Annotated in this window: 51 protein-coding genes and 1 pseudogene (1 of these 52 running past the window's edge); 42 read left to right on the top strand and 10 right to left on the bottom strand. The window is 66.7% G+C overall.

The annotated features are described in order from the left end of the window. The first annotated feature begins 114 nt into the window (after positions 1-114). From smc to ACK4S9_RS02200, 6 genes are read left to right on the top strand one after another with little or no spacing between them, the layout of a single operon-like run. Positions 115-3,639 carry a chromosome segregation protein SMC gene (gene smc / locus ACK4S9_RS02225; RefSeq protein WP_409720861.1) on the top strand — a complete coding sequence of 1,175 codons (3,525 nt, stop codon included), beginning with the start codon at positions 115-117 and terminating at the stop codon, positions 3,637-3,639. Next, complete coding sequence (locus ACK4S9_RS02220; protein ID WP_409720859.1) at positions 3,636-4,823, top strand: cell division protein ZipA C-terminal FtsZ-binding domain-containing protein; 1,188 nt, start codon at positions 3,636-3,638, stop codon at positions 4,821-4,823. The genes smc and ACK4S9_RS02220 overlap by 4 nt, the downstream gene beginning before the upstream one ends. Before the next feature lie 7 nt (positions 4,824-4,830). Continuing rightward, positions 4,831-7,167, top strand: a complete 2,337-nt coding sequence (gene ligA, locus ACK4S9_RS02215) for an NAD-dependent DNA ligase LigA (RefSeq protein WP_409720857.1) — start codon at positions 4,831-4,833, stop codon at positions 7,165-7,167. A 12-nt stretch (positions 7,168-7,179) separates the two neighbouring features. Continuing rightward, positions 7,180-8,073, top strand: a complete 894-nt coding sequence (gene galU, locus ACK4S9_RS02210) for a UTP--glucose-1-phosphate uridylyltransferase GalU (protein WP_409720855.1) — start codon at positions 7,180-7,182, stop codon at positions 8,071-8,073. Then, entirely contained in the window at positions 8,070-8,606 is a 537-nt protein-coding gene (gene def, locus ACK4S9_RS02205; protein ID WP_409720852.1) for a peptide deformylase, read from the top strand. The genes galU and def overlap by 4 nt, the downstream gene beginning before the upstream one ends. Continuing rightward, positions 8,606-9,088 carry a hypothetical protein gene (locus ACK4S9_RS02200; protein ID WP_409720850.1) on the top strand — a complete coding sequence of 161 codons (483 nt, stop codon included), beginning with the start codon at positions 8,606-8,608 and terminating at the stop codon, positions 9,086-9,088. The genes def and ACK4S9_RS02200 overlap by 1 nt, the downstream gene beginning before the upstream one ends. 129 nt (positions 9,089-9,217) lie before the next feature. Here ACK4S9_RS02200 and ACK4S9_RS02195 read toward each other — a convergent pair whose 3' ends face one another. Then, on the bottom strand, positions 9,218-10,975 hold the full coding sequence (locus ACK4S9_RS02195; protein ID WP_409720848.1) for a DUF885 domain-containing protein: 1,758 nt from the start codon (positions 10,973-10,975) through the stop codon (positions 9,218-9,220). Positions 10,976-11,199: 224 nt separating this feature from the next. On the opposite strand from ACK4S9_RS02195, the gene ACK4S9_RS02190 reads away from it, so the two are divergent. The 3 genes from ACK4S9_RS02190 to ACK4S9_RS02180 are packed head-to-tail and all read left to right on the top strand — an operon-like array spanning position 11,200 to position 14,476. Further along, entirely contained in the window at positions 11,200-11,613 is a 414-nt protein-coding gene (locus tag ACK4S9_RS02190) for a hypothetical protein (protein ID WP_409720846.1), read from the top strand. After that, a complete protein-coding gene (locus tag ACK4S9_RS02185) occupies positions 11,614-13,083 on the top strand; it encodes an RAD55 family ATPase (RefSeq protein WP_409720844.1) in 1,470 nt (489 codons plus the stop codon). Positions 13,084-13,093: 10 nt separating this feature from the next. After that, positions 13,094-14,476: an ATP-binding protein gene (locus ACK4S9_RS02180; protein ID WP_409720842.1), complete on the top strand. Its 1,383-nt coding sequence runs from the start codon at positions 13,094-13,096 to the stop codon at positions 14,474-14,476. A gap of 22 nt (positions 14,477-14,498) precedes the next feature. Here ACK4S9_RS02180 and ACK4S9_RS02175 read toward each other — a convergent pair whose 3' ends face one another. Then, positions 14,499-15,710 (bottom strand): pyridoxal phosphate-dependent aminotransferase, encoded by a 1,212-nt coding sequence (locus tag ACK4S9_RS02175; RefSeq protein WP_409720840.1) that lies wholly within the window; start codon positions 15,708-15,710, stop codon positions 14,499-14,501. A 154-nt stretch (positions 15,711-15,864) separates the two neighbouring features. Beyond that, a complete protein-coding gene (locus ACK4S9_RS02170) occupies positions 15,865-17,379 on the bottom strand; it encodes a peptide MFS transporter (RefSeq protein ID WP_409720838.1) in 1,515 nt (504 codons plus the stop codon). Between the two features lie 163 nt (positions 17,380-17,542). Here ACK4S9_RS02170 and ACK4S9_RS02165 point away from each other — a divergent pair, with 163 nt between their 5' ends. From ACK4S9_RS02165 to ACK4S9_RS02150, 4 genes are all read left to right on the top strand, one after another. Beyond that, positions 17,543-18,520 (top strand): amidohydrolase family protein, encoded by a 978-nt coding sequence (locus ACK4S9_RS02165; RefSeq protein ID WP_409720836.1) that lies wholly within the window; start codon positions 17,543-17,545, stop codon positions 18,518-18,520. A 76-nt stretch (positions 18,521-18,596) separates the two neighbouring features. Then, positions 18,597-20,048, top strand: coding sequence for an FAD-dependent oxidoreductase (locus ACK4S9_RS02160; RefSeq protein WP_409720834.1), 1,452 nt, complete (start codon positions 18,597-18,599; stop codon positions 20,046-20,048). A 100-nt stretch (positions 20,049-20,148) separates the two neighbouring features. Then, positions 20,149-22,536: a TIM-barrel domain-containing protein gene (locus tag ACK4S9_RS02155; protein WP_409720832.1), complete on the top strand. Its 2,388-nt coding sequence runs from the start codon at positions 20,149-20,151 to the stop codon at positions 22,534-22,536. 66 nt (positions 22,537-22,602) lie between these two features. Then, on the top strand, positions 22,603-23,679 hold the full coding sequence (locus tag ACK4S9_RS02150) for a catalase family protein (protein WP_409720830.1): 1,077 nt from the start codon (positions 22,603-22,605) through the stop codon (positions 23,677-23,679). Here ACK4S9_RS02150 and ACK4S9_RS02145 read toward each other — a convergent pair. Together ACK4S9_RS02145 and xth are read right to left on the bottom strand one after the other, a co-directional pair. Further along, positions 23,676-24,299 (bottom strand): LysE family translocator, encoded by a 624-nt coding sequence (locus ACK4S9_RS02145; protein WP_409720828.1) that lies wholly within the window; start codon positions 24,297-24,299, stop codon positions 23,676-23,678. The genes ACK4S9_RS02150 and ACK4S9_RS02145 overlap by 4 nt on opposite strands. A 61-nt stretch (positions 24,300-24,360) precedes the next feature. Beyond that, on the bottom strand, positions 24,361-25,158 hold the full coding sequence (gene xth / locus ACK4S9_RS02140) for an exodeoxyribonuclease III (protein ID WP_409720825.1): 798 nt from the start codon (positions 25,156-25,158) through the stop codon (positions 24,361-24,363). Between the two features lie 106 nt (positions 25,159-25,264). Between xth and ACK4S9_RS02135 the strand changes: the two are divergent. From ACK4S9_RS02135 to ACK4S9_RS02115, 5 genes and pseudogenes are all read left to right on the top strand, one after another. Continuing rightward, positions 25,265-25,411, top strand: a pseudogene (locus ACK4S9_RS02135) (IS1595 family transposase); the annotation flags it as partial. A gap of 131 nt (positions 25,412-25,542) precedes the next feature. Further along, positions 25,543-26,373, top strand: a complete 831-nt coding sequence (locus ACK4S9_RS02130) for an ABC transporter substrate-binding protein (protein WP_409720823.1) — start codon at positions 25,543-25,545, stop codon at positions 26,371-26,373. Positions 26,374-26,391: 18 nt separating this feature from the next. Continuing rightward, positions 26,392-27,087, top strand: a complete 696-nt coding sequence (locus ACK4S9_RS02125; RefSeq protein ID WP_409720821.1) for an amino acid ABC transporter permease — start codon at positions 26,392-26,394, stop codon at positions 27,085-27,087. A gap of 7 nt (positions 27,088-27,094) precedes the next feature. Next, positions 27,095-27,802, top strand: coding sequence for an amino acid ABC transporter permease (locus ACK4S9_RS02120; protein ID WP_409720819.1), 708 nt, complete (start codon positions 27,095-27,097; stop codon positions 27,800-27,802). 14 nt (positions 27,803-27,816) lie between these two features. After that, positions 27,817-28,557 carry an amino acid ABC transporter ATP-binding protein gene (locus ACK4S9_RS02115; RefSeq protein WP_409720817.1) on the top strand — a complete coding sequence of 247 codons (741 nt, stop codon included), beginning with the start codon at positions 27,817-27,819 and terminating at the stop codon, positions 28,555-28,557. 7 nt (positions 28,558-28,564) lie between these two features. On the opposite strand, the gene ACK4S9_RS02110 is transcribed toward ACK4S9_RS02115, so the two are convergent. Further along, a complete protein-coding gene (locus ACK4S9_RS02110; RefSeq protein ID WP_409720815.1) occupies positions 28,565-29,098 on the bottom strand; it encodes a DUF488 family protein in 534 nt (177 codons plus the stop codon). Positions 29,099-29,334: 236 nt separating this feature from the next. On the opposite strand from ACK4S9_RS02110, the gene ACK4S9_RS02105 reads away from it, so the two are divergent. The 5 genes from ACK4S9_RS02105 (at position 29,335) to ACK4S9_RS02085 (ending at position 32,973) form a co-directional block, all read left to right on the top strand. Beyond that, on the top strand, positions 29,335-29,724 hold the full coding sequence (locus ACK4S9_RS02105) for a hypothetical protein (RefSeq protein ID WP_409720813.1): 390 nt from the start codon (positions 29,335-29,337) through the stop codon (positions 29,722-29,724). 45 nt (positions 29,725-29,769) lie between these two features. Beyond that, positions 29,770-29,940, top strand: a complete 171-nt coding sequence (locus tag ACK4S9_RS02100; RefSeq protein WP_409720811.1) for a hypothetical protein — start codon at positions 29,770-29,772, stop codon at positions 29,938-29,940. A 115-nt stretch (positions 29,941-30,055) separates the two neighbouring features. Continuing rightward, a complete protein-coding gene (locus ACK4S9_RS02095; protein WP_409720809.1) occupies positions 30,056-31,462 on the top strand; it encodes an amidohydrolase in 1,407 nt (468 codons plus the stop codon). A 12-nt stretch (positions 31,463-31,474) separates the two neighbouring features. Further along, a complete protein-coding gene (locus tag ACK4S9_RS02090; protein ID WP_409720807.1) occupies positions 31,475-32,560 on the top strand; it encodes an AI-2E family transporter in 1,086 nt (361 codons plus the stop codon). A 65-nt stretch (positions 32,561-32,625) separates the two neighbouring features. Further along, entirely contained in the window at positions 32,626-32,973 is a 348-nt protein-coding gene (locus ACK4S9_RS02085) for a GFA family protein (RefSeq protein ID WP_409720805.1), read from the top strand. 7 nt (positions 32,974-32,980) lie between these two features. On the opposite strand, the gene ACK4S9_RS02080 is transcribed toward ACK4S9_RS02085, so the two are convergent. From ACK4S9_RS02080 to map, 3 genes are read right to left on the bottom strand one after another with little or no spacing between them, the layout of a single operon-like run. Then, complete coding sequence (locus ACK4S9_RS02080) at positions 32,981-33,727, bottom strand: pseudouridine synthase (RefSeq protein WP_409720803.1); 747 nt, start codon at positions 33,725-33,727, stop codon at positions 32,981-32,983. A gap of 43 nt (positions 33,728-33,770) precedes the next feature. Next, complete coding sequence (locus tag ACK4S9_RS02075; RefSeq protein WP_409720801.1) at positions 33,771-36,374, bottom strand: [protein-PII] uridylyltransferase; 2,604 nt, start codon at positions 36,372-36,374, stop codon at positions 33,771-33,773. A 14-nt stretch (positions 36,375-36,388) separates the two neighbouring features. Then, the gene (map, locus tag ACK4S9_RS02070) at positions 36,389-37,225 is read right to left on the bottom strand and encodes a type I methionyl aminopeptidase (protein WP_409720799.1); all 837 of its coding nucleotides are present in this window, start codon (positions 37,223-37,225) and stop codon (positions 36,389-36,391) included. Between the two features lie 341 nt (positions 37,226-37,566). Here map and rpsB point away from each other — a divergent pair, with 341 nt between their 5' ends. The 18 genes from rpsB to ACK4S9_RS01980 all read left to right on the top strand — a co-directional run bounded on the left by rpsB (position 37,567) and on the right by ACK4S9_RS01980 (position 54,804). Beyond that, complete coding sequence (gene rpsB, locus ACK4S9_RS02065) at positions 37,567-38,316, top strand: 30S ribosomal protein S2 (RefSeq protein WP_409720797.1); 750 nt, start codon at positions 37,567-37,569, stop codon at positions 38,314-38,316. A gap of 153 nt (positions 38,317-38,469) precedes the next feature. Then, positions 38,470-39,375: a translation elongation factor Ts gene (tsf, locus tag ACK4S9_RS02060; protein WP_409720795.1), complete on the top strand. Its 906-nt coding sequence runs from the start codon at positions 38,470-38,472 to the stop codon at positions 39,373-39,375. A 165-nt stretch (positions 39,376-39,540) separates the two neighbouring features. Next, positions 39,541-40,257: a UMP kinase gene (gene pyrH / locus ACK4S9_RS02055; protein WP_027865306.1), complete on the top strand. Its 717-nt coding sequence runs from the start codon at positions 39,541-39,543 to the stop codon at positions 40,255-40,257. Between the two features lie 70 nt (positions 40,258-40,327). Further along, positions 40,328-40,888: a ribosome recycling factor gene (gene frr / locus ACK4S9_RS02050; RefSeq protein WP_281908407.1), complete on the top strand. Its 561-nt coding sequence runs from the start codon at positions 40,328-40,330 to the stop codon at positions 40,886-40,888. Positions 40,889-40,990: 102 nt separating this feature from the next. After that, entirely contained in the window at positions 40,991-41,743 is a 753-nt protein-coding gene (uppS, locus tag ACK4S9_RS02045) for a polyprenyl diphosphate synthase (protein ID WP_409720792.1), read from the top strand. A gap of 21 nt (positions 41,744-41,764) precedes the next feature. After that, entirely contained in the window at positions 41,765-42,595 is an 831-nt protein-coding gene (locus tag ACK4S9_RS02040) for a phosphatidate cytidylyltransferase (RefSeq protein ID WP_409720790.1), read from the top strand. 31 nt (positions 42,596-42,626) lie between these two features. Further along, complete coding sequence (gene ispC / locus ACK4S9_RS02035) at positions 42,627-43,802, top strand: 1-deoxy-D-xylulose-5-phosphate reductoisomerase (protein ID WP_409720788.1); 1,176 nt, start codon at positions 42,627-42,629, stop codon at positions 43,800-43,802. Between the two features lie 4 nt (positions 43,803-43,806). Next, on the top strand, positions 43,807-45,147 hold the full coding sequence (rseP, locus tag ACK4S9_RS02030) for an RIP metalloprotease RseP (RefSeq protein ID WP_409720786.1): 1,341 nt from the start codon (positions 43,807-43,809) through the stop codon (positions 45,145-45,147). A gap of 76 nt (positions 45,148-45,223) precedes the next feature. After that, complete coding sequence (gene bamA / locus ACK4S9_RS02025; protein WP_409720784.1) at positions 45,224-47,560, top strand: outer membrane protein assembly factor BamA; 2,337 nt, start codon at positions 45,224-45,226, stop codon at positions 47,558-47,560. A gap of 64 nt (positions 47,561-47,624) precedes the next feature. Beyond that, entirely contained in the window at positions 47,625-48,149 is a 525-nt protein-coding gene (locus ACK4S9_RS02020) for an OmpH family outer membrane protein (protein WP_409720782.1), read from the top strand. A gap of 69 nt (positions 48,150-48,218) precedes the next feature. After that, positions 48,219-49,268 (top strand): UDP-3-O-(3-hydroxymyristoyl)glucosamine N-acyltransferase, encoded by a 1,050-nt coding sequence (gene lpxD / locus ACK4S9_RS02015; RefSeq protein WP_409720780.1) that lies wholly within the window; start codon positions 48,219-48,221, stop codon positions 49,266-49,268. Beyond that, positions 49,265-49,753 (top strand): 3-hydroxyacyl-ACP dehydratase FabZ, encoded by a 489-nt coding sequence (fabZ, locus tag ACK4S9_RS02010; RefSeq protein ID WP_409720778.1) that lies wholly within the window; start codon positions 49,265-49,267, stop codon positions 49,751-49,753. The genes lpxD and fabZ overlap by 4 nt, the downstream gene beginning before the upstream one ends. Position 49,754: 1 nt before the next feature. After that, positions 49,755-50,543 carry an acyl-ACP--UDP-N-acetylglucosamine O-acyltransferase gene (gene lpxA / locus ACK4S9_RS02005; RefSeq protein ID WP_409720776.1) on the top strand — a complete coding sequence of 263 codons (789 nt, stop codon included), beginning with the start codon at positions 49,755-49,757 and terminating at the stop codon, positions 50,541-50,543. Next, positions 50,527-51,687, top strand: coding sequence for a lipid-A-disaccharide synthase (lpxB, locus tag ACK4S9_RS02000; protein WP_409720774.1), 1,161 nt, complete (start codon positions 50,527-50,529; stop codon positions 51,685-51,687). The genes lpxA and lpxB overlap by 17 nt, the downstream gene beginning before the upstream one ends. Continuing rightward, positions 51,684-52,331, top strand: a complete 648-nt coding sequence (rnhB, locus tag ACK4S9_RS01995) for a ribonuclease HII (protein ID WP_409720772.1) — start codon at positions 51,684-51,686, stop codon at positions 52,329-52,331. Before lpxB ends, rnhB begins: the two co-directional genes overlap by 4 nt. Before the next feature lie 10 nt (positions 52,332-52,341). Then, positions 52,342-53,127, top strand: coding sequence for a TrmH family RNA methyltransferase (locus tag ACK4S9_RS01990; protein ID WP_409720770.1), 786 nt, complete (start codon positions 52,342-52,344; stop codon positions 53,125-53,127). A 51-nt stretch (positions 53,128-53,178) separates the two neighbouring features. Next, positions 53,179-54,396 (top strand): EAL domain-containing protein, encoded by a 1,218-nt coding sequence (locus ACK4S9_RS01985; RefSeq protein ID WP_409720768.1) that lies wholly within the window; start codon positions 53,179-53,181, stop codon positions 54,394-54,396. Between the two features lie 120 nt (positions 54,397-54,516). Further along, positions 54,517-54,804, top strand: coding sequence for a hypothetical protein (locus ACK4S9_RS01980; protein WP_409720766.1), 288 nt, complete (start codon positions 54,517-54,519; stop codon positions 54,802-54,804). Between the two features lie 159 nt (positions 54,805-54,963). On the opposite strand, the gene ACK4S9_RS01975 is transcribed toward ACK4S9_RS01980, so the two are convergent. After that, positions 54,964-55,824: a pyruvate, water dikinase regulatory protein gene (locus ACK4S9_RS01975; RefSeq protein WP_409720764.1), complete on the bottom strand. Its 861-nt coding sequence runs from the start codon at positions 55,822-55,824 to the stop codon at positions 54,964-54,966. Positions 55,825-55,993: 169 nt separating this feature from the next. On the opposite strand from ACK4S9_RS01975, the gene ppsA reads away from it, so the two are divergent. Then, positions 55,994-56,561, top strand: partial view of a phosphoenolpyruvate synthase gene (ppsA, locus tag ACK4S9_RS01970; RefSeq protein ID WP_409720762.1) — the beginning only. Its footprint extends 1,865 nt past the window's final position; 568 of the gene's 2,433 nt are visible here — the first part of the coding sequence; its start codon is at positions 55,994-55,996; its stop codon lies beyond the right edge, outside the window.

Raw genomic sequence — 56,561 nt, 5'->3', positions numbered from 1 at the left:
GCTCCGGCACCCGCTACGGAATTGCCGGGTTCGCAAGACTTCTTCTTGGCCGAAAAGCAATCAACAGATGGTATGATTGGGTCTTCGACGACTCTCCAACCCAGCCGAAGCAACGTGCGCCTTTCATCCATCAAATTGTCGGGATTCAAGTCTTTCGTCGATCCCACCAATTTCCAGGTGCCCGGCCAGCTCGTCGGCGTGGTCGGCCCGAACGGCTGCGGCAAGTCGAACATCATCGATGCCGTGCGCTGGGTGCTGGGCGAATCCAAGGCCTCCGAGCTGCGCGGCGAGTCGATGCAGGACGTGATCTTCAACGGTTCCACCCACCGCAAGCCGTCGGGGCGCGCCTCGGTCGAGCTGGTGTTCGACAACAGCATGGGCAAGGCGGCGGGGCAGTGGGGCCAGTACGCCGAAATCGCGGTCAAGCGCACCCTCACGCGCGACGGCACCTCCACCTATTACATCAACGGCCAGCCGGTGCGCCGGCGCGACATCCAGGACATCTTCCTCGGCACCGGCCTGGGGCCGCGCGCCTACGCCATCATCGGCCAGGGCATGATTTCGCGCATCATCGAGTCGCGCCCGGAAGAGCTGCGGGTCTTCCTCGAAGAGGCGGCCGGGGTGTCGAAATACAAGGAGCGCCGGCGCGAGACCGAGAACCGGCTGTCGGACACGCGCGAGAACCTGCTGCGGGTCGAGGACATCCTGCGCGAACTGAACGCCAACCTGGAAAAGCTCGAAGCCCAGGCGGCGGTGGCCAACCGCTTCCACCAGCTCCAGAGCGACCAGGAAGAAAAGCAGAAGCTGCTCTGGCTGCTGCGCAAGAACGAGGCCAAGGCCGAGCAGGCGCGCTACTTCCGCGAGGTGGAAGAGGCGCAGACCGCCCTCGAAGCCCAGACCGCCAAGCTGCGCAACGTCGAACTCGAGCTGGAAAACATGCGCCAGGCGCATTTTTCGATCGGCGACGGCCTGCACACGGCGCAGGGCGCCCTGTACCAGACCAATTCCCAGATCGGCAGCCTGGAAGCGCAGATCAAGTTCGTGGTCGAGTCGCGCACCCGCCTGCAGAACCAGCTCGGCACCCTCGCCGCCCAGCGCGATGGCTGGCTGGCCCAGCGCCAGGAATACGAGGAACAGTTGGTCGAGGCCGAGATCACGCTGGAGGAACTGGGCGCGCGCGCCGAAGGCGCCCAGATCGCGCTCGAAGCGCATGGCGAACGGGTGCCGGAACTGGAAGCGGCCTGGCGCCAGGCGCAGGAGCGCTCGAACGAATCGCGCGCGCGCATCATGCAGGTACAGCAGCGCATCGAGCTGGCCAGCGCCCACCAGCGCAATGCCGCCAGCATCCTCTCCAGCCTGGCCGCCCGGCGCGAACGCCTGCAGCAGGAGCGCAACGGCCTGAACCTGCCGGACAGCGCCACCCTCGACAACCTGCGCCTGCAACTGGAAGAACGGCAGCTGGCGCTGGAAGAGCAGACCATGCTGCTGGACGAAGCCAGCGCGCGCCAGGAAGCGGTGGAGCAGGAACGCAAGGATGCCCATGCGCAGGTCACGCAGGAGTCCGCCGCCAGCGCCCAGCTGGAAGCGCGCCTCGCCGCGCTGCGCCAGCTGCAGGATCGGGTCCAGACCCAGGGCAAGGTCCAGCCCTGGCTGGAAAAGCACGAACTCGCCAAGCTGCCGCGCCTGTGGCAAAAGCTCGATATCGAGGAAGGCTGGGAGACCGCGCTGGAAGCCGTGCTGCGCGAGCGTTCCGGCGCGCTGGAGGTGTCGAACCTGGACTGGGCCAAGGCCTTCTTCGGCGACGCGCCGCCGGCCCGCCTGGCCCTGTATTCGTTGGCGCCGGGCGCGCCGCTGCCTGCAGTCGCGCCCGGGCTGAAACCCCTGGCAAGCCTGCTGCGCCTGAACGACCCGGGCCTGCGCGGCGTGCTGAACGACTGGCTGCACGGGGTCTACGTGGCCCAGGACGCCGCCGAGGCCTTTGCCCAGCGCGCGAGCCTGCCGCCGGGCGGCTGTTTCGCGACGCCCCAGGGCCACCTGGTCACCGTATCCTCGGTGCGCTTCCATGCGCCGGATGCGGAGCAGGACGGCATGCTGGCGCGCCAGCACGAGATCGAGAACATCACCAGGCAACTGCGCGCCCAGGCCCTGCTGCTCGACGAAGCGAAGACCCGCGCCACCCGCGCCGATGCGGCGGTGAGCGAGCTGGCCCGGCGCCTGCAGGACGCCCGCCAGCGCTCGGGCACGCTGCAGCGCGAAGTGCACGCGCTGCAGATCGAGGTCCTGAAGCAGAGCGAGATCGAGGCGCGCTTCAACCAGAGGAGCGGCCAGATCGCCGCCGACTTGTCGGAGATAGCGGCCCAGGAGGCCGAGCAGCGCCAGGCCGCGGCTGAAGCCGAGCAGGAATTCGAGCAGCTCGACATGGAGCTGGCCGAACTGCAGGGCAGCCACGAGGACGGCCAGACCGCTTTCATGGAACAGGAGCAGCTACTTTCCGATGCGCGCCAGAAGCTGCGCGACCTCGAGCGCGGCGCCCAGGAGGCCCAGTTCGCCGAGCGCTCGCAGCGCAGCAAGATCGAGGAACTGCGCCGCAGCATCGCCACCGCCACCAGCCAGGCCGACCAGGTGACCGCCAGCCTGGGCGCCGGCCGGCTGGAGCTGGAAGCGCTGGAAGCCGGCACCGCCCACGAGGGCCTGCAGGAACTGCTGGACCGGCGCGCCACCGAGGAGCGCGCGCTGGCCGACGCTCGCCATGAACTCGACCAGATCACCCAGCAGCTGCGCCAGCTCGAGGAAATGCGCATGGGGAACGAGCGCAGCCTGCAGCCGCAGCGCGACCGCATCACCGAGATGCAGCTCAAGGAGCAGGCCGCGCGCCTGAACCAGGAGCAGTTCGCCGAGGCGCTGGCCGCCACCGGCGCGGTCGAATCGGAACTGGCGGAAAAACTCCTCCCGGACATGAAGCCGCAATACCTGCAGGGCGAGGTCACGCGCCTGACCAATGCCATCAGCGCGCTGGGCGCGGTGAACCTGGCGGCGGTGGACGAGCTGGCCCAGGCCACCGAGCGCAAGCGCTACCTCGACTCGCAGAACAACGACCTGCAAGAGGCGATCAATACGCTGGAAGACGCGATCGGTCGCATCGACCGCGAGACCCGCGAGCTGCTGCAGGACACCTTCGATCGCGTCAACAACCACTTCTCGGAACTGTTCCCGATCCTGTTCGGCGGCGGGCAGGCCAAGCTGGTGATGACCGGCGACGAGATCCTGGATTCGGGCGTGCAGGTGATGGCCCAGCCGCCCGGCAAGAAGAACGCCACCATCCACCTGCTGTCGGGCGGCGAAAAGGCGCTCACCGCCACCGCGCTGGTGTTCTCGATGTTCCGCCTGAACCCGGCGCCGTTCTGCCTGCTCGACGAGGTCGACGCGCCGCTGGACGACGCCAATACCGAGCGCTTCTGCCGCATGGTGAAGCGCATGTCGGACCATACCCAATTCCTCTTCATCTCGCACAACAAGATCGCGATGGAGATGGCCACTCAACTGATCGGTGTGACGATGCAGGAGCAGGGCGTATCGCGCATCGTGGCGGTGGACATGGAGTCCGCCGCGAATTTCGCTACTGAGGCACAAGCAGCATGACTGATTTCCAAATGACCCTGATCGCGGCAGGCGGCGTGTTCGTCGCCGGCGTCATCTCGTATAACAAGTGGCAGGAGTACAAGGCCCGCAAGAGCGTCGAGCGCGCTTTCGCGTCGGATCACGACGATGTGCTCATGCGCAGCGGCGAAAGCCCGCTCGAGGGCGCCGCCGTGGAACGCCAGGAACCAATGCTCGACCTCGGCGCCGATACGCCGGTGGCGCCGCTGGACGTCGCGCCGGCCGAGCCGAAGCTGGACGCTGCGGCCCCCGTGACCGCGGCCGCCGCTCCCGCAGCGCCCACGCCGGCGAGCGGCCCGCGCACCCCGACCACGGTGGCAGCGCTGGCCCCGGCCATGCCGATCCCCGAGGGCACGCCCCCGGCGGAACTGGCCGACAGCCTGGTCGACCCGCTGATCGACTGCATCATCCCGCTGAACTTCGAAGGCGCCCTGCGCGGCGACAAGATCCTGCCGGCGCTCTCGAAGCTGCGCCGCGTCGGCAACAAGCCGATCCACTTCGTCGGCTTCGCCGTCAGCGGCGACTGGGAGCCGATCGTGCACGGCGGCGTCTACACCAAGCTGCAGGCGGGCGTGCAGATGGCCACCCGCACCACGGCCCTGAACGAGATCGAGTACTCGGAACTCGTCACCCGTCTGCGCGCCGTGGCTGATGAAATCGGCGCCGAACCGGAAGTGCCGGACATGATCGAGGTGATGAGCGAAGCGCGCACCCTGCACCGCTTCGTGGCCGGCCACGACGCCCAGCTGGGCGTCAACCTGGCCGCCAACGGCGCCCCATGGGCGATCTCGACCCTCATCGGGGCGCTGGAAAACCAGGGCTTCGACGTGCGCCCGGACGGCCGTTTCGCGATGCCGGACGGGCAGGGCGGCGTGCTGTTCACGCTGTCGACCAACGTCACCCTGGGCGCCGACACCACCAACCGCCTGACCCTGCTGCTGGACGTGCCCTGCGTGGCGCCGGGCCGCGACGGCTTCGGCGCCATGGTCAAGTGCGCCAAGGAGCTGACCCAGCGCCTGGACGCCACCATCGTCGACGACTTCGAGCAGCCGCTGCCCGACCCCGCGCTGGAAGAGATCAAGGGCCAGGTCGCCGAGTTCTACCAGGAGATGGAAGCCTCCGACATCCCGGCCGGCTCCACCCGCGCACTGCGCCTGTTCGTCTGAGGTCCGCATGACGGTCCCTCAGGACATCCTCGACCGCATGGCGTGGCTGGTCAAGGAGCTCAACCGCCACATCTACAACTACCACGTGCTCGACGCGCCGACCATCCCGGACGCCGAGTACGACCGCCTGTTCAAGGAACTGCAAGACCTGGAAAGCGCGCACCCGCAGGCGGTGAGCAACGACTCGCCGACGTCGCGCGTGGGCGCAGCGCCCATTCCCGAGTTCAAGCAGGTGACGCACTCGGTGCCGATGCTCTCGCTGAACAACGGCTTCATGGACGAGGACGTCGAGAATTTCGACCGCCGCGTGCGCGACGGCCTGGACACCCATCAGGTCGTGTACTCGGCCGAACTGAAGTTCGACGGCCTGGCGATCAGCCTGCGCTACGAACACGGCGTGTTCGTGCAGGCCGCCACCCGTGGCGACGGCTACACCGGCGAGGACGTCACCGCCAACATCCGCACCGTCAGGGTGATTCCGCTGCGCCTGCACGGCGACGACGTCCCTGCCGTGCTGGAAGTGCGCGGCGAAGTGCTGATGTTCAAGGAGGACTTCAACCGCCTCAACGGGCGCCAGCGCGAGGCGGGCCAGAAGGAATTCGCCAACCCGCGCAACGCGGCCGCCGGCAGCCTGCGCCAGCTGGACGCGCGCATCACGGCGCAGAGGAAGCTGCGCTTCTTCGCCTACGGCATCGGCCGCCTTGAGGGTGCCGGTCTGCCTGAATCGCATTCGGCGGTGCTCGACTGGTTCGACCGCCTCGGCCTGCCGGTCTCGAAAGAACGCGCGGTGGTCACCGGCTGCGCAGGCCTGCTCGGCTACTACCGCAGCATCGGCGAACGCCGCGCCGCCCTGCCTTACGAGATCGACGGCGTGGTGTACAAGGTCGACCGCGTGGCCGACCAGGTCCAGCTCGGCTTCGTGTCGCGCGCGCCGCGCTTCGCGCTGGCCCACAAGTTCCCGGCCGAGGAGGCGCTGACCGTCGTCTCGGCCATCGACGTGCAGGTCGGCCGTACCGGCGCCATCACGCCGGTGGCCCGGCTCGTGCCCGTCTCGGTGGGCGGCGTGACCGTCACCAACGCCACCTTGCACAACGAGGACGAGGTGCTGCGCAAGGACGTGCGCGTGGGCGACACCGTGATCGTGCGCCGCGCCGGCGACGTCATTCCCGAAGTGATGTCCGTGGTGCTGGAGCGCCGTCCGAGCCCGGAACCGGCGCGCTACAAGCTGCCGGAATCCTGTCCGGTATGCGGCTCGCACGTGGTGCGCGAAGAAGGCGAGGCGGTGGCGCGCTGCTCGGGCGGCCTGACCTGCGCCGCCCAGCGCAAGGAAGCCATCCGGCACTTCGCCGGCCGGCGCATGATGGACATCGAAGGCCTGGGCGACCGTTACATCGACAGCCTGGTCGAGTGCAGCCTGATCCACGGCGTGGCCGACCTGTACAAGCTGACCCTCGACGATTTGCTGAAGATGAAGCGCCTGGCGGACGAGCGCGACGGCACCACGCCGGAGACCGTCAAGCAGGGCAAGGTCGCCACCAAGTGGGCCGACAACCTGCTCGCGGCGATCGCGGCCAGCAAGCATCCGCCCCTGGAGCGCCTGCTGTTCGCGCTCGGCATCCGCCACGTGGGCGAATCGACCGCCAAGACCCTGGCCGACTGGCTGGGACGCTTCGAGCTGGTGCGCCGGGCACCAAGCGCGCTGCTGCGCGTGCTGCCCGACATCGGCGGCACCGTGGCCGAAGCCATCGCCGAATTCTTCGCGGAAGAAAAGAACCAGCGCGAGATCGACGCGTTGCTGGGCGCCGGCGTGGCGCCGCAGGGCGAGCATCCACCCAGGGCGCAGCTGCGCGAGAAGCTGGAAGAAGTGAACCTGCTGGCGGCGCTCGGCATCCCGAAGCTGACCGAGCCGCGTGCGCGCCAATTGCTCGCCGCCGGCCAGACCCTGGAGTCGCTGGCGCACCTGAACGTGTTCGGCGTATTCGGCCTGCCGGCAAGCGTCGCCGATGCGCTGGAGGCGTGGATGGCGCAGCCCGGTCATCGCGAGCAGCTCGCCGCGCTGGCCCGGCTGCGCGCCGAACTGCTGGCCCAACTGCCGGAAGCAGCGGCGGCCGAGGGCCACCTGGCGGGCAAGACCTTCGTGCTGACCGGGACCTTGCCGACCATGAGCCGCGAGGCTGCCGGCGCCCTGATCGAGGCCGCCGGCGGCAAGGTGTCGGGTTCGGTGTCGAAGAAGACCTCCTATGTGGTGGCCGGGGCCGAGGCCGGCAGCAAGCTCGCCAAGGCCGAAGAACTGGGCGTTACCATCCTTGACGAAGCAGGCCTGCTCGCCCTGCTCAATTCCTGAGAGAAGAAGAACATGACCCTGATCCGCAAAGCAGTCTTCCCCGTCGCCGGCCTCGGCAGCCGCTTCCTTCCCGCCACCAAGGCGCAGCCGAAGGAGATGCTGCCGATCGTGGACAAGCCGCTGATCCAGTACGCCGTGGAAGAGGCGGTGGCCGCGGGCATCACCGAACTGGTCTTCATCACCGGCCGCAACAAGCGCGCGATCGAGGACCATTTCGACAAGGCCTACGAGCTCGAATCGGTGCTGGAAGCGGCCGGCAAGGAGGCCCTGCTCGAGACGGTGCGCGGGGTGATCCCGAAGAACGTCAACTGCATCTACATCCGCCAGTCGGCGCCGCTGGGCCTGGGCCATGCGGTGCTGTGCGCGCGCCCGGTGGTGGGCAACGAGCCCTTCGCCGTGCTGCTGGCCGACGACTTCATGGACACCGACCCGGGGAAGAAACCGGTGCTGGCCCAGATGACCGACCTGTACGCCTACGAGCGTTCCAGCATCCTGGCGGTGCAGGACGTGCCGCGCGAGAACACGCGCCAGTACGGCATCGTCAGCGCATCGAGCTACCGCCCGAACCTGGAGCTGGTCTCCGGCATCGTCGAGAAGCCGGCGCCGGACGTGGCGCCGTCCACGCTGGCGGTGGTCGGCCGCTATGTGCTGTCGGGTTCGATCTTCGACTACCTCGAGAACCTCGGTACCGGCGCCGGCGGCGAAATCCAGCTGACCGACGGCATCGCCGCGCTGATGCGCGACGAACGCGTGCTGGCCTACCGCTACGACGGCCAGCGCTACGACTGCGGCTCCAAGCTCGGCTACCTGGAAGCGACCGCCGCGATCGGCCTGAAGCATCCGGAAACCGCCGAGGCTTTCCGCGCGCATCTGGCCTCGCTGTGCGAGCAGGGCAGGCTGCCGTGAGCGTGCGGCCGATCCTGCGCATGGGCGATGCGCGCCTGCTGCGCGTGGCCCAGCCCGTGCGCGAGTTCGACACGCCCGCGCTGCACGCGCTGGTCAAGGACATGTTCGAGACCATGCACGCCGCCAACGGCGCCGGCCTGGCCGCGCCGCAGATCGGCGTCGACCTGCAGGTGGTGATCTATGGTTTCGCAAGGAACGGGCGCTATCCGGAGGCGCCGCCGGTGCCGGAGACGGTGCTGATCAATCCTGTGTTGACCCCCTTGTCCGAAGAGATGGAAGAGGGTTTCGAAGGCTGCCTGTCCGTCCCCGGCCTGCGCGGCAGCGTGCCGCGCTACACGCGTCTGCACTACGAGGGGTTCGACCAGTTCGGCCAGCGCATCGTGCGCGATGCCGAGGGCTTTCATGCGCGCGTGGTGCAGCACGAGGTGGACCACCTGCACGGCATCCTGTACCCGATGCGCATCCGCGACTTTACGCGCTTCGGCTTTACCGACGTGATGTTCCCCGACCTCGATCCGAAGGCCGACGACTGATGCGCATTCTTCTCTTTCCGCTGCTGGCGCTGGCTGCTTCGCTGGCCCAGGCCGATGAGCTGTTGACGAAGATCGATACGGCGCCGAGGAGCGAATTCTGGCTCGACACCGGCTTTGCCACCGCCCACTTCGACAGCGACAAGGACCTGAACGGCGCCAACAAGGGACTCGGCGCCGAATACCGCTTCAACGGGGCGACCGCCGCCACGCTCGGCCGCTTCTACAACAGCGACCGCCGATGGTCGAACTATGCGGGCGTGATCTGGCAGCCGTACGCGCTGGGGCCGGTGCGCGTGGGCCTGGCGGTCGCGGCCTTCGACGGCTATCCGAACATGCGCGACGGGGGCTGGTTTCCGGCGGCGATTCCAACGCTGACTTATGAATACCAGCGGATGGGGCTCAACGTGGGGATCATTCCCTCGTACAAGGATCGCTTGTATGGTGGGGTGTCGTTCCAGCTCAAGTTCAAGCTGTTCGAGTAAGCAGGCAAACTTCGGCGAAATGATGCCGGTGGCATCATTTCGGCCTGCGCCGGGAACGACGGTTCGAGGCCAGTGGCCGGAGCACGTCGTTCCGGCAAAGGCCGGAACCCAAGTCAATGAAACCGAGTGTCAGCTCTCCTTCGGATACGGCGACTTGCCCCCCTCCGCAATGAAGGCATCGATCCGCTGCTGCAGCACCGGCAGCGGCACCGAGCCCAGCTGCAGCACGGTATCGTGGAAGTTGCGGATGTCGAATGTCGGCCCCAGCGCCTTCTCGGCGCGCGCGCGCGCCTCCTGGATCGCCATCTGCCCCAGGTAGTAGGACAGCGCCTGGCCCGGCCAGGAGATGTAGCGGTCCACCTCGGTCTCGACTTCGTGCTTGGCCAGGGCCGTGTTCTCCATCAGGTAGGCCTGGGCCTGCTCGCGGGTCCAGCCCTTGGCGTGGATGCCGGTGTCGACCACCAGGCGCGAGGCGCGCCAGGCCTGGTAGCTCAGCATGCCGAAGTGCTCGTAGGGGGTCTCGTAGATGCCCATCTCCACGCCCAGGCGTTCCGAGTACAGGGCCCAGCCTTCCCCGAAAGCGGAGATGTAGGCGCGGCGGAAGTTCGGCACGCCTTTCTGCTCCTGCGCGATCGGCATCTGGAAGGCGTGACCCGGCGCCGATTCGTGCAGCGTCAGCGCCGGCAGGCTGTAGAGCGCGCGCGCCGGCAGGTTGTAGGTGTTGACCCAGTAGGAGCCGGAGCCGCCCCGGCCGGCCGTGTAGAACGGCGCCTGGTCATCCGGCACCGGCAGGATCGCGAAGCGGCGCCGCGGCAGGTAGCCGAAATACTGGTCGGCCTTGGCGTCGAACTTCTTGGCGGTCCAGGCCGCGTGCATCAAGAGTTCCTTCGGCGTCTTCGCATAGAAGCGCGGGTCGGTGCGCAGGAATGCCAGGAAAGCCGGCAGGTCCCCCTTGAAGTCCACTTTCTTCATGGTGTCGTGCATCTCGGCGCGGATCTTCGCCATCTCGGCCAGCCCGATCTCGTGGATCTGGTCCGCCGTCATGTTCGTGGTGGTGAACTCGACGATCTTCGACTGGTAATAGGCTTTGCCGCCCGGCATGCTCTCGGCGGCGAGCGTGGTGCGGGCCTTGGGCAGGTATTCGTTGCGGAAGAAGGCCAGCACCTGGGCGTAGGCCGGCTGCACGTGCTCGCGGATGACGCTTGCCGCCTGCGCGCGCAAGGCTTCCTGCTCGGCAGCAGGCACCGAGCTCGGGAAATTCTTGAACGGGGTGTAGAACACGGTTTCCTGCGGCGTCCTGGCTTCGGCGATCGGCACCAGCGCCACGTCGCGGCCTTGCAGGCTCACCTGCGGCGGCGTGAATCCGCGCGCCAGTCCGGCGCGCATGTTGGCCGTCTCCTGGGCGAAATAGTCGGGCAGGGCGGCCAGCTGCTTCAGGTAGTTGCGGTAATCATCGAGCGTCTTGAAGGGGCGGCGCGCCCCGAAGGTGACGTTGGTCCAGAACGCGCTGTCGGCATTGACCGGCTGCTCGAACTCGCGGAAGCGCTGGGCGTCCAGCAGGGCGGCGATCTGGGCGCGGTAGACCGCGAAGTTGATGCGCTCATCCGCCGACAGGTCGGCCGGCCTGATCGCGTCGAGTTCCTTCATGATGCCTTCCCAGTAGGCGCGGCGCCGTTCCTGCGCCTGGGCGTCCACGCGCGCGAACGCCGGGCTGACGCCACGATCGTCCTCGGCCCGGGCGAGCCGTTCCGTGACGCGCCACTTCCATTCTTTCGTGTAGATTGTCTTGAAGCGCGCATCGGCGCTGGCGGCGGCCGTGGCCGGCGCCATCGTGCACATCAGCACGACACAGGCGGCCGACAGGACTGCACCCAGTTTCTTTTCCATGTTTTTCCCGCGAATGATGAGCGACATTGCTCGACGACACTATCTTAGCGGGGAAGACGATGTGACACTATTGCAAAATGTTTCCGGAAGATAGAAGGCGATTTTTTCAGTTTGCCGAACCGGCAAGTTATAATGCGCGCTGCACCGCGGGCGCAGGCGGTCCTGCCACCTCGCCCGACCGCGCCAGCCCAACCGTTCCACCCAACCACCAGCGGCATTCATTGTTGAACGACGAAGACATGACGAATAGACCGGATGCGCCGGATCCATCCGATGGGGGCAGGGCCTTGCTGCAGCCATGGCGGCGGATCGCTCAGCATCTCTGCCCGCTGATCGGGGAAAGTGGGTTCTGCGCCCTGTTCGGCCGCGCGGTCCACGTGATCGGCCCCGAGCATGCCTGGCTCGCTCCCCAGCAGACTTGCCGCGCACCGGAACAGCTCTTTACCTCGCTGGAGGAACGCATGGCCCTGGTCGACGCGCAGCGCGCGGCCGCCGCCAACGAAGCCTTGCTGCGGACCTTCACCCACTTACTTGCCACACTCATCGGGGAAAGACTGACGCAGCGCCTGCTGGCGTCGGCCACTGACGCCGCGGACCCGGCGCCAGGCCAGCAGAAGAATGCAGAGGAGCAAAAATAAATGACCGACAAAGTAAGCTTGGGAAAATTGGCTACTGGGGTGCCGGGGCTCGATGTTCTCTTGGGCGGTGGACTGAACGAATTCTCCTTCAACCTGATCACCGGCGCGCCCGGCTGCGGCAAGACCACGCTCGCGCACCAGATCATGTTTGCGCTGGCCGACCCGCAGCGCCGCGCGCTGTTCTTCACGGTGCTGGGCGAGCCGCCCCTGAAGATGCTGCGCTACCAGCAGCAGTATTCCTTCTTCGATACCGACAAGGTCAATACCTCGATCCGCTACGTCAACCTGGCCGCCGACCTGCGTGCCGGCGACTTCAGCGGCGTGCTCGAACGCATCACCCAGGAGGTCGAGGACTTCGCGCCGAGCCTGGTCTTCGTGGACTCCTTCCGCTCGGTGATCCAGACCGGCAAGGGCGGCATCGAGGGCATGAGCGACCTGCAGTTCTTCGTGCAGGAACTCGGCACCCGCATGACCAGCTGGATGGCCACCACCTTCCTGATCGGCGAGTACCAGGCCAACGAGGTCGAGGCCAACCCGATCGCCACCGTGGCCGACGGCATGATCGCCCTCAGCCAGACCCATGACCGCAATGCGGTGGTGCGCAAGATTCGCATCGTCAAGATGCGCGGCCAGGCGCACATGTCGGGCTCGCATACCTTCCGCATCACCGACGACGGCCTGCGCATCTATCCGCGCCTGTTGCCGCCGCTGGCCGAGGACCGCGAACCCGGCGTGCCGGTGGACCGCGAGCCGCGCCGCATCCCGACGGGCACGCCGGCCCTGGACGAGATGCTGCACGGCGGCCTGCCCCAGGGCCATTCGCTGCTGGCGATCGGCCCGACCGGCTGCGGCAAGACCATCATGGGCTCGAAGTTCCTGCGCGCCGGCGTCGAGCGCGGCGAGAAGGGCGTCATCATGTGCTTCGAGAAGGGCACCGCGCGCCTGCGCAACGCCGAGCTTGCCGCGATGATCCAGTCCGGCGAGGTCAGCATCGTCGAAAGCCGCCAGATCGACATGACGGCGGAAGAATTCGAGGACGATCTGCTGACCGCGATCGAGCGCACCGGCGCGCGCCGCGTGGTGATCGATTCGCTCTCCGAATTCAGTCTCTACCTGGCGCCCGAGTGCCGGCGCGACCTGCGCGAGGGCGTATTCCGCATCCTGAGCAGCCTGGCCAAGCGCGGCGTGTCCACGCTGGTGACGGTGGGCCTGGACGACCGCTCGGTCGACATGAATTTCGCGCGCGCCGACATGGCCTATCTGACCGACGCGGTCGTGGCCATGCGCTACGCCGAAGAAGACGGGCACGTGAAGCGTTTCATCTCCGTCGTCAAGGTGCGCGGCTCGGACCACAGCCATGATGTGCGCGAATACCGGATCACCAACGACGGGATCGAGATCGACCCGATTCCCGCCCAGGTCAACGGTGTCCTGTACGGGCGCATCGGCGGCTTGAGCGCCGAAGAATGAAACCTCCATCATGGGAACGTCCGATGAATCCAATGCCGGCTTTGTACGACGTTCCCTGATGGGCGAAGACAAGCCTTCCCTTGGCGGACTGCTGCGCGAGCAGGAACTGCAGCAGCGCATCGCCGTCCTCGAAGCCGAGCTGTCGCACGCCCGCGTGCTGGCGCGCGAGCAGACCCGGCTCGAAGCCCAGGTCGAGCAGCTGCGCGAAGCCAACGAGCACCTGGTCATGGCCACCGTCAGCGCCCAGTCCCTGCGCGACCTGGCCGAGGCCACCAACCGCCGCCAGACCGAATTCCTCGCCATGCTGGCGCACGAGCTGCGCAATCCGCTGGCGCCGCTGAGCATGGCGGCCAGCCTGCTGGGCAGCGTCGGCGCGTCCGGTCCATCGTCGCCCCAGTTGGCCCACGTCGCCGGGGTGGTGCGGCGCCAGGTCGACCACATGGCGCGCCTGCTCGACGACCTGCTCGACGCCGCGCGCATCAGCAGCGGCAAGATCACCCTGTCGGTGCGCCCGCTGGCGCTGGCGGCGGCACTCGACCAGGCGGTCGAAACGGTCGCGCCGCGCATCCGCGAACGCGGCCAGCGCCTCGATGTCGAGCTGCCCGACGAATCGCTCACCATCGACGGCGACCCGGTCCGCCTGACCCAGGTGTTCGCCAACCTGCTCGGCAATGCTTCCAAGTACACCGGCGAAGGCGGCCACGTCTCGCTGCGCGCTTGGCGCGCGGGCGAGGAAGTCGTGGTGACGGTGAGCGACAACGGTTCCGGCATCGCGCCCGAGATGCTGCCCCAGGTGTTCGACCTGTTCATCCAGGGGCCGCGCTCGCTGGCGCGCTCGGAGGGGGGGCTGGGCATCGGCCTGAACGTGGTGCGCAACCTGGTCGGCATGCATGGCGGCAGCGTGACGGCCGACAGCGCAGGCGAAGGCAAGGGCAGCAGCTTCACGGTGCGCCTGCCGCTGTCCGGCGCGAGCGCGCAGGCAGCCGAGATGCCGCCTGGACCGGGCGCCGCGGAAGGCGCCTGCCGCATCCTGCTGGTCGAAGACAACGTGGACGCCTGCGATACCCTGCGCGCACTGCTGGAACTGGCCGGCCACGAAGTCGCCGTCGCCTACGACGGCCGCGCCGGCCTGGAAGCGGCGCGGGCGCGCCGCTACGACGTCCTGATCTGCGACATCGGCCTGCCGGGCCTGGACGGCCTGAAAATCATGGAGCACCTGCGTCGCGAACAATCGCGGGAAGGGAAGCCATTCGCGGTCGCCCTGTCCGGCTATGGCCAGGGCGAAGACCGCGAGCGCGCATTCGAGGCCGGTTTCGACCGCTACCTGGTCAAGCCCGCCACGCCCGAGGTCCTGCTCGAGCTGGTCGGCGAGGCGCGCATGCTCGGCGCCTGAGCCAGGCCCGAGCCCGCGCGGCTCAGGCGGCGAGTATGCGCGCCAGGCGGCCCACCGCTTCCTCGATGCGCTCCAGGCGCGTCGCGTACGAGAAGCGCACGTGCCTGCCGGGTGCGGCGAACCCGAAATCGTCCCCCGGCACGATCGCCACATGCGCGTCGCGCAGCACCGACCAGGCAAAGGCGGTGCTGTCGCCGGCATCGGCATGCGGCAGGGCGCTCATGTCCGCATACACGTAGAAGGCGCCGTCCGGCATGACCGGCACCTGGAAGCCGAGTTCGCGCAGGGCCGGGACCAGGAAATCGCGGCGGCGCTGGAATTCGCGCCGGCGCTCCTCGTAGATGGCGAGCGCTTCGGGTGTGAAGCAGGCCAGCGCGGCCTGCTGGGCCACGGTCGGGGCACAGATGAACAGGTTCTGCGCCAGTTTTTCGAAGGTCGGCACCAGGGCGTCGGGCACCACCAGCCAGCCGAGGCGCCAGCCGGTCATGCTGAAGTATTTCGAGAAGCTGTTGACGGTGATGACGCTCGGGTCGAACGCCAGGGCGCTGACCGGCTTGTGGTCGTAGGACAGCCCCTGGTAGATCTCGTCGATGATGGCGAAGCCGCCGCGTGCGCGCACCGCGGCCAGCATGTCGCGCAGCTGCTCGGGCGTCATCGAGGTGCCGGTCGGGTTCGAGGGTGAGGCGACCAGCACGCCGCGCGTGCGCGCGTTCCAGTTGGCGGCCACGTGGGCGGCGCTCAGCTGGTAGCGGTCGCCGCTGTCCGCCGGCACCAGCACCGGCCGGCCGCCGAAGGCTGAAACGAAGTGGCGGTTGCAGGGATAGCAGGGGTCCGGCATCAGGACCTGGTCGCCCTCGGCGACCAGGGCGGCGCAAGCCAGCAGCAGGCCGGCCGAGGCGCCGGCGGTGACCACGATGCGGCGCGGGTCGATGTCCAGGCCGTGATGGGTGGCATAGTGGCCGGAGATCGCCTCGCGCAGTTCGCGCAGGCCGAGCGAGTCGGTGTACTGGGTGAGGCCGCCCTTGATCGCTTCCATCGCCGCATGGGCGACGATGTCGGGGGCGGTGAAATCGGGTTCGCCGACGCTCATGCTGATGACGTCGATGCCGCCGCGCTTCATCTCGCCGGCGGCTTTGACCATTTCCATGACGCGGAAGGGTTCGATGGCGTGGACGCGCTGGGCGACCTGCAGGGCGCGCTGCGACTGGGTGTCGGTGGGGGAAGTGGTAGACATGCCGGAATCCGTAAAATCTGATCCGCCATCTTACCGTAGGGTGGACCGGGGCGCGCAGCCGGCTTCGCCGTCCGCGCGTTCAACCAGGTCATGAATAACCGGGCCGCGTCAAGCCATGCGGGAGTTGAACGCGCGGCCGGGAGACCCGGCCACGCTACTGGTGCGCGTGGTGCGTCGCGGTCAGCCTGCGCATCAAGGGCAGCGCCGCCAGCGCGATCAGGGTGCAGCAGATCGCCGCCACGCCCAGCTTGTTGAACAGGCTTGTATAGACCGGCAGCGTCTGCAGCGGATCCGTCATGCCCTGCGGCACCGCGGCCAGGTTCGCCACCACCCCGCCCAGGTATTGCGAAATGCCGACGGCGACGAAATACGCGCCCATCATGAAGCCGCCCATGCGCGCCGGCACGTAGCGGGCGATCATGGCCAGGCCCAGGCCGCTTACCAGGAGTTCGCCCAGCGAGTACAGGCCGTAGCCGGCGATCATGATCCACGAGGAGGTCAGGCCGTCGACCGCGAAGGCGCCGGCCACGCCGTAGGTGAAGAAGCCGGCCGCCACCACGGCGAAGCCGAGCGCGAACTTGGCGGCGATCGACAGGTCCTTGCCGCTGCTGCCGGCGCGCGTGTAGATCCAGGCCAGCACCGGGCTCAGGAGCATGATCCAGATCGCGTTGAGCGCCTGGAACTGCGCCGGCGACCAGGTCCACAGGTGGGCGCCGAGCACCGTGAACTCGAGGTCGACGTTGCGCAGGGCGAACAGCGACAGCGAGGTCGACATCTGCTGGTAGAAGATGAAGAAGAACACGGTCTGCAAGGTCAGTACCAGGGCGGCGATCAGGCCGGCGCGCTCGCTGGGCTGGCTGCTGCGGATCAGGTGGATGAAGATGCCGAGCACGACGAAGCCGGCCACGTAGACGAAGGCGCGCGCCAGGTCGCGGTACTCGAGGATGACGGCGGAGGCGCCGACCGCCACCACGCCGCCGGCCAGCACCGCCAGCAGGCGGTGCATTTTGAGCGGCTCGGCGTCCGGCGGCGAGCCGACGTGGGCGATGGTCTTGTGGAGCAGACCGACCGTCAGCAGGCCGACCATCAGGCCGACGCTGCATACCGCGAAGGCCACGTGCCAGCCCAGGTGATTGCCGTAGGTGGCGTTGACGTAGTCCTTGATCCAGGGCGTGGCCAGCATCGAGAAGGTGGAGCCGACGTTCACCGCCATGTAGTAGATGGTGAAGGCGCTGTCGATCTTGGAATCGTCGCCCTCGTAGATCTTGCGCACCAGGTTGGCGGTGTTGGGCTTGAACAGGCCATTGCCGACCACGATCACGCCCAGCGCGGAGAAGCTCATCCAGGTGTTGGTGGTCGGCACCGCCATCAGGGCGTAGCCGAGGGTCAGGATGAGCGCGCCCAGGATCATGCAACGCCGGGTACCCAGCACCTTGTCGCCGACCCAGCCGCCGATGGCCGGGGCCACGTAGATCAGCGCGGCCGCCGCGCCCCACACCAGGTTGGCGCGGCTGTCCTCGAAGCCGAGGCGCTGCACCATGAAATACACGATCAGCGCCTGCATGCCGTAGTAGCCGAAGCGCTCCCACAATTCGATCAGGGCGATCGTGAGGAAGGAGCGGGTCTGGCTCACGGGGTGGGCCGCTCGTGGCGGCACGTCGTTCTTCATGTCTTTCCCTTGCAAGGAGCGGCGGCGCAGATGCCGGCACGGATCGGGCGATGCTACGCCAGGCGCATCGAACATGCAATCTTGACAGGCGTTCGTACCAATGCGATAACATGGCGTTTTGCCTGGCTCAAACGGGCCGGCATTTTTCGCGCGAGGTATATGTATGAAGCGTCTTTCCGTCCTGTGCTGCGCCGCCGTGGCGCTGGCCTGGAGCGGTGCGGCGAAGGCCGCGCCCGCTGCGCCGGCGCGGGCGTTGCCGGCGGCGATGCCGGTGGCCGACCACCACCAGCACGTCTACAGCCCCGCGGCGGCGGCCTATATGTCGGCCACCAGCGCCATGCGCCCGGTCTCGGCGCGCGACCTGATCGCGCAGCTGGATGCGGCCGGCATCGAACGCGCCGCCGTGCTGTCGGTCGCCTACGTTTACGGACAGCCGGCGCGCACGCTGGCGGAGGAGTATGCGCGGGTGCGCGCCGAGAACGACTGGGCCGCGCGCCAGGCCGCCGAATACCCGGAGCGGCTGGTGGCGTTGTGCAGCGTCGATCCGCTCAGGGACTATGCGCTGGCCGAACTGGCGCGCTGCGCCGCCAGCCCGGAGTTCGGGCGCGGCATCAAGCTGCAGCCGGCCGCCGGCGGCGCCCTGCTGGAAGACGCGGCCCAGGTCGAGCGCCTGCGCCGCGTGTTCCGCTCGGCCAATGCGCGCGACATGGCGATCGTCCTGCAGCTGCAGGAGACCGGCGTGCGCGAGGCGCGCCTGCTGCTCGAGCAACTGCTGCCGCACGCGCCCGACGTCCCGGTCCAGGTGGCGTATGTCGGCGAGCGGCCCGACGGACGCGAAGCCGCCCCGCAGCTCGCGGCGCTGGCCGTGCTGGCCGATGCCGCCGCGCGCCAGGATCCGCGCATGCGCCATGTCTGGCTCGACGTCACGGCTTTCGCCCGCCCCGGCCTGTCGGCCGCCGATGCGCGCCGCCTGGTGCGGCGGCTGCGCCAGGTCGGGATGGAGCGGGTGCTGTACGGTTCCGACGCCGAAATCGGCATCGAGGTACGCCCGCGCGAGGCCTGGGCCGCTTTCCGCAGCCTGCCGCTCACCGATGCCGAAGCTGCCCGGGTGGCGAACAACGTGATGTCCTACCTGCGCTAAGGTTTTCGCCGCCTTGTGTGCGCGCCCTAACCGAAGGACGCGCCCGCTTCCCCAACACTGGCCGCTTGCGCAGTGTATGCGGCCACAGGGAAGCAAACAGATGACTCAGGTAACGGTGATCGGGGGAGGGCTGGCGGGTCTGGCCTGCGCGGTGGCGCTGGCGGACCATGGGGTCGCGGTGACGGTGGTCGAACGCTCGGATCGGCTCGGTGGCCGCGCCAGCAGCTGGCGCGAGCCGGTCACCGGCGACGTGGTCGACATCGGCCCGCACATCTTCCACTCCGAATACCACAACATGCTGGCGCTGCTCGAACGCCTCGGCACCCGCGACCTGATTTGCTGGCAGCCCGGCAAGGTCCTAAGCCTGGCCAGCAAGCCGACACCCACCCACCTGCGCCACTGGCCGCTGCCGGCGCCGCTCAGCCTCGGTCCCAGCATCCTGGGGGCGCCGGGCCTGGGCATGCGCGACTACCTGTCGATGGCGCCGACCGGGTGGCGCGGCATGCGCTTCGGCGAGGAGCAGGTGGCCGGGCTCGACCGCATTTCCGGGCTCGACTATTTCCGCTCGCTGGGCGTGACCGAAGACCTGATCGACTGGTGGTGGCGTTTCGCTTCCATGGTGGTCACCAACGTGCCGCTCGAACGGGTGTCGGCCGCCTCCTTGATGCGCATCCATGCCCAGCTGAGCGGCTATCGCGGCCTGCATTTCGGCTTCGCCAAGGTCGGCCTGGGCGAACTCTACACCGAGCAGGCCACGCGCGTCGTCGAGCGTGCCGGCGGCCGGGTGATCAAGGGCCGCGGCGTGGCCTACCTGGCGGGCCGTGAGCGCATCGAAGGCGTGGTGCTGGCCGACGGCACGCATCTCCCGGCGCAGCAGGTGGTGAGCGCGCTGCCGCCGCAGGACCTGGATGCGGTGCTGCCGACGCGCTGGCGCGGGCGCGCGCCTTTCCACGTGCTGCCGCGCTTCGAACCGAGCCCCTACGTCTGCGTCTACCTCTGGTTCGACCGCGACATCAAGGCCGAGCGCTTCGCCTCGCACCTGTGGTCCCCGGAGCGCCTGAACTACGATTTCTACGACCTGTCGCAGATCCGCCGGGGCTGGCGCGGCCGTCCGACGGTCATCGCCAGCAACATCATCTACAGCCATCGTGCGCACCACCTGTCCGACGCCGAGATCGTGCACCGGACGGTGGCCGAACTGGCCGAGATCGCGCCGCGCGCCGCGCGTGCGCGGCTGCTGCACGCCGACGTGCACCGGGTGCCGATGGCGATTCCCTGCCCGACGGTCGGCTTCGAGGGCATGCGCCTGCCGGCGCAATCGCCCGTTGCGGGCCTGACCCTGGCCGGCGACTGGACCCGCACCATCATGCCCTGCACGATGGAAGGGGCGAAGAAGTCCGGCTACATCGCGGCCGAGCAGGTACTGGAGGAACGCGGTGTCCGCGCCCGCCTCGCGATCGAAGCCCGCATGTACGACGACTTCGCCGGGCTGGTGCGCGCCACGGTGCCGGGGCGCAGCATCCCCTGATATGGCCGACCCGGCTGTAATTTAATTACATTGCCACTTTTTCAGCTGGCGAATTTCTGTCATGCTCTCGGTTGCGCTCATTGACAACAACCGAGACCCCATGACGAAAACCACGATCGCCCGGCTGCTCCTGTGCCTGATGGCCACTCCACTTGCCTACGCTCAGCATGCCGAGCGCCAGCTGCAAGGCCATACCCTCAACCAGAACACGCTGGAACTGGCCACCAACGATGGCCGCTACCTGATCAAGCCGTATTCGGCCCATGTAGTCGAGACTACATTTATCCCGAATGGACAGCAGCATGACCCGGCCTCGCACGCGGTGGTGTTGCCGCCGGCCGGCATCCAGGCCAGTCTGAAGGCCGAAGGCAACCGGATCGAGTTCGCCACCCCGGGCATCGCGGTCGTGGTCGACCGCAAGCCCTTCCGCATCAGCTACCTGTACCAGGGCAAGCCGTTGGTGGCGGAAAAGGGCGGCTACGCCAAGGGCGACAAGTTCGAGACCATCGAGTTCGCGCTCGACGACGGCGAGGCCCTGTATGGCGCCGGCGCGCGCGCGGTCGGCATGAACCGCCGCGGCAACCGCTTCCAGCTCTACAACAAGGCCGACTACGGCTACGGCAAGACCTCGCAACTGCTCAACTACACGATCCCGGTCGCGCTGTCATCGAAAAAGTATGCGATCCACTTCGACAACCCGCAGGTCGGCTTCCTCGACTTCGACAGCCGCAAGGACGGCACGCTGCGCTACGAAGTGATCGGCGGGCGCAAGACCTACCAGGTGGTGGCCGGCGACAGCTGGCCTGAGGTCATGGCCAACTACACGAGCCTGACCGGGCGCCAGCCGCTGCCGCCGCGCTGGGCCTTCGGCAACTTCGCGAGCCGCTTCGGCTACAAGAGCGAGGCTGAAACCCGCGCCGTGGTGGAAAAATTCGCCGCCGAGAAGATCCCGCTCGACGCCGTCGTGCTCGACCTGTACTGGTTCGGCAAGGAGGTCAAGGGCACGATGGGCAACCTGGCCTGGGACCGCGACACCTTCCCGACCGCCGAGAAGATGATGGCCGACTTCGAGAAGCAGGGCGTGAAGACCATCGTCATCACCGAGCCTTTCGTCCTCACGACCTCGAAGCGCTGGCAGGAGGCGGTGCAGCAGGGGGTGCTGGCAACGGACGGCGCCGGCAAACCGGCCACCTACGATTTCTACTTCGGGAACACCGGCCTGATCGACCTGTACACCCAGCAGGGGCGCGACTGGTTCTGGAACATCTACAAGGAACTGAAAAACGGCGGCGTGGGCGGCTGGTGGGGCGACCTGGGCGAGCCGGAAGTGCATCCGTCCTGGGTGCGGCACGGTGGCGGAAAGACCGCCGACCAGGTCCACAACGTCTACGGCCACGACTGGGCGCGCCTGATCGCGGAAGGTTACCGCAAGGACTTCCCGAACGAGCGTCCCTTCATCCTGATGCGGGCCGGCTACTCGGGCTCGCAGCGTTTCGGCATGATCCCGTGGTCGGGCGACGTCAGCCGCGGCTGGGGCGGCCTGCAGTCGCAGATGGAAATCTCGCTGCAGATGGGCATGCAGGGCCTGGGCTACATGCACTCGGACCTCGGGGGCTTTGCGGGACCCGTGCTGGACGACGAGCTGTACGTGCGCTGGCTGCAGTACGGCGTGTTCCAGCCGATCTTCCGCCCCCATGCGCAGGACGAGGTGGCGCCCGAGCCGGTGTTCCGCTCCGAACGCACCAAGGTGCTGGCGCGCGAAGCGGTCTGGCTGCGCTACGCCATGCTGCCGTATAACTACACGCTGGGCTTCGAGAACAGCCAGACCGGCATGCCGCTGATGCGCCCGGTGCTGTTCGAGGAGGACGAGGCGACCGCCATGTCCTCGACCTACCTGTGGGGCCGGGACTTCCTGGTGGCGCCGATCGTCGAGCCGGGGGCGACCCGCAAGGAAGTCCACTTCCCGGTCAAGAACAGCGTCTGGTTCGACTTCCATACGGGCGCCAAGCACCGCGGCGGCATCACCGAGGTGGTCAAGCCGGAAGAGGCGCACATTCCGGTCTACGTCCGCGCCGGCGCCTTCGTCCCGATGGCGAAGGTGGTGCAGAGCACGCGCGACTACTCGACCCGCCACATCGACCTGCATTACTACCATGACGCCAGCGTGGCCGGCGGCGAGGGCATGATGTACGACGACGACGGCGAAACGGCCGACGCCCACGCCAAGGGCAAGTACGAGATCGTGCGCTTCGCCAGCAGCTTTGCTGACGGCAGGCTCGAGATCGGCCTGCAGACCGAAACCGGCAAGGCGCAGGCCCCGAGCGAGCGCGGCTTCGCGCTCAAGGTGCACAACGTGGAGAAGAAGCCGCGGGGGGTAGCGGTCGACGGACGGGCCGTTACCTATAGCTGGAACAGCCGCCACAAGCTGCTGGAAGTGCTGCTGGCGCCGCGCAAGCAGCCGGCCAGCAAGGTCGCGATTACGCTGTAAGCGCTGGCGTACACCGGATCTTTCGCCGATCCGCTAGATTGGGGCCTTCGACCAACGGAGGCCCCGATGCACAGCATTTCTCCCATCGCCTACACGCCTGCTTGCGAAACCGTCCGGAAGGATGAGGCGGACGCCATCAGGACGCTTCAGGACGCCTTCGCCAGTTCGGCCGGCGAGCTGGCCGAAGCCAGGGGCCACGCCTGCCGTGCGGTGCACGCAAAGGGGCATGCCCTCCTGCGTGGCACCCTCACGGTGCCGGGCAGCCTGCCGGCGCAGTACGCGCAAGGCCTGTTCGCACAGCCGGGCAGCTACGCGGTGCTGCTGCGCTGGTCCTCGCCGCCAGCCGGTCAGCTTCCCGACAGCATCTCGACGCCGCGCGCCGTCGCGCTCAAGGTGATCGGGGTGCCAGGCGAGCGCCTGGACGCGTCCCGGCCGGGCCATTCACAAGATTTCCTGCTGGTGAACGCGCCCGCGTTCGCGCTGCCCGATCCCCAGTCGCTCCTGCCGGCCAGGGCGCTGCTGCCTGCCAGCGCCGAGGGCTTCGAGACCGGCAAGAAGCTACTGTCAAGCGTGCTGCGCACGGTCGAAGGCGCGATCGAAGCGCTGGGCGGCTCGAGCGTGAAGGTCAAGGGCATCGGCGGAGAGCCGCAGCGCCATCCGCTCGGCGAAACCTATTACAGCCAGACGCCTTTCCTGTACGGGCCCTACATGGCCAAGTTTGCGCTGGCCCCAGTGTCCGACTCCCTGCTGGCCTTGCGCGGGGCGCCGCTGGACAATGGCGACGATGCCCAGCGCGAGGCACTGGCGGCGCACTTTGCCCGGCAGGGCGGGGAATGGGAGCTGCGGGCGCAGCTATGCACCGACCTGGACCAGATGCCGGTCGAGGACGCATCAAGAGAGTGGCCGGAGGCGCTCAGTCCTTACGTGGCGGTGGCGCGGCTGGTGGTGCAGCCGCAGCAGAGCTGGGATCCGGTGGTCTCCCCCAGGCTGGAAGACGAGACCGCCTTCGACCCGTGGAATTGCGTGGCCGCGCACCGGCCGCTGGGGGCGATCAACCGGGCGCGCAGCGAAGTGATGCGGACGTCGCGGGAAGTGCGCTCAAACTTCAACCGCTGCCCGATCCACGAGCCCCCGACCTGCTAACGCGCCACGATCAGGCGCAGGCCCAGGCCGATGAAGATGGCGCCGGCAATCCGATCCAGCCACATCCCGGCCTGCGGTGTCCGGTTCAGCCACTGCCCGATCGTGCCCGAAAAGTAGCCCAGCAGCCCGAACAAGACCGCCGCCTGCACGGTAAAGACCAGCCCCAGCCACGCGATCTGCCAGTTCGCATCCCCGCGCGAGGCCACCACGAACTGCGGCAGGAAGGACAGGAAGAACAGCACCACCTTCGGATTGATGGCGTTGGCCAGCAAGCCCTTGAAGAACAGCCGGCGTGCCGATTCGTCGGGCACGCCGCCCGCCACTTGCGCACCGCCACGGCTGCGCAGCGCCCCAATCCCCATCCAGATCAGGTACAAGCCGCCGGCGATCTTGAGCCCCGTGAACGCCGCGGGCGAGGCTGCGATCAGGGCGCTGACGCCGATCACCGCCAGCAGGGTATGGTTCAGGCAGCCGAGCGCGCAGCCCAGGCCGAAGGCGATGCCGCGCGAGCGGCCCTTGGCGATGCCGACGCCCAGCACCATCATGTTGTCCGGGCCCGGCGACAGGGTGATCAGGATGGCGGCGGTGAGAAAGCCGAGGAATTGTTCGGGCGTGAGCATGGCTGGGGCTGGTCGTCGGACGGACCAGCATGTTAGCGCAAAGCCTGCTCCCCGATAAGGCTCAGCGCTGCGGCTGGACCACGGCGTCCATGTCCAGTTCGACCCAGGTGGGGGCGTGGTCGCTCGGCTTTTCCTTGGCGCGCTGGAACTTGTCGACCCCCGCGGCGCGCAGCGCCGGCGCCAGCGCGGGGCTGAGCAGCAGGTGGTCGATGCGGATGCCGGCATCGCGCCCGAAGGCGTTGCGGAAGTAGTCCCAGAAGGTATAGATCACCTGGTCGGGGTGCAGCGCGCGCAGCGAGTCCGTCCAGCCCTGCGACATCAGGCGCTCGAAGGCCGCACGCGATTCTGGCCGGAACAGGGCGTCGTCGACCCAGCGCTCCGGCTTGTAGGCGTCGAGATCGGTCGGGATCACGTTGAAGTCGCCGCACATGAGCACCGGCACCTTGGCCTCGAGCAGTTCGGCGCCGCGCTGGATCAACCGCTCGAACCAGGCCAGCTTGTAGTCGAACTTCGGCCCGGGCGCGGGATTGCCGTTCGGCAGGTACAGCCCGCAGATGACGATGCCCTGGTAGACCGCTTCGATGTAGCGGCTCTGTTCGTCGGTCGGGTCGCCCGGCAGGCCGCGCTGCAGTTCCTGGGCCGGGCCGTCGCGGGTCAGGATGGCGACGCCGTTCCAGCTTTTCTGGCCATGCCAGATCGCGTGGTAGCCGGCCTCGCGGATCGCGCTTTCAGGAAATTTCTCCTGCGGCGCCTTCAGCTCCTGCAGGCAGACCACGTCCGGCCGGCGTTGTTCGAGGTAGTCGAGCAGGGCGCTTAATCGAGCGCCGATGCCATTCACGTTGTAGGTAACGACCAGCATCTTGCCTCCCAAGCATTCTCCAATGCTTGCCACTCTAGCATGCCGGAGCGTCAACAGGAGGACGGAAGCTTTGGCGCTGTTCTCGCTAAGTGTGGAAGTTGATTAGCGCCTGCGCGCCTGGCTGTCGCGATTTCACGGCGTGGCCTCGCGCTACCTGCCCAACTACCTCGGCTGGCGCTGGGCGCTCGATGGGGAACGGATCGCATCGCCCGAGCGATTCCTCAGAGCGGCAATCGGCATCTTCCACATCTAACGAGAACAGCGCCGAAGATTTCCCGCTGCTTATAGTCGAGAACGCATTTTCTTATGGCAAATTGATCGTTCGGCCGTGCAAGCGCATGCCGTATACTCCTGCGATTGCATTTTTGTAGTCTGGAGAAGAACATGTTCACCCGCCGTCACATCCTCATTGGCGCAGCAGCCCTGTCCGCCAGCCTGTTCGCTTCCGCCGCCCAGGCCGACCAGCTCGCGGACATCAAGAAGAAAGGCGAGATCGTGTTCGGCGTGCTGGGCACCGACGAGCCGAACAGCTTCATCGATCCCAGGACCCGCCAACTGGTCGGCTACGAGATCGACATCGCCACCGCGGTCGCGAAGAAGATCGGCGTCACGCCCCGCTTCAAGCAGATGTCGGTGTCGAGCCGCATCCCCGAGCTGCAGCAGGGCCACGTCGACGTGCTGGCCGCCACGCTCACCCACAACAAGGAGCGCGAATCGCAGGTGGACTTCGCGCTGACCCACTTCGTCACCGGCTCGAAGGTGATGGTGCGCGCGAACAGCGGCATCAGCGCGCTGCCCCAGTTGGCCGGCAAGAAGGTCGTCACGGTGCGCGGCGGCACCCAGGAAACCAATATCCGCAAGGCGGTGCCGAGCGTGGAGGTGGTCACCTTCGAGAACACCCAGCAGGCTTTCCAGGCCCTGCGCCAGGGCAAGGGCGTGGCTTACGTCAACGACGAATCCTCGCTGCTGGCCGACTACGGCAAGCTGGGCCCGGCCGCCAAGGGCTTCACCATTCTGCCGACCAGCATCGGCGTCGAATCGATCGCGCTCGGCCTGCGCAAGGGCGAGAAGAACCTGAAGGCCGTGGTCGACGAGACCCTGCGCGGCCTGGAAGCGAGCGGTGAAGCCGAGAAGCTGTTCAACAAGTGGTACGGCCCGGGCACCCGCGCCAACATCGCCAAGCGCAATTTCAAGATCAGCACCGACAAGATCTGAGCCTGACCGAGCAACGCCTTGCAGTTTTTCGACCCCAGCATCCTGCAATCCGGCCAGTACCATGACTGGCTGGTGCAGGGTCTCATCCTGTCGCTCCAGCTGACGGCAAGCAGTTTCGTCGTCGCGCTGCCGTTCGGCGCCGTCCTGGCCGTGATGCGCACCTCGAGCTTCGCGCTGCTGCGCGCAATCGCTTCGACAGTTATCGAAGCGATTCGCAACGTACCGCTGCTGGCCCACCTGCTGTTCTGGTATTTCGCCTTTCCCGAACTGCTGCCCGAGAACGCGCGCGAGTTCCTGTACGCGCACAACCCGGAAGCGGTGTGCGCGGTGATCGCGCTGTCGCTCTACAGCGGCGTGCACATGGCCGAGGACATCCGCAGCGGCATCCGCGCCGTCCCGGCCAGCCAGCTCGAGGCCGCGCGCTCGCTGGGGCTGGGCCGCCTTGCCAGCGTGCGCCTGGTGCTGCTGCCGCAGGCCATGCGCGCCGCGACTCCGCCGCTGCTGTCGCAGACCGTCAACCTGTGGAAGGACACCAGCGTGGCCACCGTCATCGGCGCCGCGGAACTGATGTACCAGGCCGCGCGCGTGGAGACCGCGAGCTTTCGCAGCGTGGAAGCCTTCACCTTCGCGACCCTGGCGTATGTGACCGTGTCGCTCCTGATTTCCTTTGCCGCCTGGCTGTTCCAGCGGCGCTATCCGGTCCGTCCGGCATGAGGTCCCTGTGCTGGATTCGTTCGTTCAACTAATCGACACCTACTGGCTGTACTTCCTGGTCGGCCAGTATCCGGAAGGCCCGCTGGGCGGCCTGGCGCTGACCGTGCTGCTCTCGCTCGGGGCGCTGCTGCTGGCGATGCCGCTCGGGCTGCTGCTGGGCGTGGCGCGCGTGAGCAGCCGCCGCGCCATCCGCTGGCCGGTGGCCGGCCTGGTGCAACTGGTGCGCGCCGTGCCGCTGCTGCTGGTGGTCTTCTGGGTCTACTTCTTCCTGCCGGCCGTGACCGGCGTGAAGACCGGGCAGGCGACCACCATGCTGATCGTGCTGGTGCTGTTCGACGGCATCTACCTGGCCGAGATCGTGGCCGCCGGCATCCGCGCGCTTCCCAAGGGACAGCTGGAAAGCGCCCGCTCGCTGGGCCTGTCCGACCCGCAGGCGCTGCGCCTGGTGGTGCTGCCGCAGACCCTGCGTAACGGCCTGCCCTCGATCGTCAGCCAGCTGGTGTCGACCATCAAGGCGACCTCGCTCGGCTACATCATCGGCCTGTCGGAAGTGTCCTTCATCGCCACCCAGGTCAATACCCTGGTCTTCACGCAGGCGGTCGAGGTCTACCTGATCCTGGCGCTGAGCTATTTTGTCCTCTGTTTCGGCCTGTCCCGCCTGGCCTTCCTGCTCGAGCGCCGCCTGGGCGGCAAGCGCGCCGCGCAGCTTCATTGAAAAGGGTGTGAACGATGATCGTTCTCGATAAAGTCAACAAGTGGTACGGCGCCGGTGCTACCCGCTATCACGCGCTGGTGGATGTCAGCGAACGGGTGGAAAAGAACGAGGTCGTGGTCGTGTGCGGCCCGTCCGGCTCCGGCAAGTCCACCTTGATCCGCACCCTCAACCGCCTGGAGGAAATCGACGGCGGCAGCATCGCCATCGACGGCCGCGACATCCATGCCAGGGGTGTCGACGTCAATCTTCTGCGCGCCGGCATCGGCTTCGTGTTCCAGCACTTCAACCTGTTCCCGCACCTGACCGTGCTGGAGAACTGCACGCTCGCTCCCGTCAACCTGAAGCGCGCCGCGCCGAAAGAAGCGCGCGAATATGCCATGGCGCTGCTGGAGCAGGTGGGCCTGGCGCACAAGCGCGACGCCTATCCCGGCGCGCTCTCGGGCGGCCAGCAGCAGCGCGTGGCGATCGCGCGCGCCCTGGCGATGCGCCCGCCGATCATGCTGTTCGACGAGCCCACCAGCGCGCTCGACCCGGAGATGGTGGGCGAAGTGCTGGGGGTGATGCGCGCGCTGGCGGGGCAGGGCATGACCATGGTGTGCGTGACCCACGAGATGGGTTTTGCGCGCGAGGTCGCGGACCGGATCGTCTTCATGAGCGAAGGACGCATCCTCGAGCGGGCCAAGCCGGAAGACTTCTTCACGAACCCACAGCATCCGCGCGCCCGGCAGTTCCTGGCGGACCGCCGGCGCGACTAGGCTTTTCTCATTCCTCCGGCTGCGCCTGCGGCGGGTAAAGAATCTGCATGCCGTCGACCTGGGCGAAGGGCGTCAGGGCATGCGGCCTGGTCTTGCCCTTGTTGATGATGTGCTCGACCGGCACCCCGCGCACCGCCAGCGCATCGGCCACCATCGAGCGGTGGCAGCGCCAGGGCACCGCTTCCGCGCACATCAACGTGCAGCGCGTCGATTGCGCCATGCGGGCGACGATGTCGACCTGGGCCTTGAATTCCTCGGTCTGCATGTGGTCGGCGTAGCCGCGGAACGAGGCGTTGCGCCAGGCGCCGTTCGGGGTGTCCTTGCGCGCCTTGCGCAGGCCGCCGAGTTCACGGATGTATTCGTAGCCGATGCCCGCCCTGGCGAGCGACTCCGGCAACTGGTCCTGCCCGAATTGCGGGTTGTGACGCGATTTGGGCACGGTCCTGATGTCGAGCAGGCGTTCGATGCCGTGTTCGCGCAGCAGGTCCAGGAATTCTTCGATCGGGCGGTTCGAATGACCGATGGTGTAGACCGGTTCCATGCCTGTTTCCCTCGGCTGATGTCGGGTGTCCATTGTCGCGCAGCGCAAGGATGGGCGGCGCATGCCTGGGCGGCCCCGGCAGCCCCGGGGGGCGGACGCGCATTCACCGGCTTGCGGCGCCGGTCGAGCAGGAACAAAGCGTTTCGACCCGGGTCATATCGTTTGTGCCGCAAACATGGGTAGCGCGATGGAGCGGCAGAGCCGGATCGTCTTGCGCTGAACCATGTGGAGGCAACATGAGGCATACCCCGCTGTTCCCGACGCCGCGCGCCTGGCGCGCCACGGCAGCCTTCGTCGCGGCGCTGGCGCTTTGCCCGGCATGGGCGCAGCGCGCGCCTGTGGTCGTCGATGGCGAACTCTGGCTGAGTTCCACGCCGGAAGTGCGCAAGGCCTTTCTCGTCGGCGCCGGCAGCATGATCGCCATGGAAACGGCGTATGCGAGCAAGAAGGGCACCCCGCCGCCGGTGGCCGGCGCCATGGCCCGCGACGCATTGCAGGCCTTGACACTCGACCAGATTGCGGAGCGCGTCACCCGCTGGTACCAGGCCCATCCGAGCCGCCGCAACATGCCCGTCATGGGCGTGATCTGGATCGACATGGTCGATCCCCCCGCTGCCGCAAAGTAGGCGCGCCGCACGGCAGGCGTCGAATCACACGTGGAAGGAACTCTCATGAAGCGCTTACTCGGCACGCTCATCTTCATACTCTGCCCGATCACGCTCACGGCGTGCGCCACCGCGGCCGGCACCGCCATCGGCGGCGGAATAGGCAGCCTCTCGGGCAATACCGAAGCCGGCGCGCTCATCGGTGGCGGCGTCGGGCTGTTGTACGACGTGTTCTGAGGCAGTCCCGGGCCGCGCGTGTTCTCGTGGCCCTGCGCGCCCGCAGCCGTGCCGCGGCATGACAGCCGATCCCCTCCGCGCAGGCGGCGCCCATCACCCACCAGGAGAGTACATCATGCGCATCCCGACGTCTTTTGCCCGGCCGGCCAGCAGGCGGCGGGCATGGCTGTTGCCCCTTTTGCTCGGCGCGGCGCTCGTCGTTCTCGGGCTGGCGCCCCCGCCGCCGGCCCGTGCGCAACAGCAGCAGCAACAGCGGCAGGATCGCGGGCAAGCGAACCAGAGCCCGTTTCCGCGTCCTTCCGAGGCGCTCCTGCGCGAGCTCGAAGGCGTCTACAAGGACCTGCACGCCAACCCCGAACTGGCAAACCAGGAGGTCCGGACGGCGAAAATCGCGGCCGACTGGCTGCGCAGGCAGGGCTACGAGGTCACCGAGAAGGTCGGCGGCACCGGCGTGGTCGGCATCCTGCGCAACGGCCAGGGTGCGACCGTGCTGCTGCGCGCCGACATGGACGCGCTCGACATGAAGGAAGATACCGGGCTCCCCTATGCCAGCAAGAAGCAGGTGAAGGAGCCGAACGGCGCCTCGACCTTCGTCGCGCATTCGTGCGGGCACGACATGCACGTCACCTGGCTGATGGGCGTGACGCGGATGCTTGCCGAGAACCGCAAGAACTGGAAGGGCACCGTGATGGCGGTGTTCCAGCCGGCCGAGGAAATCGGCTCGGGGGCCCGGGCGATGCTCGACGACGGCATGGTCAAGCGCTTCCCGAAGCCGGACGTGGTAATGGGGCAGCACGTGCTGCCCCTGCGCGCCGGCCAGATCGGCACGCGGGTGGGCCTGCTGCTGTCGATGTCCGACAGCCTCGAGGTCACCCTGTTCGGGCGCGGCGGGCATGGCTCGTCTCCGGAAAAGACGATCGACCCGGTGGTGATGGCGGCCGCGTCCGTGATGCGCCTGCAGACCATCGTCTCGCGCGAGGTGGGCATCACGCAGGGCGCGGTCGTCAGCGTCGGCGCGGTGCAGGCGGGCAGCAGCGGCAACATCATTCCGAGCGAGTCGACGCTGCGGCTGAACATCCGCACCTTCGACGAGGACGTGCGCAAGACCGTGCTCGGTTCGATCAGGCGGATCATCGACGCGGAAGCGACCGCCTCGAATGCGCCCAAGCCGCCGGCGTACAAGGAGGGAACGCGTTTTCCTCCGACGTACAACGACGAGACGGCGACCCCCAAGGTCGTGTCGGCCCTGAAGGCGCGCCTGGGCGACGACCAGGTCACCCAGATCGTTCCGGCTTCCGCGAGCGAGGACTTCAGCTGGTTCGCGCGCGCCTGGGATGTGCCGGCCGTCTATTGGGCCGTGGGCGGAACCGACCCCAAGCTGTTCGACCGGCTCCAGCGCGAGGGCCGGGCCAACGAAATCCCCTCGAACCATTCGCCGCAGTTCGCGCCCGTCATCACGCCCACGCTGGGGCGCGGCATCGAGGCGATGCTCGCCGCGGCAAGTCCCTGGCTGGCTCCGTGATGACGGGCGCCCTTGGCTAGCACAGGCCGGCCGCCGCCGCGCGCGCCGACGCCGATCTACATCTCCCGCCGCACGCGCAACATGCTGGCCGCGACGGCATTCATCGCCTTCGCCGTGCTGCTCTGGCAGGTTCCGAGCCTGCTGGGCTTTGCCCTGGGCGGGGCCGCGCTGGCGATCGTGCTGTCGTTTCCGGCCCGCCTCCTGTCGCGCGTCATGCCCAGATGGCTCGCCATCCTGATCTCGTTCGTGCTTCTGGGCGTGCTGGCCATCACCGCCTTCATCGGTGTGCTGCCGATTCTGCTCGACCAGCTGGGCGCCTTGACCAATGCCATCCCCGCGATCGCCGAGCGCATCGACCGGCAGCTGCCCAGGCTGCTGGAGCGCTCCGGCGCGGCCGGCGTCATGCCGCTGCCGGTGAACGAGTTCGTCGAGAACGCCAAGGGCGAGTTGCTCGAGTTCATACAGAACCTGGCGCACCGCTTTCTCGGCGCGATCCTGCCCTTTGTCGCAGGCGCGGTCGGGGCCGCGGCCACCTTGTTTGGCATCGTGTTCATCGCGGCCTACCTGTTGGCCGACGCCCGAAAACTGTACCAGATGGTGCTGCATGCCTCGCCCCACCGTTACCGGAGAGACGTGCGCGCGCTGTGGAATGCGTTCAGCTTCACGCTGTCGCGCTATCTCGGCGGGCTCGCCATTTCGCTCTCGGTTCAGGGCGCCGTGTCGGCGGCCGCGCTCTATGTGCTGGGCGTGCCCTACGTCTTCCTGCTGGGCGCATGGGTCGCGCTGACCGCGCTGATCCCCTACCTCGGCGCCTGGCTGGGCGCGGTCCCGGCGGTGCTGCTTGCGCTGTCCATCTCGCTGCAGACGGCCGTGCTGACCGGCATCCTGTTCTTGCTCATACAATTAGCAGAAAGCAACCTCTTGACGCCGCAGTTGCAGGGCAAGGCCCTGGACGTGCACCCGGTGCTCGTGTTCCTGGCTGTCGTGCTGGGCGCCAACCTGGCTGGGCTCGCCGGCATCATCTTCGCGGTTCCGGTGCTGGCGGTGCTGCACGTCCTGCTGGAGTTCTTCCGCGCCCGCATCCATGTCACCGCGTGACGGACGGCGGCGCGGGGTATGGTAGGGTATGCCGGTTCGACCACGACACGACAAGGAGGCATGGGATGGTCTACGAAGGAAGCTGCCACTGCGGGCAAGTGGCATTCGAAGCGGAAGGCGAGATCGATGGCGCGCTGGCCTGCAACTGCTCGATCTGCAGGCGCAAAGGCTCGTTGCTGTGGTTCATCCCACGCGCGCACTTGCGTCTAAAGACGCCGGAGGAAGCGGCCAGCACCTACACGTTCAACCAGCACGTCATCAAGCACCGCTTCTGCCCGACCTGCGGCATCCATCCCTACGGGGAGGGCATCGATCCGAAGGGGAATGCGATGGCGGCCGTGAACCTGCGCTGTGTCGAGAACGTCGATCTGGACAGCATTCCCGTGCAGCACTACGACGGCCGTTCGCACTAGTGTTTCTTTAGAACTGCTCGTCGGGGCGCAGGTAACGCCACTGCCCCGGCGGCAGGTCGCCCAGTTTCACCCGGCCGATGCGCACCCGCTTGAGGCCGATCACCTTCAGGCCCACCATGTCGCACATGCGGCGGATCTGGCGCTTGCGGCCTTCCTTCAGGGTGAAGCTGAGCTGGTCCTCGTTCTGCCAGCGCACCTTGGCCGGCAGCAGCGGCTTGCCGTCCATCCACAGGCCGTGGTTGAGCTTTTTCAGGTCAGCGTCCGGCAGCGTGCCCGGTTTGGTGTACTGCACCCGCACCAGGTATTCCTTCTCGATCGAAGTGTCCTCGCCGATCAGCTGCTTGGCGATGCGGCCGTCCTGGGTCAGCACCAGCAAGCCCACCGAGTCGATGTCGAGGCGCCCGGCCGGCACCAGGCTGCGCAGCTGGGTCGGGTGGAACTGTTCCGGCGACGGGTCGTCCGGCCAGCGGTTTTCCGGCTTGACCAGGGTGACGGCCGGCTTGTAGCCGTCCTCGGCCTGGCCGCTGACGTAGCCGACCGGCTTGTTGATCAAGATGGTCACGCGCTTGGACTGCTCGGCCGCGGCCTGGCGCTCGACGGTGATTTTCTGGTGCGGCAGCACCTTGCTGCCCAGCTCCGAGACCACCTTGCCGTCCACGCGCACCCAGCCCTTGGCGATCCATTCATCGGCTTCGCGGCGTGAGGACAGGCCGAGTTCGGACATACGTTTGGACAGGCGGACAGGTTCGGTCATCGGGAAAACAGGATAAAAGGGAAAAAAATAAAGGAAAAAAAGCTCAGATCTTGAGCGCATCGAGCAGCTCGGTCTCGAGTTGCACCTGGCTGCGCGGGTTGTTCAGTGCCGGGCCATCGATGAGGAACACGTCCTCGACGCGCTCGCCCAGGGTCATGATCTTGGCGGTATGCAGGTTGATGCGGTAGCGGGTCAGCACATTGGCGATCGCATACAGCAGGCCGGGGCGGTCGTTGGCGGCCACCGACAGCACGTGGAACTGGCCGCGCTCGTCGGGTCTCAGGTCGACCATTGGCGTGACCGGGAACGTTCGCGACAGGCGCGACAGGCGCGACAGGCGCCCGCGGGTCGGCGGCGGCAGCGCTTCCTGGGCCAGCAGTAGCGCGCACAATTCGTGCTCGATCAGGCTGATGATGTCGCGGTAGCTGCCGGCGAAGCTTTCCTCGGTGACCAGGAAGGAGTCGAGCGCATAGCCGTGGCGCGTGGTGTGGATCTTGGCGTCCAGGATGCTGAAGTTCTTGCGCTCGAAATAGCTGCAGATGCGCGCGAACAGGTCGGGCTGGTCCTTGACGTACACCGCCACCTGCAGGCCTTCGCCGATCGGCGCCAGGCGCGCCTTCACCACCGGCTTGTCGTTGTCGACCTTGTCGTGCAGGGCGCGCGTCTGCCAGGCGATGTCGGAGGCGTCGTGGCGCAGGAAATACACCACGTCGAGCTGCTGCCACAAGGCCTCGTGGGCGGTGGCGGACAAGCCGTACAGGCGCAGCGTGGCCAGCGCTTCCTTCTGGCGCGCGCGCAATTCGCGGTCGGCGCTGTGCGGCTCGCCGCCCAGCACGCGCAGGGTCACCTTGTACAGGTCTTCGAGCAGCTTGGCCTTCCAGGCGTTCCAGACCTTCGGGCTGGTGCCGCGGATGTCGGCCACCGTGAGCAGGTAGAGCGCGGTCAGGTGGCGCTCGTCCTTCACCACGTTGGCGAAGGCCTGCACCACGTCCGGGTCCGACAAGTCCTGCTTCTGCGCCACCGTCGACATGGTCAGGTGCTGCTGCACCAGGAAGACCACCAGTTCGGTATCCGCTTCGGACAGGCCGTGCTCGCGGCAGAACGCCTGCGCGTCCTGCATTCCCAGCTCCGAATGGTCGCCGCCGCGGCCCTTGGCGATGTCGTGGAACAGGGCGGCCACGTAGAGCAGCCAGCGGTCGCGGAAATTGGCGATCAGCTGGCTGCAGAAGGGGTATTCGTGGGCGTGCTCGGGCATCGTGAAGCGGCGCAGGTTGCGCACTACCATCATGATGTGCTGGTCCACCGTATACACGTGGAACAGGTCGTGCTGCATCTGGCCGGTGATGCTGCGGAAGGCCGGCAGGTAGCGTCCCAGCACGCCCATGTCGTTCATGCGGCGCAGCGCATGCACCAGGCCGCTGGGCGCCTTCAGGATGCGCAGGAACAGGGCCTTGTTCAGCGGATCGGCGCGAAAACCCGCGTCGATCACGTTCCGGGCATGCCACAGTGCGCGCATGGTGCGCGCCGTCATGCCCTTGAGGTCGGGACGCTCGGTCATGGCGACGAAAATGCCGAGCACGGTCGAGGGGGCGCGCTCGAAGGTGTCGCTTGCGGCGATGTCGATGAAGCCGTTGACCTCCTTGAAGTGCTCCTTGAAGTCGCCGCCGATCGGCACCGCCGCGCTCGGGCGCGGGAACAGGTGGGCTTCGATGTTCTGCAGCATGATGGTGTTCATCTGGGTGACCACCTTGGCCGCCCAGTAGTAGCGCTGCATCAGGAATTCGCTGGCGCGGCGGCCATCCCGGTTTTCCAGGCCGAAGGTCTTGGCGATCGCGGTCTGGACGTCGAACACCAGGCGGTCTTCGCGGCGCCTGGTCTGCAGGTGCAGGCGCACCCGGATGTCCTTGAAGGCGTATTCCTTTTCCATCAGTTGCCGCGCCTCGGCGCGCGTGATCAGCTTGGCGCGCGCCATCTGGCTCCAGGACTCGGCCAGGCCGGCCGCCTTGGCCACCCACATGATCACCTGCAGGTCGCGCAGCGCGCCCGGGCTTTCCTTGACGTTGGGTTCGAGGGCGAAGGCGGTGTACTCGTACTTGGCGTGGCGCAGCCGCATCTCGGCGGTCTTGGCCTGGAAGAAGGCCTGCGGGTCGAGGGCCGCGCGGTGGCGCCGGCGCAGCTCGTCGAACAGGAGGACGTCGCCCGTGACCAGGCGCGCCTCCAGCAGGCTGGTCTGCACCGTGATGTCGGCGCTTGATTCGACCAGGCACTCGTCCACGGTGCGGATGCTGTGGCCGATTTCCAGCCCCAGGTCCCAGAACAGCTGCACCAGGCTTTCCAGCCTGGCCTGGGTGAGGGCGTCGGCCGGCTGCCCGAGCAGGATCAGGAGGTCGACGTCGGAATAGGGGAAGAGTTCGCCGCGGCCGTAGCCGCCCACGCCCACCAGCGCCGTATTCGCGGGCAGGCCGGCCGCGCTCCAGGCGATGCTCAAGATACCGTCGACGCAGTTGCGCAGGCCGCGCAGCAGCTTTTCCGGCTTGCCGTCGCGGTGGAAGGCGTCGATCAGGGCCTCGCGCTCGGCCTTGAGCTGGGCTTTCAGGCGTTGGCGCAGCTCGTCGCGCGAGCTGTCTTGGAGCGCGGACTGGCCCATGACGCTTGCCTGGCTCAGGCCGGGACGGCGGCGCCCTGGTTCAGCAGCGGCAGCACGATGGCGGGCGGCGGCGGGCTGCCGGCCGACATGGTCAGCACCTCGACGCCGGTCTCGGTGACCAGCACGGTGTGCTCCCACTGGGCCGACAGGCTGCGGTCCTTGGTCTTGATGGTCCAGCCGTCGGGCATTTCGCGGATCTCGCGGCGGCCGGCATTGATCATCGGCTCGATGGTGAAGATCATGCCGGGGACCAGCTCTTCGCCGGTGCCGGGGCGGCCGTAGTGCAGCACCTGCGGCTCCTCGTGGAACACGCGGCCGACGCCGTGGCCGCAGAATTCGCGCACCACGCTGTAGCCGTGCTTCTCGGCGTGCTGCTGGATCGCGAAGCCGATGTCGCCCAGGCGGTTGCCCGGCTTGACCTTGGCGATGCCCAGCCACATGCACTCGAAAGTGACTTCGGACAGGCGCTTGGCCAGGATCGAGGGCTCGCCGACCAGGAACATGCGGCTGTTGTCGCCGTGGAAGCCTTCCTTGGTGACCGGGGTGATGTCGATGTTCAGCGCGTCGCCGCTCTTGAGCACGCGCTCGCCCGGGATGCCGTGGCAGATGACGTCGTTGACCGAGGCGCAGATCGAGCCGGGGAAGGGCGGGTAGCCCGGCGGCGCGTAGTTCAGGGTGGCCGGGACGGTGCCCTGCACGTTGATCATGTAGTCCTTGGCCAACCGGTCCAGTTCGCCGGTGGTGACGCCGGGTTTGACGAAGGGCGTGATGTAGTCGAGCACTTCCGAGCCGAGCCGGCAGGCGACGCGCATGCCTTCGATTTCTTCCGGGGTCTTGGGGATGGAGGCCATGTTCTTTATCCTGCAAATGTAAGTTATTGCGTCATTATAAGGGTTTCGTAGGGTGGGCGGCTATGCCGCCCACGCGTTCAACTACCGCCGGCACGGCCGCGACGGATGAAAGCTGCAGCTATCGCCGCGCGGGCGGGAGACCCGCTCACCCTACCGAAAACCGTTCCGTTTCCGTATGCGCGCTTGAAATACGGACCAAATCCCGCTAGAATCTCGGGTTGCTCGTATTCGCATCGAGCAATGTTGTAAAAATCATCTTTTAAATGAAATCGCGAACGTGGCCGCCAAAGGGTGCCTGCTAGGTGACTGGCTACGTTCAAGACCCAACCCTGGAGAATTACATGTCCGTTACTATGCGCGAAATGCTGGAAGCCGGTATCCACTTCGGCCACCAGACCCGTTTCTGGAACCCGAAAATGGCACCGTTCATCTTCGGTCATCGCAACAAGATCCACATCATCAACCTGGAAAAGACCATGGCGATGTACCAGGATGCGATGAAGACCATCAAGCAGATCTCGGCCAACCGCGGCACCATCCTGATGGTCGGCACCAAGCGTCAGGCCCGCGACATCATCGCCGCCGAAGCGCAGCGCGCTGGCGTGCCTTACGTCGACCAGCGCTGGCTGGGCGGCATGCTGACCAACTTCAAGACCATCAAGACCTCGATCAAGCGCCTGAAGGACATGGAAGCGGCGATCGAATCGGGCGAAGCCGAGAAGATGTCGAAGAAGGAAGCGCTGATGTTCTCGCGCGAACTGGTCAAGCTGCAGAAGTCGATCGGCGGCATCAAGGAGCTGGGCGGCGTGCCTGACGCGATCTTCGTCGTCGACGTAGGCTACCACAAGGGCGCCATCACCGAAGCCGGCAAGCTGGGCATCCCGGTCATCGGCGTGGTCGATACCAACCACTCGCCGGAAGGCGTCACCCACGTGATCCCGGGTAACGACGACTCGTCGAAGGCGATCACCCTGTACGCACGCGGCGTCGCCGATGCGATCCTGGAAGGCCGCGCCAACGCCACCAACGAAGTCGTCGAGATGGTCAAGGCCGCTGGCGACGACTTCGTCGAAGTTTCCGAGCAGGCATAATGCGGGGCAGGTGAGACCTGCCTGAGTAGCGAAGGGGCGCCGAGCCATAGCACGAGCGCCCCTTTTTTTAAGCACGACGCTTAGCAATAAATTATCGTCCGGATGTCCGTGGGACATCTGGGCCTCTACATCAAATATTTGGGAGAATTCAACATGGCAGCTATTACCGCAGCGATGGTTGGTGAACTGCGCGCGAAGACCGACGCGCCGATGATGGAATGCAAGAAGGCACTGACCGAAGCCGAAGGCGACATGGTGCGTGCCGAAGAGATCCTGCGCGTCAAGCTGGGCGGCAAGGCATCGAAGGCAGCATCGCGTATCACCGCCGAAGGCGTGGTCGCCGCTTACATCTCCGGCAACATCGGCGCGCTGGTGGAAATCAACAGCGAAACCGACTTCGTCGCCAAGAACGACGACTTCCTGGCCATGGCCAACCTGGCAGCCCGCCTGGTCGCCGAGCAGAACCCGGCCGACGTCGCCGCCCTGGCAGCCTTGCCGCACGAAGGCAAGACCTTCGACGACGTGCGTACGGCACTGATCGGTAAAATCGGCGAGAATATGACCGTTCGCCGCTTCCAGCGCTTCGAAACCACCGCCAAGCTGGCTTCCTACCTGCACGGCGCCCGTATCGGCGTGATGGTCGAGTTCGAGGGCGACGACCAGGTCGGCAAGGACGTGGCCATGCACATCGCCGCGATGAAGCCGGTCTCGCTGTCGGCAGAGCAAGTGCCGGCCGAACTGATCGAGAAAGAGCGTTCGGTTGCCCAGCTGAAAGCCCAGGAAGACGCCGACAAGGCCGTCGCCGAAGGCAAGCAGCCGCAGTCGGCCGAGATCGTCGCCAAGCGTATCGACGGTTCGGTGCAGAAGTACCTGAAGGAAGTCTCGCTGCTGAACCAGGCGTTCGTGAAGAACGACAAGCAGTCGATCGAGCAGTACCTGAAGGCCTCGAACGCCAGCGTGAAGGCATTCACGATGTATGTCGTCGGCGAAGGCATCGAGAAGAAGGTGGACGACTTCGCAGCAGAAGTCGCAGCCCAGATGGCTGCCAACAAGCAGTAATCAACAAAGCGGGCCGTAAGGCCCGTTTTTGTAGGGTAGTGCCGCGCGCGTCGGTAGGTAGGGCGCGGCCAGCCCGGACCGCCATCTGTGCTTGCAGATGAGATCGCCGGCCACGAACCGGCGGTCGGACCCGAATTCGAAACACAACATAGGAGCCGCTTCATCATGACAAAACCAGCCTACCAACGAGTCCTCCTCAAACTGTCTGGCGAAGCGCTGATGGGTGACGACCAGTTCGGCATCAACCGCGCAACCATCGACCGCATGGTGGCCGACGTGGCGGAAGTGGCGAAGCTGGGCGTGCAGGTGGCGGTCGTGATCGGCGGCGGCAACATCTTCCGCGGCGTGGCCCCGGGCGCCCAGGGCATGGACCGCGCCACCGCGGACTACATGGGCATGCTCGCCACCGTCATGAATGCCCTGGCCCTGGCCGATTCGATGCGTCACGTGGGCATCACCGCGCGCGTGATGTCGGCGATCAGCATCGAGCAGGTGGTCGAGCCCTACGTGCGCCCGAAGGCCCTGCAGTATCTGGAAGAGGGCAAGGTCGTCGTGTTCGCCGCCGGCACCGGCAACCCCTTCTTCACCACCGATACCGCGGCGGCCCTGCGCGGCGCCGAGATCTCGGCCGAGATCGTGCTCAAGGCCACCAAGGTCGACGGCGTCTACACCGCCGATCCGAAGAAGGACCCGAGCGCCACCCGCTACAATTCGATCTCCTTCGACGAGGCGATCGCCAAGAACCTGCAGGTGATGGACGCTACCGCGTTCGCACTGTGCCGCGACCAGAAGCTGCCGATCAAGGTCTTCTCCATCGTCAAGCCCGGCGCGATGAAAGCCGTGATCATGGGCGAAGACGAGGGTACACTGGTACACGTTTGAGTTTAGTAAATCTCGAGATTCCCGTTTATCGAGAATCTCGCATCAACATCCAAAAGAACAGGAGTGCAGCATGTCCTTAGCTGACGTGAAGAAGAACGCGCAGGAGCGCATGACCAAGTCCATCGAGACCCTGAGGGCCAACCTGGCCAAGGTCCGTACCGGCCGCGCCCATGCCGGCATCCTCGATTCCGTGATGGTCGAGTACTACGGCTCGCCGGTCCCGCTGTCGCAGGTCGCCAACCTGACCCTGATCGACGCCCGCACCATCGGCGTGGCGCCTTTCGAAAAGAAAATGGCGAGCACCATCGAAAAGGCGATCCGCGACTCCGACCTGGGCCTGAACCCGTCGTCGCAGGGCGATATGATCCGCGTGCCGACCCCGCCGCTGACCGAAGAGCGCCGCAAGGAAATGGTCAAGCTGACCAAGTCGGAAGGCGAAGACGCCAAGATCGCCGTGCGCAACATCCGCCGCGATGCCAACGAAGCCGTTAAAAAAATGGTCAAGGACAAGACCGCTTCGGAAGACGACGAGCGCCGTTCGAACGACGACATCCAGAAGCTGACCGACAAGTTCGTTGCCGAGATCGACAAGCTGCTGGCCGACAAAGAAAAAGACATCATGACGGTGTGATTGGGCCTTGGGGGCGCTTCGCGCTCCGCGCCCAGGCGGACCGGTCCCGGCTTCGATGCCGCGGCCGGTCCGACTCCCTTTAAGACCCAGCTGGAAGCAAAGATGTTCAAAAGTTCGACCACTGCCATTCCCGAAGCGCCGAAGGTGCCGCGCCATATCGCCATCATCATGGATGGCAATGGACGCTGGGCCACCAAACGCCTGCTGCCGCGTGTAGCCGGCCACGTCAAGGGCGTGGAGGCGGTGCGCGGCGTCGTCGAGCACTGCGTCGAGCGCGGCGTCGAATACCTGACGCTGTTCGCCTTTTCGTCGGAAAACTGGCGCCGTCCGGCCGAGGAGGTCTCGCTCCTGATGCGCCTGTTCGTCACCGCGCTCGAGCGCGAAGTGGCGAAGATGCATGCCAATAACATCCGACTGAAGGTCGTGGGCGACCTGAGCCGTTTCGACGCCAAGCTGCAGGAAATGATCTCGGCGGCGGAACGCCGCACCGCCAACAATACCCGCCTCACGGTCAGCGTCTGCGCCAATTACGGCGGCCGCTGGGATATCATGCAGGCAACCGGCAAGATGGTGGCGGCCAACCCGGGCGTGCTCGACTTCACCGAAGAAATGCTGGCCCCGCACCTGGCCATGGCCTATGCGCCCGAGCCCGACCTGTTCATCCGTACCGGCGGCGAGGAGCGCATCTCGAACTTCCTGCTGTGGCAGTTGGCATATTCCGAACTGTACTTTACCAAGACCTTCTGGCCCGATTTTTCCAAGGCCTCGCTGGACGAAGCGATCGACTCCTTCCAGCAGCGCGAGCGCCGCTTCGGCCAGACCGGCGACCAGGTCGCGCAGAAGTCCAAGGTTTAAGACCCGAAGCCCATATCGACAATGCTGAAAACCCGGATCATCACCGCGCTCGCACTCCTGGCAGTCCTGCTGCCGGTTCTGTACTTCAACAACACCACGGCATTCGCGGTGGTCGCCTCGCTCTTCTTCGGGGCGGCGATCTGGGAAACCTTCCGCCTGTTCAACCCCGAGACCGGCAAGGCGCCGCTCATCGCCGCCTTCTGGACCGCGGCCTTCGTCTACGCTTTCTTCGTATCGCCGACCCCGAACCCGGTGTTCTGGTTCGCGATCAGCGTGCTGGTGTGGGCGCTGCGCTTCGCGCCCTCGCTCAAGCTCGGCCTGCCGCCGCTGAACAGCAGCGCCAACACCTTCCTCAGCCTGGTGTATGCGATCGCCGTGGTCGGCTGCTTCGCGGCCATCGTCGAGATGTTCCGCCTGTCGCCGCTCTACCTGCTGTCGGTGATGGCCATCGTGTGGGCCGCCGACATCTTCGCCTACATCTCGGGCAAGGCCTTCGGCAGGCGCAAGCTGGCGCCCTCGATCTCGCCAGGCAAGTCCTGGGAAGGCGCGATCGGTGGCTGCATCGCGGTGCTGGTGCTGGCGACCCTGAGCATCGTGCTCGGCGGCGACGCCATGGCCGGCACCTTCGCCGCGCAAGTGCAGGCCAGCCTCGGCTGGGCCGCGCTGTACGTGGTACTCATCCTCATCGTCGCCGCCAGCGTGGTCGGCGACCTGTTCGAATCCCAGCTCAAGCGCCGCGCCGGCATGAAGGACAGCAGCAACCTGCTGCCCGGCCACGGCGGAGTGCTGGACCGCGTGGACGCGCTCGTCCCGGTCCTGCCCCTGGCGGCCCTGATCGGCTCCCGGCTGTAGCAGCGCTCTGGCAGCAATAAAGGAATTCCCCATGCAGCGCATTACCATCCTGGGCGCCACCGGCTCGATCGGTGCCTCGACGCTCGACGTACTCGCCCGCCACCCGGACCGCTACCGCGTCCATGCGCTGACCGCGCATGGACGCGTGGAAGAACTGGCCGACGCCTGCCGCCGCTTCAAGCCGGCGCGCGCGGTGGTCGGCACGCTTGAGGCCGCCCAGCGCCTGGCGCAATTGCTGGCGGGCCTGGACATCCAGGTCGACCACGGCGAGCAGGCCCTGTGCGAGGTCGCTTCCAGTCCCGACACCGATACCGTGATGGCCGCCATCGTCGGCGCCGCCGGCCTGGCGCCGACGCTTGCCGCCGCGCGCGCCGGCAAGAAGGTCCTGCTGGCCAACAAGGAAGCCCTGGTCATGTCCGGCCAGCTGTTCATGGACGCGGTGCGCGAGCACCACGCGACCCTGCTGCCGATCGATAGCGAGCACAATGCGATCTTCCAGTCCCTGCCGGCTGGCTACGCGCGCGATCCGCAGGCGGCCGGCGTGGCCAAGATCCTGTTGACGGCATCCGGCGGCCCCTTCCTGCAGCGCGCCGTCGAGACGCTCGAAGCGGTCACGCCCGAGGAGGCCTGCAAGCACCCGAACTGGGTCATGGGCCGCAAGATCTCGGTCGATTCGGCCACCATGATGAACAAGGGCCTGGAAGTGATCGAGGCCCACTGGCTGTTCGGCGCGGAAGCAAGCCTGATCGAGGTCGTGATCCACCCGCAAAGCGTGATCCACTCGATGGTGTCCTACACCGACGGCTCGGTGCTGGCCCAGCTCGGCAACCCCGACATGCGCACCCCGATCGCCCACGCGCTGGCCTTCCCGGAGCGTATCGCCTCGGGCGTGCCCCAGCTCGACCTGACCGCGATGGCCGCGCTGCAGTTCCACCGGCCCGACTTCGAGCGCTTCCCCTGCCTGGCGCTCGCGTTCGACGCGCTGCGCGCGGGCGGCACGGCGCCGGCCCTGCTCAATGCCGCCAACGAAGTGGCGGTGCAGGCCTTCCTCGAGCGCGAGATCGGTTTCCGCGACATCGACCGCGTGATCGCCCAGGTCATGGACGCGGTGCCGCACGGCCCGGCGCCCTCGATCGAGGCGGTGCTGGCCCAGGATGCGCGCGCCCGCGCGGCTGCCGGGTCCGTGATCGCAGGCCTGCGGGGCTAATGCCATGAGCCTGATCTATACCATCCTGGCATTTGCCCTGGCCCTCGGGCCGCTGATCGTCCTGCACGAACTCGGCCACTACCTGGTGGCGCGCGCCTGCGGCGTCAAGGTGCTGCGCTTCTCGATCGGCATGGGACGCGTGGTGTGGTCGCGCCGTTTCGGCGCCGACCAGACCGAGTGGGCGATCTCGGCCCTGCCGCTGGGCGGCTACGTCAAGATGCTCGACTCGCGCGACCCGGAGACGGCGCCGAAGGACGAATCGGAGCTGCACCGCGAGTTCACCCGCCAGAGCGTGTGGCGCCGCATCGCCATCGTGGCGGCCGGCCCGCTGGCCAACTTCCTGGTGGCGATCGGCCTGATGGCGGTGCTGTTCATGCACGGCGTCGAGGAACCGTCGGCGCGCCTGCGCGCCGCGCCCCAGGGCACGGCGGCGCAGCTGGCCGGGGTGCGCGGCGGCGACACCGTGGTGGCGGTGAACGGCAACCCGGTCCAGTCCTGGGCCGAGTTGCGCTGGCAGATCATCCACGCCACCGTGGATAAAACGGACGCGCGCCTCGAGCTGCGCGCCCAGGGCGGCGGCAGCTATCACGCCACCATTCCCGCCGAACGCATTGCGCAGCTCGATGTCGAAGGCGACGTCACCGAGGCGCTGGGCCTGGACCTGTGGCGCGCCCGCGCCCGCATCGAGAAGGTGCTGCCGGGCGGGGCGGGCGAGCGCGCCGGCCTGCAGGCCGGCGACCTGGTGCTGCGCGCCGACGGCAAGGCGGTCGAGGACGGCATGGCCTTCACCGAGACCATGCGCGCAGCCGCAGGGCGCACCGTGCAGCTCGAAGTCGAGCGGGCAGGGCGCGTGGTGGCGCTGGCCGTCACGCCGGAAAAGGACGCGGCGAGCGGGCGCGGCGTGGCCAAGGTGATGCTGTCGCAGCCGGTCGAGATGGTGACCGTGCATTCGGGTCCCTTCGAGGCGATTGCCAAGGGCGCCGAGCGGACCTGGGAAACCAGCGTCATGACGATCAAGATGATCGGCAAGATGATTACCGGGGAAGCCTCGTGGAAGAACGTCACCGGCCCGATCACCATCGCCGATTACGCCGGGCAGACCGCGCGCATCGGCCTGGCCACCTATTTGCAGTTCATCGCATTTATTAGTATTAGCTTAGGCGTAATGAATTTGTTACCAATTCCGGTTCTGGATGGTGGCCATTTACTGTATTATTCGCTGGAAGTTTTGACCGGGCGTCCCCTTCCTGCGCGCGTTGGAGAATATGCGCAGCGCTTCGGGGTCGGCCTGCTGTTCATGCTGATGGCGCTCGCCGTCTTCAATGACCTGGTGCGGTTGCTTTAGCGGTGCCCAAGCAGGGGCCGCGCACCGGTAAAAACAATAGTTACGTTGTCCAATGACTGACCCTTTGATCCAGCCAATGAATTCACAACCTGATCGTTTTGCCCTGCCGTTCATCCGTCGCAGCATGATTGGCGCTGCCGTGCTGGCTCTGTGCGCCGGCAATGCCCTTGCCGCCAACCCGTTCGTGGTCAAGGACATCCGGGTCGAAGGCATCCAGCGTACGGAAGCGGGCACCGTGTTCAGCTACCTGCCGGTGCGCGTGGGCGAGACCATGGACGATGCCCGTGCGACGGTCGCCATCAAGGCGCTGTTCGCGACCGGCTTCTTCAAGGACGTCCGCCTGGAAGAGGAAAACGGCGTGCTGGTGGTGCTGGTCGAGGAACGCCCGGCGATCTCCTCGGTCGATTTCACCGGCACCAAGGAATTCGAGAAGGACATGCTGGTCAAGGCGCTGGGCGAGATCGGCGTCGGCGAGACCAAGATCTTCGACAAGGCGGCCGTGGACCGCGCCGAGCAGGAACTCAAGCGCCAGTACCTGTCGCACGGCCTGTACGGCGTGAAGATCACCACCACCGTCACCCCGATCGAACGCAACCGCGTGACGATCATGTTCAACGTCGACGAAGGCGACGTGGCGAAGATCCGCCAGATCAACTTCGTCGGCAACAAGGCCTTCAGCGACAAGCAGCTGCGCGAAGTGCTGCAGCTGTCCAAGTCGGGCTGGTTCACCTGGTACTCGAAGGCCGACCAGTACTCCAAGCAGAAGCTGACCGGCGACCTGGAGGCGATCAAGTCCCTGTACCTGAACAACGGCTACCTGGAAGCCAACGTCGAATCGACCCAGGTCTCGATCACCCCGGACAAGCGCGACATCTACCTGACCATCAACATCACCGAAGGTGAGCAGTACACCGTCTCGGGCGTGAAACTCGAAGGCGAAATGTTCGGCCGCGAGGAGGAGTTGAGCAAGCTGATCCTGCTCCAGCCGGGCAAGACCTACTCGGGCGACCTGATGGAAGCGACCAACAAGCTGATCTCGGACCGCCTCGGCTCCTTCGGCTACGCCTTCGCCAACGTCACCGCCAACCCGGAAATCAACCGCGAGAAGCGCGAAGCACGCTTCACCTTCTTCATCGATCCGGGCAAGCGCGCCTACGTGCGCCACATGAACATCTCGGGCAACACGGTCACCCGCGACGAAGTCATCCGCCGCGAGTTCCGCCAGTTCGAAAGCTCCTGGTACGACGCCAACCGCGTCAAGCTCTCGCGCGACCGGGTCGACCGCCTCGGCTACTTCAAGGACGTGAAGGTCGAGACCCCGGAGTCGCCGGGCACCACCGACCAGGTGGACGTCAACCTGGTGGTCGAAGAGAAACCGACCGGTAACTTCATGATCGGCGGCGCCTTCTCGCAGTCGGAGAAGTTCACCTTCACCGCCTCGATCTCGCAGGCCAACTTCGCGGGCTCGGGCAACACCATCGGCCTGGAGCTCAACACCAGCAAGTACAACCGGACGATCGCGTTCTCGCAGACCAATCCGTACTTCACCGACGACGGCATCTCGCGCTCGTTCCAGCTCTACCTGCGCACCATGCGTCCGCCGGCGCTCAACCTCGGCCTGTACACGGTGCGCCAGACCGGCGGCACCATGACCTTCGGCGTGCCGTTCTCGGAAAACGACACCGTGTTCTTCGGCGCCGGCCTGGAACGCACCCAGATCGAGACCGACCCGACTTCGCCTTCGCTGTACAAGACCTTCGTGGAGCAGAACGGCGGCCCGGTCGGCGGCGTCGGCAAGGCCCAGACCAACGCCATCCCGCTGACCGCGGCCTGGGGCCGCGACACCCGCGACAGCGCGGTGACGCCGACCCGCGGCCGCTACCAGCGCGCCAACTTCGAGATCGACGCCCTGGGCGACGCCAAGTACTACCGCCTGGTGTACGAGCACCAGTGGTGGCGCCCGATCACGCGCTGGATGACCCTGGCGCTGCGCGGCGAGTTCGACTACGGCAAGGGCATCGGCGGCAGCGCCTACCCGGTGTTCAAGAACTTCTACGCCGGCGGCATCGGTTCGGTGCGCGGCTACGAAAGCTCCTCGCTGGGCGTGGTCGACCCCACCTGGTACGACGCGGTGGGCGGCTCCAAGCGCCTGATCGCCAACGCCGAGCTGCAATTCCCGTTCCCGGGCAGCGGCAAGGACCGCAGCCTGCGCTGGTTCACCTTCATCGACGGCGGCCAGGTCTACCAGGAGGAAGAGAAGATGCGCCTCGACCGGATGCGCTTCTCGGCGGGTATCGGCCTGTCGTGGATTTCCCCGGTCGGCCCGCTGAAGTTGAGTTATGCTAAGCCTTTGAACGCTTTGCCTGGCGACCGACTGGAACGCTTCCAGTTCCAGATGGGCACCGGCTTCTGACCGGCCGGAACGGGGCCGGCAGGCGGGCCCAGCCCTGGGCGGCCCCCCGATTTTACGGAGAGAGATGTTGAATATGCTGAAAGCCACGTTGCCCCGGCCCTTGCTCCGGACACTGCTCTTGGCCGCGCTGTGCGCAGCGCCGCTGGCCCAGGCCCAGAGCACCGGCCGGATCGGATTCGTCGCCACCGAGCGCCTGATGAGCGAATCGAAGATGGCGAAGACGGCCGACGCCCGCATCCAGGCCGAATTCTCGAAGCGCCAGAAGGTGGTCGAGGAAACCGTCACCAAGCTCAAGCAGATGTCGGAAAAGTTCGACAGCGAGGCGGCCGGCCTGGGCGACGTGGAGCGCACCCGGCGCGCGCGCGAGTTGCTGAACATGGAAAAGGACGTGCAGCGCATGCAGCGCGAGTTCCAGGAAGACCTCATGCAGCGCAAGAACGAAGAGCGCGCCGCCATCGCGACGCGTGCCTACAAGATCATCGAGCAGGTCGCCGAGCAGGAGCGCCTGGACGCCGTGCTGGCCGAGGCCGCCTGGTCGAGCCCGCGCATCGACATCACCGACAAGATCCTGAAGCTGCTGGACAAGTAAGCGACCGGCGGCTTCCCGGACCAGATAGTAAAGACGTATCACATTTTGACTGACACCCGACATCCTGACATGGGCATTCGACTTCGAGACCTGGTCGAGCGCTTCGGCGGACAGCTCGTCGGCGACCCGGACATCACCGTCTCGGCCATCGCGCCGCTCGACAGCGCGGGCGCCTCGCACATCAGCTTCCTCAGCAACAGCAAGCTGCGCGCCCTGGCTGCGCAAAGCCAGGCCGCGGCGCTGATCCTGTCCCCGCTCGACGACCCGACGGTCGCCGCGACCTACGAGGGCGCGCGCATCGTCACCACCAATCCGTACGCCTACTTCGCCCGCGCCGCGCAATACTTCGTGTCGCTCTCCGAGAAGCCGAAGGCGCCCGGCATCGACCCGAGCGCCGTGGTCTCGCCGGATGCGATCGTCGATCCGACCGCCCACGTCGGCCCGCACGTGACCATCGAAGCGGGCGCCGTGATCGGCGCGCACGCGGTGATCGACGCCGGCTGCTTCATCGGCGCGGATGCCCGCATCGGCGAGGGCACCCACCTGTTCGCCAACGCCAGCTTCCACGCGCGTTGCAGCATTGGCGCGCGCGGCGTCATCCATTCCGGCGCCGTGATCGGCGGCGACGGTTTCGGCTTCGCGGTCGAAGCCGGCAAGTACATCAAGATCCCGCAGACCGGCGCCGTCGTCATCGGCGACGATGTCGACATCGGCGCCAACACCACGATCGACCGCGGCGCCCTGGCCGACACCGTCATCGAGGACGGGGTCAAGCTGGACAACCAGATCCAGATCGGCCACAACTGCCATATCGGCGCGAATACCGCCATGGCCGGCTGCGTCGGCGTGGCCGGCAGCGCGAAAATCGGCAAGGGCTGCACCTTCGGCGGCGCCGCCATGGTGCTGGGCCACCTGGAAATCGCCGACAACGTCCATATCTCCTCGGGCAGCATGGTGTCGCGCTCGGTGCTCGAGCCGGGCCAGTACACGGGCTTCTACCCGCTGGCCAAGAACGCCGAGTGGGAGCGCAGCGCGGCCATCGTGCGCAACCTGGCCTCGATGCGCGAGAAGATCCGTACGCTCGAAAAAACCATCAAAACACTGACAGAACAAAAATGACCACCGAAGTCCAGACCACTGCTGAAATCAAGACCCTCGACATCAACGCGATCAAGGAATACCTGCCGCACCGCTATCCGCTGCTGCTGGTCGACCGCGTGCTGGACGTCGAGCTGGGCAAGCGCATCACCGCCATCAAGAACGTCACCGTCAACGAGGAATTCTTCAACGGCCACTTCCCGCACAAGCCGGTGATGCCGGGCGTCCTGATGATCGAAGCGATGGCGCAGACCGCCGCGATCCTGTCCTTCATGACCATGAACGTCAAGCCGGACGAGAATTCGGTGGTGTACTTCGTGGGCATCGACAACGCGCGCTTCAAGCGTCCGGTCGAGCCGGGCGACCAGCTCAAGATGGAAGTCGAGATCCTGCGCGTGTCGCGCGGCATCTGGAAGTACAAGGCCGTCGCCAGCGTGGACGGCAAGGTCGCGGTCGAGGGTGAACTGATGTGCACCATCCGCGCCAACGAAGCCGCAGGACAGTAATATGAGCAAGATTCATCCGAGCGCGATCGTCGACCCCAAGGCCGAGCTGGACAGCTCGGTCGAGGTCGGCCCGTATTCGATCATCGGCCCCGACGTGCGCATCGGCGCCGGCACCGTGGTGGGCCCGCACGTGGTCATCGAAGGCCATACGACGATCGGCAAGGACAACCGCTTCTTCCAGTTCTGTTCGATCGGCGCCGCGCCGCAGGACAAGAAGTGGAAGGGCGAGCCGACCCGCCTGGAAATCGGCGACGGCAACACCATCCGCGAATTCGTCACCATGAACCTGGGCACCGCCCAGGACGCCGGCGTCACCCGCTTAGGCGACGACAACTGGATCTCGGCCTACGTGCACCTGGCGCACGACTGCCAGGTCGGCAGCCACACGATCTTCTCGAACAACGCGCAACTGGCCGGCCACGTCCACGTGGGCGATTACGCCATCCTGTCCGGCTATGCCGGCGTGCACCAGTTCTGCAAGATCGGCGCCCATGCCTTCGTCGGCATGTACACCAGCCTGACCCAGGACGTGCCGCCCTTCGTGCTGGTCTCGGGCAATCCGGCCGGCCAGCGCGGCGTGAACGTCGAAGGATTGAAGCGCCGCGGCTTCAGCCGCGAGCAGATCGACGGCATCCGCAGCGCCCACAAGCTGGTATACCGCTCGAACCTGACGCTGGAAGAAGCCAAGGCCGCGCTTCTGGCGCTCGAGTCCGAACAGGCCGCCGCAGCGGCTGACATCCGCGCCATGCGCGAATTCCTCGACAGCGCCACCCGTGGCATCGTCCGCTGAGGTCTCGCTAGCGATGGTCGCCGGCGAGGTGTCCGGCGACATGCTCGCCGCGCGCCTCATGGCCGGCCTGCGCCCGCAGCTGCCGAACGTGCGCTTCCATGGCATCGGCGGCCCGCGCATGATCGAGCAGGGGATGCACAGCGACGTCCCGATCGAGACGCTCACCGTGCGCGGCCTGTTCGAGATCATTCCGCGTTATCGCGAGATCAAGGGCATCCAGAACACGCTGCGCGACCGCCTGCTGCGCGAGCGCCCGGCCGCCTTCATCGGCGCCGACTATCCGGGCTTCAACCTGGGCCTGGAGGAGCAGCTGCGCGCCGAGGGCATCCCGACCGTCCACTTCGTCAGTCCCCAGATCTGGGCCTGGCGCGGCGGGCGCATCAAGAAGATCAAGCGCGCCGTCTCGCACATGCTGGTGATCTTTCCGTTCGAGGAAGCGATCTACCGCGCCGCCGGCGTGCCGGTCACCTATATCGGGCATCCGCTGGCCGAGATGATCCCGCTGGCGCCCGACGTGGCCGCCAGCCGCGCCCAGCTCGGCATCGCGCCGGATGCGCGCGTGGTGACGATCATGCCGGGCAGCCGCATGGGCGAGCTGAAGTACCTGACCGAACCTTTCGTCGCGGCAGCAAAACTGCTGGCCGCGCGCGATCCGAAGCTGGTCTTCATCGCGCCGATGGCGGGCGAGCGTCAGCGCGCCTACTACACCGAGATCGTGAACAAGGCCGGCCTTGGCGAAGTGCCGGTGCGCCTGGTCGACGGCCAGTCGCACGCGGCCATCGCCGCCGCCGACGCGGTGCTGGTGGCCTCGGGCACGGCGACCCTCGAAGTGGCGCTGTTCAAGAAGCCGATGGTGATCGCCTACAAGGTGATGGGCGCGTCCTGGCAGATCATGCGCCACATGGGCTACCAGCCCTGGATCGGCCTGCCGAACATCCTGGCGCGCGAGTTCGTGGTTCCGGAGTATCTTCAGCATGCGGCCACGCCCCAGGCGCTGGCCGATGCGGTGCAGCGCCAGCTGGACGACCCGGCCGGGGGCGAGACGCTGGCGCGCCGCTTCCTCGACATGCACCACAGCCTGCTGCGCAACAGCGCCGAGGCGAGCGCGGACGCGGTGCTGCGCGTGATTGGACGTAGAAAATGAGCAAGAAGAAGGTCAATCTCTATCCAGGCCTGCCGCCCCGGCTGCGGCCCTTCACGGACGCCGACATCGTGTGCGGCGTGGACGAGGCCGGCCGCGGCCCACTGGCCGGGCCGGTGTTCGCGGCCGCCGTGATCCTCGATCCGAAGCGCCCGATCGAGGGCCTGCGCGACTCCAAGAAACTGACGGAAGCGCGGCGCGACGAACTGGCCCCCTTGATCAAGGAACATGCGCTGGCCTGGGCCATCGCCGAGTGCTCCTGCGAAGAGATCGACACCCTGAACATCCTGCACGCGACCATGCTGGCGATGCGCCGCGCGGTGGAAGCGCTGCAGACTGTCCCGACCATCGCCCTGATCGACGGCAACCGCTGTCCGCCGATGGAGGTCAAGGCGCACGCCGTGATCGAAGGCGACGACAAGTGCCACGCCATCTCGGCCGCCTCGATCCTGGCCAAGACCGCGCGCGACGCCGCGCTGGTGCAACTGCACGCGCAGTACCCGCAATACTGCTTCGACCAGCACAAGGGTTATTCGACGCCGCTGCACCTGGAACGCCTGCGCCTGCACGGCCCCTCGCCGGTGCACCGCCGCTCGTTCGCGCCGGTGCGCACGCTGCTGCAGCCCGACCTGTTCGCAAGCGCATGAGGATCGGCTCGTGAAGCACATCAGCTCGCGCGACAACGCGTTTTACAAGGAACTGAAGGGACTCGCCACCAGTTCGCAGGCGCGCCGCAAGGCGAACCGCAGCCTGCTCGACGGCGTGCACCTGTGCCAGAGCTGGCTCGAACTGCGCGGCGCCCCCGAGCATTGCGTGGTGTCCGAAGGGGCGCTGGGCAATCCCGAGGTCGCCGCCATCGTGGCGCGCGTCGAGGCCATGCACGCGCACGTGAGCGTGCTGCCGGACGCGCTGTTCGGCGCCATCAGCCAGGTCGAGCACGGCGTGCACATCGTGTTCATCGTCGCCTCGCCCGTGCCCTCGAAGGCGCCCGGCCTGGTGGAATCGAGCGTGCTGCTCGACGGCGTGCAGGACCCGGGCAACGTCGGCTCGATCCTGCGCAGCGCTGCCGCCTCCGGCATCAAGCAGGTCTATTGCAGCCCGGGCACCGCCTTCTGCTGGTCGCCCAAGGTGCTGCGCGCCGCGATGGGCGCCCACTTCGTGCTCGACATCTTCGAGAACATCGAGCTCGCGCCCCTGGTGCGCGCCGCCCGCATCCCGGTGCTGGCCACCAGCGGTTATGCGGCTGAACGGCTGTACGCGCTCGACCTGCGCCGCCCGGTCGCCTGGGTGCTGGGCCACGAAGGGCAGGGCGTCTCGCAGGAACTGCTCGAACTGGCCACCCACCGGGTCGCCGTCCCCCATGCCGGCAAGGTGGAGTCGCTGAACGTGGCCGCCTGCGCCGCCGTGTGCTTTTTCGAGCAGCTGCGGCAAACGCAGGCATAGACGGCGGCTCGGCCTTCAGGGTAATCTGGAGGCTGATTGATTGGAGTAAAGATGGACATCGCGCATTTGCACTTCCTGGTGGCGGAAGCCGACGCGGCCCAGCGCAGGATGCTGGTGGAGCTGCTCGGCCAGTTGGGCGCGCGCCGCGTGACCGACGTGCCCGACGGCCACCTGGCGCTGCAGCACCTGGAAGCCGGCTTCACCCCGCAGGTGGACGTCGCGATCGTCGACCTGGCGCTGCCGGGCATGGACGGCCTGGAGCTGATCCGCAAGCTGGGCGCGCTGCACGCGGCGCCGGGCGCCCTGGCCGAGGGCCTGCGCCTGATCGTCACCGGCGCCCAACCTGCCGGATTGCTGTTCTCGGTCGAGACCCTGGCCCAGGCCTACGGCGTCGACCTGCTGGGCACGATCGGAAAGCCGGTCGGCCCGGCCAAGCTCAAATCCCTGCTCGAGAACTACGCGCCCTTGGCAAAAGGCGGCGCCGCCGCGGCCGGCCCGCGCTTTTCCTTCCAGGAAATCGGCATCGGCCTGCAGCAGCGCCAGTTCGAACCCTTCTTCCAGCCCAAGATCGAGCTCGCCACCGGCCAGGTGAAGGGCCTGGAAGCCTTCGCGCGCTGGCGCCATCCCGAGCACGGCGTGCTGGGGCCGGGCTCCTTCATCGACGCGCTGGAGCAGAACAACCGGGTCGATTTCCTCGACTGGAGCATGATCGAGCTCTCCAGCGAGCGCTGCCGCTGGTTCCAGGACCAGGGCATTCCCGTCCCGATCAGCCTGAACCTCGCGCCCGAGACCCTGGCGCACCCGGCCTTCGTGCGCCAGATCACCGCCTGCGTCGGGCGCCACCGCATCCTGCCCGAATACCTGAGCTTCGAAATCCCCGAATCCTCGGTGCTGGGAACCGACCCCGAGTTCATCGAGCGCCTGGTGCGCCTGCGCATGATGGGCTTCGGCCTGGCGATCGACGACTACGGCACCGGCCGCTCGAACCTGCAGCTGCTGGCGCGCATCCCGTTCAGCGAACTGAAGATCGACCGCAGCTTCGTCGACGGCGCCTCCAAGCGCCGCCCGCTGGGCACGGTGCTGCGCTCCTGCCTCGGCCTGGCGCACAGCCTGGACCGCATGTCGGTCGCGGTCGGCGTGGAAACGCGCCAGGACTGGGATTTTCTGCAGAACCTCGGCTGCACCTATGCCCAGGGCTACCACATCGCCAATCCGATGGAGGCTGGGGCATTCCCTGGCTGGCTCGAGGACTGGCGGCACTTCTTCTGATTCGGCTTTCAGGACCCCTGGCAAATGCGGTTGCTGGCGCCAGCGGCGACATGCTCGTGCACGGAGCCATACCATCGTCCGCTGTCGGCCAGGAGCGGGCGCAGAAGAATAAGGAAATGAATGATCCATCTCGACTGTTCGGGCGTGCGATTCGGTTCGCAGCGCGACGAGAAGCATCTGTTTGAGTGGGCGATGGAGATTTCCGGTGTCCTCCGGTGGGAACAGGATACCTTGGTGGTCAGACGGAACCTATCCCAGGCCTCCCTCAGAGACCCGTTGGCTTTGTTCAGTCGCTATCAGATATCGATGGCCCAACTTGCTCAATTTCGAACGACGAGGAACGAAAGCTGGTTTGCCGCACCACAGATGTATTGGCACAGCCGCGTGTTCGGTAAGGCCGCCCGCTAACAGCATAGCTGCTCCAGGCGAAAGCCCAGCGGGCGCCGCCGTGCCATCCGGGAATCGCAGCGAATCGCGCGCTAGCGCCTGGAGTCGCGCGAACGGCGCGCTCAATGGCGGTGGGACCTTGAGCGCCCCCTGCGTTGGCGACACCGCTTTCGCAGACCTTTAGTACTCGCGCCGGTCCGGCTTGATCTCTTGCAGGATCGTGGTCGCGATTTCCTCGATCGACTTGGTGGTCGAGGACAGCCAGCGGATGCCTTCGCGGCGCATCATCGCTTCGGCCTCGTTCACTTCATAGCGGCAATTCTCGATCGAGGCGTACTTGCTGCCGGCACGGCGCTCGTTCCGGATCTGCGAGAGGCGCTCGGGCGTGATGGTCAGCCCGAACAGCTTGGCCTTGAATGGTGGCAGCGAAGAAGGCAGTTTGCCGCGCTCGAAGTCGTCGGGAATCAGGGGATAGTTCGCCGCCTTCAGGCCGTATTGCATCGCCAGGTAGAGGCTGGTCGGGGTCTTGCCGGAGCGCGAGACCCCGACCAGGATCACGTCGGCCTCGGCCAGGTTCTTGTGCGACTGACCGTCGTCATGGGCGAGCGAGAAGTTGATCGCTTCGATCCGGTTCTTGTATTCCTCGGTGTCCACCGCATTGTGGATGCGGCCGATCGTGTGGGTCGACTTCACGCCCAGTTCCTGCTCGAGCGGCGAGACGAAGGTCTGGAACAGGTCCATGTGCATGCCGCGCGCGGCCCGGATGATGCTCGACAGGTCGTGCTTGACCAGGGTCGAGAACACGATGGGGCGTTGACCGTCGCGCGCGAAGCTGTCGTTGATGCGGCGCGCGGCCTCGTGCGCCTTCTCGACCGAGTCGATGAAGGGCAGGCGGATCTGGCGGAAGCGCATCTCGAACTGGCTCAGGACGGCGTGGCCGAAGGTTTCCGCCGTGATGCCGGTGCCGTCCGAGACGAAGAAGACGGTGCGCGAGGAGGGGGCGGAACCGGGGGCGGGCGGGGCGGTGATTTCTACGGTCATGGTGTCTGAATGCTAAGTCGGCCTGACAAAGTTGCAGCATGGTCTGGCGCGCACGCGGTAAAATGCTCGGCAACGGGTCTGCATTGTGCTGCACGACGGCCAGAATAACAAGAACACTCCGTCCCAGCGCTACCAAAAGGTTTCTATCATCAAGTAAGGGTGTTTTACCATGACTAACCTGTCTGTAGCAGCATTGAAGGAGACTGAACAAGCGTCAAGGGTCTATGTAGCGTCGTTCGAGAACTTGCGCATGACCGACGTCGAGTCGGTCGGCGGCAAGAACGCCTCGCTCGGCGAAATGATCTCGCAGCTGGCCAGCGCCGGCGTGCGCGTGCCGGGCGGCTTCGCCACCACGGCCGACGCTTTCCGCGACTTCCTGGAACACAGCGATGGCGGGCCTTCGCTCGCCCAGCGCATCGCCACGCGCCTGGAAGGCCTGGACATCGACGACGTGCGCGCGCTGGCCGCGGCCGGCGCCGAGATCCGCCAGTGGATCGTCGACACCCCGTTCCAGCCGCGCCTGGAACAGGAGATCCGCCGCTTCTACGAGCGCCTGGTGGCCGACTCCGAGACCGAAGTCTCCTTCGCCGTGCGTTCCTCGGCCACCGCCGAGGACTTGCCGGACGCGTCTTTCGCGGGCCAGCAGGAAACCTTCCTGAACGTGGTCGGCATCGACAACGTGCTGGAAGCCATGAAGCACGTCTTCGCTTCCCTCTACAACGACCGCGCGATCTCCT

The sequence above is a fragment of the Massilia sp. genome, assembly GCF_046293535.1.
GTDB lineage: Bacteria > Pseudomonadota > Gammaproteobacteria > Burkholderiales > Burkholderiaceae_D > Telluria.
The sequence above is the reverse complement of the archived record's forward strand: the minus strand, read 5'-3'. Positions and strand labels throughout refer to the sequence as shown.

What these genes read in the sequence shown, in the direction of transcription:
- ligA (WP_409720857.1), top strand. Translation starts at nt 4,831, where the DNA reads ATGACGGTCCCTCAGGACATCCTCGACCGCATGGCGTGGCTGGTCAAG.
- ACK4S9_RS02155 (WP_409720832.1), top strand. Translation starts at nt 20,149, where the DNA reads ATGACGAAAACCACGATCGCCCGGCTGCTCCTGTGCCTGATGGCCACT.
- ACK4S9_RS02105 (WP_409720813.1), top strand. Translation starts at nt 29,335, where the DNA reads ATGAGGCATACCCCGCTGTTCCCGACGCCGCGCGCCTGGCGCGCCACG.
- ACK4S9_RS02220 (WP_409720859.1), top strand. Translation starts at nt 3,636, where the DNA reads ATGACTGATTTCCAAATGACCCTGATCGCGGCAGGCGGCGTGTTCGTC.
- tsf (WP_409720795.1), top strand. Translation starts at nt 38,470, where the DNA reads ATGGCAGCTATTACCGCAGCGATGGTTGGTGAACTGCGCGCGAAGACC.
- map (WP_409720799.1), bottom strand. Translation starts at nt 37,225, where the DNA reads ATGGCCTCCATCCCCAAGACCCCGGAAGAAATCGAAGGCATGCGCGTC.
- ACK4S9_RS02150 (WP_409720830.1), top strand. Translation starts at nt 22,603, where the DNA reads ATGCACAGCATTTCTCCCATCGCCTACACGCCTGCTTGCGAAACCGTC.
- ACK4S9_RS02195 (WP_409720848.1), bottom strand. Translation starts at nt 10,975, where the DNA reads ATGGAAAAGAAACTGGGTGCAGTCCTGTCGGCCGCCTGTGTCGTGCTG.
- fabZ (WP_409720778.1), top strand. Translation starts at nt 49,265, where the DNA reads ATGACCACCGAAGTCCAGACCACTGCTGAAATCAAGACCCTCGACATC.
- ACK4S9_RS02170 (WP_409720838.1), bottom strand. Translation starts at nt 17,379, where the DNA reads ATGAAGAACGACGTGCCGCCACGAGCGGCCCACCCCGTGAGCCAGACC.
- bamA (WP_409720784.1), top strand. Translation starts at nt 45,224, where the DNA reads ATGAATTCACAACCTGATCGTTTTGCCCTGCCGTTCATCCGTCGCAGC.
- ACK4S9_RS02115 (WP_409720817.1), top strand. Translation starts at nt 27,817, where the DNA reads ATGATCGTTCTCGATAAAGTCAACAAGTGGTACGGCGCCGGTGCTACC.
- rnhB (WP_409720772.1), top strand. Translation starts at nt 51,684, where the DNA reads ATGAGCAAGAAGAAGGTCAATCTCTATCCAGGCCTGCCGCCCCGGCTG.
- ispC (WP_409720788.1), top strand. Translation starts at nt 42,627, where the DNA reads ATGCAGCGCATTACCATCCTGGGCGCCACCGGCTCGATCGGTGCCTCG.
- lpxA (WP_409720776.1), top strand. Translation starts at nt 49,755, where the DNA reads ATGAGCAAGATTCATCCGAGCGCGATCGTCGACCCCAAGGCCGAGCTG.
- ACK4S9_RS02175 (WP_409720840.1), bottom strand. Translation starts at nt 15,710, where the DNA reads ATGTCTACCACTTCCCCCACCGACACCCAGTCGCAGCGCGCCCTGCAG.
- ACK4S9_RS02100 (WP_409720811.1), top strand. Translation starts at nt 29,770, where the DNA reads ATGAAGCGCTTACTCGGCACGCTCATCTTCATACTCTGCCCGATCACG.
- uppS (WP_409720792.1), top strand. Translation starts at nt 40,991, where the DNA reads ATGTTCAAAAGTTCGACCACTGCCATTCCCGAAGCGCCGAAGGTGCCG.
- ACK4S9_RS02040 (WP_409720790.1), top strand. Translation starts at nt 41,765, where the DNA reads ATGCTGAAAACCCGGATCATCACCGCGCTCGCACTCCTGGCAGTCCTG.
- ACK4S9_RS02020 (WP_409720782.1), top strand. Translation starts at nt 47,625, where the DNA reads ATGTTGAATATGCTGAAAGCCACGTTGCCCCGGCCCTTGCTCCGGACA.
- rseP (WP_409720786.1), top strand. Translation starts at nt 43,807, where the DNA reads ATGAGCCTGATCTATACCATCCTGGCATTTGCCCTGGCCCTCGGGCCG.
- xth (WP_409720825.1), bottom strand. Translation starts at nt 25,158, where the DNA reads ATGCTGGTCGTTACCTACAACGTGAATGGCATCGGCGCTCGATTAAGC.
- pyrH (WP_027865306.1), top strand. Translation starts at nt 39,541, where the DNA reads ATGACAAAACCAGCCTACCAACGAGTCCTCCTCAAACTGTCTGGCGAA.
- ACK4S9_RS02185 (WP_409720844.1), top strand. Translation starts at nt 11,614, where the DNA reads ATGACCGACAAAGTAAGCTTGGGAAAATTGGCTACTGGGGTGCCGGGG.
- galU (WP_409720855.1), top strand. Translation starts at nt 7,180, where the DNA reads ATGACCCTGATCCGCAAAGCAGTCTTCCCCGTCGCCGGCCTCGGCAGC.
- ACK4S9_RS02095 (WP_409720809.1), top strand. Translation starts at nt 30,056, where the DNA reads ATGCGCATCCCGACGTCTTTTGCCCGGCCGGCCAGCAGGCGGCGGGCA.
- ACK4S9_RS02085 (WP_409720805.1), top strand. Translation starts at nt 32,626, where the DNA reads ATGGTCTACGAAGGAAGCTGCCACTGCGGGCAAGTGGCATTCGAAGCG.
- ACK4S9_RS02080 (WP_409720803.1), bottom strand. Translation starts at nt 33,727, where the DNA reads ATGACCGAACCTGTCCGCCTGTCCAAACGTATGTCCGAACTCGGCCTG.
- ACK4S9_RS02145 (WP_409720828.1), bottom strand. Translation starts at nt 24,299, where the DNA reads ATGCTCACGCCCGAACAATTCCTCGGCTTTCTCACCGCCGCCATCCTG.
- ACK4S9_RS02165 (WP_409720836.1), top strand. Translation starts at nt 17,543, where the DNA reads ATGAAGCGTCTTTCCGTCCTGTGCTGCGCCGCCGTGGCGCTGGCCTGG.
- frr (WP_281908407.1), top strand. Translation starts at nt 40,328, where the DNA reads ATGTCCTTAGCTGACGTGAAGAAGAACGCGCAGGAGCGCATGACCAAG.
- ACK4S9_RS02200 (WP_409720850.1), top strand. Translation starts at nt 8,606, where the DNA reads ATGCGCATTCTTCTCTTTCCGCTGCTGGCGCTGGCTGCTTCGCTGGCC.
- ACK4S9_RS02110 (WP_409720815.1), bottom strand. Translation starts at nt 29,098, where the DNA reads ATGGAACCGGTCTACACCATCGGTCATTCGAACCGCCCGATCGAAGAA.
- ACK4S9_RS02130 (WP_409720823.1), top strand. Translation starts at nt 25,543, where the DNA reads ATGTTCACCCGCCGTCACATCCTCATTGGCGCAGCAGCCCTGTCCGCC.
- ACK4S9_RS02160 (WP_409720834.1), top strand. Translation starts at nt 18,597, where the DNA reads ATGCGGCCACAGGGAAGCAAACAGATGACTCAGGTAACGGTGATCGGG.
- lpxD (WP_409720780.1), top strand. Translation starts at nt 48,219, where the DNA reads ATGGGCATTCGACTTCGAGACCTGGTCGAGCGCTTCGGCGGACAGCTC.
- rpsB (WP_409720797.1), top strand. Translation starts at nt 37,567, where the DNA reads ATGTCCGTTACTATGCGCGAAATGCTGGAAGCCGGTATCCACTTCGGC.
- ACK4S9_RS01980 (WP_409720766.1), top strand. Translation starts at nt 54,517, where the DNA reads ATGATCCATCTCGACTGTTCGGGCGTGCGATTCGGTTCGCAGCGCGAC.
- ACK4S9_RS02180 (WP_409720842.1), top strand. Translation starts at nt 13,094, where the DNA reads ATGGGAACGTCCGATGAATCCAATGCCGGCTTTGTACGACGTTCCCTG.
- ACK4S9_RS02075 (WP_409720801.1), bottom strand. Translation starts at nt 36,374, where the DNA reads ATGGGCCAGTCCGCGCTCCAAGACAGCTCGCGCGACGAGCTGCGCCAA.
- ACK4S9_RS01985 (WP_409720768.1), top strand. Translation starts at nt 53,179, where the DNA reads ATGGACATCGCGCATTTGCACTTCCTGGTGGCGGAAGCCGACGCGGCC.
- ACK4S9_RS01975 (WP_409720764.1), bottom strand. Translation starts at nt 55,824, where the DNA reads ATGACCGTAGAAATCACCGCCCCGCCCGCCCCCGGTTCCGCCCCCTCC.